This is a genomic window from Microbacterium sp. NPDC080005 (assembly GCF_040702445.1).
Classification (GTDB): Bacteria; Actinomycetota; Actinomycetes; order Actinomycetales; family Microbacteriaceae; genus Microbacterium; species Microbacterium oleivorans_D.
This window is the reverse complement of the sequence record NZ_JBFBLD010000004.1, coordinates 1-56,801: the sequence shown is the minus strand read 5'-3', so window position 1 is coordinate 56,801 and position 56,801 is coordinate 1. Positions and strand designations below refer to the sequence as shown.

General features: G+C 69.9%; 56 protein-coding genes (1 of these 56 running past the window's edge). 49 read left to right on the top strand and 7 right to left on the bottom strand.

Features of this window, described 5'->3' with window-relative positions; genetic code table 11:
• Together AB0259_RS14810 and AB0259_RS14805 are read right to left on the bottom strand one after the other, a co-directional pair.
• A protein-coding gene (locus tag AB0259_RS14810) for a DUF4395 domain-containing protein (RefSeq protein WP_366223207.1) crosses the window boundary here: on the bottom strand, window positions 1–531 show its 5' portion. 36 nt of this gene lie to the left of the window's left edge; only the first 531 of its 567 coding nucleotides appear in the window; the start codon lies at window positions 529–531; its stop codon lies off the left edge, out of view.
• Window positions 524–961 carry a thioredoxin family protein gene (locus AB0259_RS14805; protein ID WP_251582546.1) on the bottom strand — a complete coding sequence of 146 codons (438 nt, stop codon included), beginning with the start codon at window positions 959–961 and terminating at the stop codon, window positions 524–526. Before AB0259_RS14805 ends, AB0259_RS14810 begins: the two co-directional genes overlap by 8 nt.
• An 84-nt stretch (window positions 962–1,045) precedes the next feature.
• Between AB0259_RS14805 and thyX the strand changes: the two genes are divergently transcribed.
• The 17 genes from thyX to dapF all read left to right on the top strand — a co-directional run bounded on the left by thyX (window position 1,046) and on the right by dapF (window position 18,009).
• The gene (thyX, locus tag AB0259_RS14800) at window positions 1,046–1,789 is read left to right on the top strand and encodes an FAD-dependent thymidylate synthase (protein WP_251582548.1); all 744 of its coding nucleotides are present in this window, start codon (window positions 1,046–1,048) and stop codon (window positions 1,787–1,789) included.
• A gap of 21 nt (window positions 1,790–1,810) precedes the next feature.
• On the top strand, window positions 1,811–2,563 hold the full coding sequence (locus tag AB0259_RS14795) for an SDR family NAD(P)-dependent oxidoreductase (RefSeq protein ID WP_366223206.1): 753 nt from the start codon (window positions 1,811–1,813) through the stop codon (window positions 2,561–2,563).
• 363 nt (window positions 2,564–2,926) lie between these two features.
• Window positions 2,927–3,904 (top strand): 4-hydroxy-tetrahydrodipicolinate synthase, encoded by a 978-nt coding sequence (gene dapA, locus AB0259_RS14790; RefSeq protein ID WP_366223205.1) that lies wholly within the window; start codon window positions 2,927–2,929, stop codon window positions 3,902–3,904.
• Entirely contained in the window at window positions 3,901–5,577 is a 1,677-nt protein-coding gene (locus AB0259_RS14785) for a ribonuclease J (protein ID WP_251582561.1), read from the top strand. The genes dapA and AB0259_RS14785 overlap by 4 nt, the downstream gene beginning before the upstream one ends.
• Window positions 5,578–5,598: 21 nt before the next feature.
• Window positions 5,599–6,090, top strand: a complete 492-nt coding sequence (locus AB0259_RS14780) for a GNAT family N-acetyltransferase (protein ID WP_366223204.1) — start codon at window positions 5,599–5,601, stop codon at window positions 6,088–6,090.
• Between the two features lie 68 nt (window positions 6,091–6,158).
• The gene (locus AB0259_RS14775; RefSeq protein WP_366223203.1) at window positions 6,159–8,855 is read left to right on the top strand and encodes a DNA translocase FtsK; all 2,697 of its coding nucleotides are present in this window, start codon (window positions 6,159–6,161) and stop codon (window positions 8,853–8,855) included.
• A 34-nt stretch (window positions 8,856–8,889) separates the two neighbouring features.
• Window positions 8,890–9,456, top strand: coding sequence for a CDP-diacylglycerol--glycerol-3-phosphate 3-phosphatidyltransferase (pgsA, locus tag AB0259_RS14770; RefSeq protein ID WP_366223202.1), 567 nt, complete (start codon window positions 8,890–8,892; stop codon window positions 9,454–9,456).
• Window positions 9,456–9,992 (top strand): CinA family protein, encoded by a 537-nt coding sequence (locus AB0259_RS14765; protein ID WP_366223291.1) that lies wholly within the window; start codon window positions 9,456–9,458, stop codon window positions 9,990–9,992. The genes pgsA and AB0259_RS14765 overlap by 1 nt, the downstream gene beginning before the upstream one ends.
• 149 nt (window positions 9,993–10,141) lie before the next feature.
• Window positions 10,142–10,462: a helix-turn-helix transcriptional regulator gene (locus AB0259_RS14760; RefSeq protein WP_064003188.1), complete on the top strand. Its 321-nt coding sequence runs from the start codon at window positions 10,142–10,144 to the stop codon at window positions 10,460–10,462.
• 6 nt (window positions 10,463–10,468) lie between these two features.
• Complete coding sequence (locus AB0259_RS14755) at window positions 10,469–10,690, top strand: DUF3046 domain-containing protein (protein ID WP_251582569.1); 222 nt, start codon at window positions 10,469–10,471, stop codon at window positions 10,688–10,690.
• Between the two features lie 226 nt (window positions 10,691–10,916).
• Window positions 10,917–11,975, top strand: a complete 1,059-nt coding sequence (gene recA / locus AB0259_RS14750; protein WP_251582579.1) for a recombinase RecA — start codon at window positions 10,917–10,919, stop codon at window positions 11,973–11,975.
• A gap of 2 nt (window positions 11,976–11,977) precedes the next feature.
• Entirely contained in the window at window positions 11,978–12,688 is a 711-nt protein-coding gene (locus AB0259_RS14745; protein WP_366223201.1) for a regulatory protein RecX, read from the top strand.
• An 84-nt stretch (window positions 12,689–12,772) separates the two neighbouring features.
• On the top strand, window positions 12,773–13,693 hold the full coding sequence (locus AB0259_RS14740; RefSeq protein WP_366223200.1) for an ABC transporter ATP-binding protein: 921 nt from the start codon (window positions 12,773–12,775) through the stop codon (window positions 13,691–13,693).
• Window positions 13,690–14,568 carry an ABC transporter permease gene (locus AB0259_RS14735; RefSeq protein WP_366223199.1) on the top strand — a complete coding sequence of 293 codons (879 nt, stop codon included), beginning with the start codon at window positions 13,690–13,692 and terminating at the stop codon, window positions 14,566–14,568. Before AB0259_RS14740 ends, AB0259_RS14735 begins: the two co-directional genes overlap by 4 nt.
• A gap of 48 nt (window positions 14,569–14,616) precedes the next feature.
• On the top strand, window positions 14,617–16,173 hold the full coding sequence (miaB, locus tag AB0259_RS14730; protein ID WP_366223198.1) for a tRNA (N6-isopentenyl adenosine(37)-C2)-methylthiotransferase MiaB: 1,557 nt from the start codon (window positions 14,617–14,619) through the stop codon (window positions 16,171–16,173).
• Window positions 16,174–16,177: 4 nt separating this feature from the next.
• Window positions 16,178–17,104 carry a tRNA (adenosine(37)-N6)-dimethylallyltransferase MiaA gene (gene miaA, locus AB0259_RS14725; RefSeq protein WP_366223197.1) on the top strand — a complete coding sequence of 309 codons (927 nt, stop codon included), beginning with the start codon at window positions 16,178–16,180 and terminating at the stop codon, window positions 17,102–17,104.
• A gap of 38 nt (window positions 17,105–17,142) precedes the next feature.
• Window positions 17,143–18,009 (top strand): diaminopimelate epimerase, encoded by an 867-nt coding sequence (dapF, locus tag AB0259_RS14720; RefSeq protein WP_366223196.1) that lies wholly within the window; start codon window positions 17,143–17,145, stop codon window positions 18,007–18,009.
• Between the two features lie 13 nt (window positions 18,010–18,022).
• On the opposite strand, the gene AB0259_RS14715 is transcribed toward dapF, so the two are convergent.
• Window positions 18,023–18,664, bottom strand: a complete 642-nt coding sequence (locus AB0259_RS14715) for a methyltransferase (RefSeq protein WP_251582613.1) — start codon at window positions 18,662–18,664, stop codon at window positions 18,023–18,025.
• Between the two features lie 78 nt (window positions 18,665–18,742).
• Between AB0259_RS14715 and hflX the strand changes: the two genes are divergently transcribed.
• A complete protein-coding gene (gene hflX, locus AB0259_RS14710) occupies window positions 18,743–20,257 on the top strand; it encodes a GTPase HflX (protein ID WP_251582620.1) in 1,515 nt (504 codons plus the stop codon).
• A 12-nt stretch (window positions 20,258–20,269) separates the two neighbouring features.
• On the opposite strand, the gene AB0259_RS14705 is transcribed toward hflX, so the two are convergent.
• Window positions 20,270–22,159 carry a prolyl oligopeptidase family serine peptidase gene (locus tag AB0259_RS14705; RefSeq protein ID WP_366223195.1) on the bottom strand — a complete coding sequence of 630 codons (1,890 nt, stop codon included), beginning with the start codon at window positions 22,157–22,159 and terminating at the stop codon, window positions 20,270–20,272.
• A 211-nt stretch (window positions 22,160–22,370) separates the two neighbouring features.
• On the opposite strand from AB0259_RS14705, the gene AB0259_RS14700 reads away from it, so the two are divergent.
• Both AB0259_RS14700 and metE read left to right on the top strand, forming a co-directional pair.
• Window positions 22,371–23,327: a methylenetetrahydrofolate reductase gene (locus AB0259_RS14700; RefSeq protein ID WP_366223194.1), complete on the top strand. Its 957-nt coding sequence runs from the start codon at window positions 22,371–22,373 to the stop codon at window positions 23,325–23,327.
• Complete coding sequence (metE, locus tag AB0259_RS14695) at window positions 23,324–25,648, top strand: 5-methyltetrahydropteroyltriglutamate--homocysteine S-methyltransferase (protein ID WP_251582626.1); 2,325 nt, start codon at window positions 23,324–23,326, stop codon at window positions 25,646–25,648. The genes AB0259_RS14700 and metE overlap by 4 nt, the downstream gene beginning before the upstream one ends.
• A gap of 58 nt (window positions 25,649–25,706) precedes the next feature.
• Here metE and lexA read toward each other — a convergent pair whose 3' ends face one another.
• Complete coding sequence (gene lexA, locus AB0259_RS14690; RefSeq protein WP_366223193.1) at window positions 25,707–26,372, bottom strand: transcriptional repressor LexA; 666 nt, start codon at window positions 26,370–26,372, stop codon at window positions 25,707–25,709.
• Between the two features lie 277 nt (window positions 26,373–26,649).
• Here lexA and AB0259_RS14685 point away from each other — a divergent pair, with 277 nt between their 5' ends.
• The 6 genes from AB0259_RS14685 to AB0259_RS14660 are packed head-to-tail and all read left to right on the top strand — an operon-like array spanning window position 26,650 to window position 30,990.
• Window positions 26,650–27,018, top strand: a complete 369-nt coding sequence (locus tag AB0259_RS14685; RefSeq protein WP_251582638.1) for a LysM peptidoglycan-binding domain-containing protein — start codon at window positions 26,650–26,652, stop codon at window positions 27,016–27,018.
• A 27-nt stretch (window positions 27,019–27,045) separates the two neighbouring features.
• A complete protein-coding gene (locus tag AB0259_RS14680) occupies window positions 27,046–28,119 on the top strand; it encodes a histidinol-phosphate transaminase (RefSeq protein ID WP_366223192.1) in 1,074 nt (357 codons plus the stop codon).
• A gap of 55 nt (window positions 28,120–28,174) precedes the next feature.
• Window positions 28,175–28,786: an imidazoleglycerol-phosphate dehydratase HisB gene (gene hisB, locus AB0259_RS14675; protein ID WP_251582642.1), complete on the top strand. Its 612-nt coding sequence runs from the start codon at window positions 28,175–28,177 to the stop codon at window positions 28,784–28,786.
• A complete protein-coding gene (hisH, locus tag AB0259_RS14670; RefSeq protein ID WP_251582652.1) occupies window positions 28,783–29,427 on the top strand; it encodes an imidazole glycerol phosphate synthase subunit HisH in 645 nt (214 codons plus the stop codon). Before hisB ends, hisH begins: the two co-directional genes overlap by 4 nt.
• A 53-nt stretch (window positions 29,428–29,480) precedes the next feature.
• On the top strand, window positions 29,481–30,227 hold the full coding sequence (gene priA, locus AB0259_RS14665; protein ID WP_251582661.1) for a bifunctional 1-(5-phosphoribosyl)-5-((5-phosphoribosylamino)methylideneamino)imidazole-4-carboxamide isomerase/phosphoribosylanthranilate isomerase PriA: 747 nt from the start codon (window positions 29,481–29,483) through the stop codon (window positions 30,225–30,227).
• Window positions 30,211–30,990 (top strand): SseB family protein, encoded by a 780-nt coding sequence (locus AB0259_RS14660; protein WP_366223191.1) that lies wholly within the window; start codon window positions 30,211–30,213, stop codon window positions 30,988–30,990. Before priA ends, AB0259_RS14660 begins: the two co-directional genes overlap by 17 nt.
• 3 nt (window positions 30,991–30,993) lie before the next feature.
• On the opposite strand, the gene AB0259_RS14655 is transcribed toward AB0259_RS14660, so the two are convergent.
• Complete coding sequence (locus AB0259_RS14655) at window positions 30,994–31,347, bottom strand: DUF1844 domain-containing protein (protein ID WP_251582739.1); 354 nt, start codon at window positions 31,345–31,347, stop codon at window positions 30,994–30,996.
• 255 nt (window positions 31,348–31,602) lie between these two features.
• Between AB0259_RS14655 and infC the strand changes: the two genes are divergently transcribed.
• From infC to pheT, 10 genes are all read left to right on the top strand, one after another.
• Complete coding sequence (gene infC, locus AB0259_RS14650) at window positions 31,603–32,265, top strand: translation initiation factor IF-3 (protein WP_251582673.1); 663 nt, start codon at window positions 31,603–31,605, stop codon at window positions 32,263–32,265.
• A 47-nt stretch (window positions 32,266–32,312) separates the two neighbouring features.
• Complete coding sequence (gene rpmI, locus AB0259_RS14645) at window positions 32,313–32,507, top strand: 50S ribosomal protein L35 (protein WP_064003210.1); 195 nt, start codon at window positions 32,313–32,315, stop codon at window positions 32,505–32,507.
• 32 nt (window positions 32,508–32,539) lie between these two features.
• On the top strand, window positions 32,540–32,920 hold the full coding sequence (gene rplT, locus AB0259_RS14640) for a 50S ribosomal protein L20 (RefSeq protein ID WP_064003211.1): 381 nt from the start codon (window positions 32,540–32,542) through the stop codon (window positions 32,918–32,920).
• A gap of 97 nt (window positions 32,921–33,017) precedes the next feature.
• Complete coding sequence (locus AB0259_RS14635; protein ID WP_251582675.1) at window positions 33,018–33,818, top strand: RNA methyltransferase; 801 nt, start codon at window positions 33,018–33,020, stop codon at window positions 33,816–33,818.
• 160 nt (window positions 33,819–33,978) lie between these two features.
• The gene (locus tag AB0259_RS14630; RefSeq protein ID WP_251582741.1) at window positions 33,979–34,698 is read left to right on the top strand and encodes an amino acid ABC transporter ATP-binding protein; all 720 of its coding nucleotides are present in this window, start codon (window positions 33,979–33,981) and stop codon (window positions 34,696–34,698) included.
• Between the two features lie 61 nt (window positions 34,699–34,759).
• Window positions 34,760–35,680, top strand: coding sequence for a glutamate ABC transporter substrate-binding protein (locus AB0259_RS14625; protein ID WP_251582677.1), 921 nt, complete (start codon window positions 34,760–34,762; stop codon window positions 35,678–35,680).
• Between the two features lie 67 nt (window positions 35,681–35,747).
• The gene (locus AB0259_RS14620; RefSeq protein WP_366223190.1) at window positions 35,748–36,395 is read left to right on the top strand and encodes an amino acid ABC transporter permease; all 648 of its coding nucleotides are present in this window, start codon (window positions 35,748–35,750) and stop codon (window positions 36,393–36,395) included.
• A complete protein-coding gene (locus tag AB0259_RS14615) occupies window positions 36,392–37,330 on the top strand; it encodes an amino acid ABC transporter permease (protein WP_366223189.1) in 939 nt (312 codons plus the stop codon). The genes AB0259_RS14620 and AB0259_RS14615 overlap by 4 nt, the downstream gene beginning before the upstream one ends.
• Before the next feature lie 51 nt (window positions 37,331–37,381).
• Entirely contained in the window at window positions 37,382–38,422 is a 1,041-nt protein-coding gene (gene pheS, locus AB0259_RS14610; protein ID WP_366223188.1) for a phenylalanine--tRNA ligase subunit alpha, read from the top strand.
• Window positions 38,422–40,932: a phenylalanine--tRNA ligase subunit beta gene (pheT, locus tag AB0259_RS14605; RefSeq protein ID WP_366223187.1), complete on the top strand. Its 2,511-nt coding sequence runs from the start codon at window positions 38,422–38,424 to the stop codon at window positions 40,930–40,932. The genes pheS and pheT overlap by 1 nt, the downstream gene beginning before the upstream one ends.
• Window positions 40,933–40,959: 27 nt before the next feature.
• On the opposite strand, the gene AB0259_RS14600 is transcribed toward pheT, so the two are convergent.
• Window positions 40,960–42,084, bottom strand: a complete 1,125-nt coding sequence (locus AB0259_RS14600; protein WP_251582692.1) for an AAA family ATPase — start codon at window positions 42,082–42,084, stop codon at window positions 40,960–40,962.
• Between the two features lie 57 nt (window positions 42,085–42,141).
• Between AB0259_RS14600 and AB0259_RS14595 the strand changes: the two genes are divergently transcribed.
• The 13 genes from AB0259_RS14595 to tyrS all read left to right on the top strand — a co-directional run bounded on the left by AB0259_RS14595 (window position 42,142) and on the right by tyrS (window position 56,359).
• On the top strand, window positions 42,142–42,912 hold the full coding sequence (locus tag AB0259_RS14595) for an ABC transporter ATP-binding protein (RefSeq protein WP_366223186.1): 771 nt from the start codon (window positions 42,142–42,144) through the stop codon (window positions 42,910–42,912).
• Entirely contained in the window at window positions 42,894–44,474 is a 1,581-nt protein-coding gene (locus AB0259_RS14590) for a hypothetical protein (protein WP_366223185.1), read from the top strand. Before AB0259_RS14595 ends, AB0259_RS14590 begins: the two co-directional genes overlap by 19 nt.
• Window positions 44,475–44,525: 51 nt before the next feature.
• Window positions 44,526–45,518 (top strand): NAD-dependent epimerase/dehydratase family protein, encoded by a 993-nt coding sequence (locus AB0259_RS14585; protein WP_366223184.1) that lies wholly within the window; start codon window positions 44,526–44,528, stop codon window positions 45,516–45,518.
• 208 nt (window positions 45,519–45,726) lie between these two features.
• Entirely contained in the window at window positions 45,727–46,776 is a 1,050-nt protein-coding gene (gene argC, locus AB0259_RS14580) for an N-acetyl-gamma-glutamyl-phosphate reductase (RefSeq protein WP_366223183.1), read from the top strand.
• On the top strand, window positions 46,773–47,930 hold the full coding sequence (argJ, locus tag AB0259_RS14575; RefSeq protein WP_366223182.1) for a bifunctional glutamate N-acetyltransferase/amino-acid acetyltransferase ArgJ: 1,158 nt from the start codon (window positions 46,773–46,775) through the stop codon (window positions 47,928–47,930). Before argC ends, argJ begins: the two co-directional genes overlap by 4 nt.
• On the top strand, window positions 47,927–48,826 hold the full coding sequence (argB, locus tag AB0259_RS14570; protein ID WP_366223181.1) for an acetylglutamate kinase: 900 nt from the start codon (window positions 47,927–47,929) through the stop codon (window positions 48,824–48,826). Before argJ ends, argB begins: the two co-directional genes overlap by 4 nt.
• Window positions 48,823–50,082 carry an acetylornithine transaminase gene (locus AB0259_RS14565; protein WP_366223180.1) on the top strand — a complete coding sequence of 420 codons (1,260 nt, stop codon included), beginning with the start codon at window positions 48,823–48,825 and terminating at the stop codon, window positions 50,080–50,082. Before argB ends, AB0259_RS14565 begins: the two co-directional genes overlap by 4 nt.
• The gene (gene argF / locus AB0259_RS14560) at window positions 50,079–51,002 is read left to right on the top strand and encodes an ornithine carbamoyltransferase (RefSeq protein ID WP_366223179.1); all 924 of its coding nucleotides are present in this window, start codon (window positions 50,079–50,081) and stop codon (window positions 51,000–51,002) included. Before AB0259_RS14565 ends, argF begins: the two co-directional genes overlap by 4 nt.
• Before the next feature lie 44 nt (window positions 51,003–51,046).
• Entirely contained in the window at window positions 51,047–52,108 is a 1,062-nt protein-coding gene (locus tag AB0259_RS14555) for a heparan-alpha-glucosaminide N-acetyltransferase domain-containing protein (RefSeq protein ID WP_366223178.1), read from the top strand.
• A complete protein-coding gene (gene argH, locus AB0259_RS14550) occupies window positions 52,105–53,535 on the top strand; it encodes an argininosuccinate lyase (protein WP_366223177.1) in 1,431 nt (476 codons plus the stop codon). The genes AB0259_RS14555 and argH overlap by 4 nt, the downstream gene beginning before the upstream one ends.
• A gap of 85 nt (window positions 53,536–53,620) precedes the next feature.
• Window positions 53,621–54,262: a SatD family protein gene (locus tag AB0259_RS14545; protein WP_251582713.1), complete on the top strand. Its 642-nt coding sequence runs from the start codon at window positions 53,621–53,623 to the stop codon at window positions 54,260–54,262.
• On the top strand, window positions 54,259–54,954 hold the full coding sequence (locus AB0259_RS14540; RefSeq protein ID WP_366223176.1) for a hypothetical protein: 696 nt from the start codon (window positions 54,259–54,261) through the stop codon (window positions 54,952–54,954). Before AB0259_RS14545 ends, AB0259_RS14540 begins: the two co-directional genes overlap by 4 nt.
• Window positions 54,955–55,045: 91 nt before the next feature.
• Complete coding sequence (tyrS, locus tag AB0259_RS14535; protein ID WP_366223175.1) at window positions 55,046–56,359, top strand: tyrosine--tRNA ligase; 1,314 nt, start codon at window positions 55,046–55,048, stop codon at window positions 56,357–56,359.
• The last annotated feature ends 442 nt before the right edge of the window (window positions 56,360–56,801 follow it).

The following is a 56,801-nucleotide window of genomic DNA, read 5'->3' as shown; positions in this document are numbered from 1 at the left end:
GATCAGCCACAACTGGCATCCGAGACACAGGCCGAACACGGCGTTGAGGAACGCCGCCATGAACGCGAGCCCTGCCGCGATCGGCAGCGCGAGCGGGACGCCGAGCAGGTGCAGCAGGAGTCCCACCGTGGTGACGAAGAGGCCCACGCCCTGCGCGAAGCGCGGCGGGCGAGGGTCTTCGAGGTCCGTCGGCGGGGCGAGACGCGGCTGGACGATGCGCCGATAGAGGACGCCCCACGGAGCGGTGCGGGGCGAGACGACCCCCCACAGGAACAGGAGGGCGATGACGAGGACGGCGAGGAAGCCGGGGTCGAGGATACGCATGGACAGCGGGGTGAATGGAAGCACCCAGCCGCTGATCGGAACGATGAACATGCCACCGCCGAGTGGGGCGAGCCAGCCGAATCCGGCATCGGTGTGAGCCGTCGAGCTGCCCAGCAGGGCCAGCAGCGTCGCGATCAGCAGCAGCACCGACGTGACAGATGCCGCGAACCGCGGGCCGCGCGGGTCGATCCCGCGGACCTCAGCCACGGTCCGCTCCTGCCGTCACGCGGTCGAGCTCCATCTCGACGACCTGCCGCCCCGGCGTCCCGCCGAATCGCGAGTGCACGACTCCGTGCCGGTCGAGGATGAGGGTCGTCGGTGTCTGGAGCACCTGGAAGTGCTTGGCGATGTCGACCCTGTGGGTGAGGTCGACGTCGAGGTGCAGCACCCCGTCGCGGTCGTCGGCGATCTCGCGGAGGGTGCGGTGGACGCCGGGGCACCGGCTGCACATCTCGGTGCTGAACTGCAGCAGGGTCGCCTTTTCGCCGAGTCGCTCCGCGCCCAGGCGGGTGGGTTCGACGACCTCGTGGGGATCGACCGCGCGGGGGCGGTTCTGCTGCCGACGAAGGACGAGTCCGATGCCGACGGTGACCACGAGCAGGGCGGTCAGCACGACGATGGCGGGAAGGAGTTCCATGACCGCTCCACAGTAGTGCTGTCCGGTGCGTACGGGCGCTGCCGGGCGTCATCCCGCGTCACCTCGACGGGTAGTGTGTGAGCCGTGAGTGAGCGCGCCGACAGCCCCGAGATCGAGTTCCGCAGCGATGTCACCGTCGAGCTGGTGCGCTCGTCGGCATCCGACAGTGACGTGCTCTTCGCGGCCCGCGTCTCGACGCAGGGTGAGCAGACCCTCGAAGCCGCGGCCGAGGGCACCGAGGCGACGGGGCGCGACCGCGGCCTCATCAACTACCTCATGCGTGACCGCCACGGATCGCCCTTCGAGCACAACTCGATGACGTTCTACGTGCAGGCGCCGATCTTCGTCTTCCGCGAGTTCATGCGCCACCGGATGGCCTCGTACAACGAGGAGTCGGGCCGCTACCGCGAGCTGCGGCCCGTCTTCTACGTCCCCGCACCCGAGCGCAACCTCGTGCAGGTCGGCAAGCCCGGCGCGTACCAGTTCCTGCCCGGATCGGAGGAGCAGGTCGAGCTCGTCGCACGTGAGACGCGCGAGGCATCCGTCGCGGCCTTCGAGAGCTACCAGCGGATGCTGGACGCCGGCATCGCCCGCGAGGTCGCCCGCATCGTCCTCCCGCTGAACATCATGTCCTCCATGTACGTGACGGTGAACGCGCGATCCCTCATGAACTTCCTCTCCCTGCGCACGACGCGGGAGGGCACGCACTTCCCGTCGTTCCCGCAGCGGGAGATCGAGATGTGCGCCGAGAAGATGGAGAACGTGTGGCGCGAGCTCATGCCGCTCACGTACGCCGCCTTCAACGCGAACGGTCGCGTCGCCCCCTGACCCGCTCCTAGGCTGGCGCGCATGAGTCGCACAGCCCTCGTCACCGGCGCGAGCTCCGGGATCGGAGCCGAGTACGCCCGCCAGCTCTCGTCCCGGGGCGCCGAGGTCGTCCTCGTGGGACGGGACGAATCCGCGCTGCGCTCCCTGGCCGATGAGATCGGGGCGCGCGGCGGCTGCGCGGAGGTGCTGGTGACCGACCTGCCGGATGCGGCGCAGCGCAGCCGCGTCGAAGAGCGTCTGGCGGCCGGGGTCGATGTCCTCGTCAACTGCGCCGGCTACGGCCTGCGCCGTGCCTTCGAGGAGAACGACATCGACGACGAGGCCCGGCACCTCGAGCTCCACGCGGAGGTCACGATGCGCCTGACCCGCGCTGCTCTCCCCGTCATGCTCGACCGTCGCCGCGGACGCATCCTGAACGTCGCCTCGGTCGCCGGTCTCGTGCCCCGCGGCACGTACGGGGCTGCCAAGGCGTGGGTCGTGAGCTTCAGCCGCTGGGCCAACGCGGTCTACGCGCCGCGCGGGGTGACGGTCACAGCCGTGTGTCCCGGCTTCGTCCACACCAACTTCCACGAGCGACTCGGTCTGCCGCCGGGGCAGGAAGGGGTCCCCGGGTGGATGTGGCTCGACGCTCCCGCAGTGGTCCGCGCCTCCCTCCGCGACGCCGCCCGCGGCCGTGCCGTCAGCATCCCCTCGTTCCGGTACAAGGCCCTCGTCGCCCTCTCGCGGCTCCTCCCGGACCGCGTCGTCGTCCCCGCCGCCTCCCGCGGTCGCTGAGAGCGGACGACCGCCTCCGCGGGATCCCGCGGAGGCCGCAGTTGTGCCGCCGTGGGGGACGCGGGCGCAGCTCGCGCGAGCGGCGGATCGCGGAACCCTCCTCCGAGTGCGCAACGGCGTGTGCGCGGTCCCGGAAGCCGCCCCATCGACGCGGATCGCGGCTGCGCACGGCGGCGAGCTCTGCTGCGCATCCGCGCTGCGCCACCACGGAGTCTGGGTCCTCGAGCATCGCGTCCGCCTGCACGTGTGGGTGGGGCCGGTCGACAGTCCGGGGGTGTCAGTCGACATGCGTCACTCGGATCGTGCATGCGTCACCTGCCGACCCCGCACGACCCGAGGAGCCCGACCGGTACCCTGGGAACCATGACGCACTCCGCCAATCCCTTCGGTCAGGTGCTCGTCGCGCTCGTCACCCCCATGACGGCCGACGGCGAGGTCGATTGGCCCGCAGTCGAGAAGCACATCGACGACGTCATCACGGGCGGTGCCGACGGCATCGTCGTGACCGGCACGACCGGTGAGACCAGCACGTTGACGGATGCCGAGAAGCTGAAGCTCGTCGAGGTGGGCAAGTCCGTCTCCTCGGGGCGCGCGAAGATCATCACGGGCGGCGGATCGAACGAGACCGCCCACGCCATCGAGCTCTACAAGGCCAGCGAGAAGGCCGGCGCCGACGGCATCATGATCGTCACGCCGTACTACAACAAGCCGACGCAGGCCGGCATCCTGACGCACTTCCGCCTCGTCGCCGACGCGACGGATCTGCCCGTCATCCTCTACGACATCCCCGGGCGCACGGGGGTGCCCATCAAATACGAGACGATCCTGCGCCTCGCGAAGCACCCCAACATCCTCGCGGTGAAGGACGCCAAGGGCGATTTCAGCGAGGTGAGCCGCGTCCTCAACCAGACCGACCTGCTCTACTTCTCCGGCGACGACGCGAACGTCCTGCCGCACCTGTCGATCGGCGCGGCCGGACTCATCGGTGTGACCGCCAACATCACATCGGCGCCGTACCGCGTGATCGTGGATGCCGTGAACCGCGGCGACCTGAAGACCGCGACCGCTGCCCACCAGAAGCTCGAGCCGCTCGTCCGCGCCGTCATGACCCATGTGCCGGGCACCGTGAGCGCGAAGTACATCCTCCACGGTCTCGGCCGCATCTCCAGCCCCCGCGTCCGACTTCCCCTGGTCGGCCCCGAGGAGTGGGAAGCCGCCCTCATCGAGGACGAACTCGCCCTCGTGAAGGATGTCGACGGTGCCGACTTCTCCAACTTCCGACCCGACCGCAACGCCGCCGCCGGCGGCGCCCTTCCGAAGGTGCATGGAACAACTCGATGAGCACGACCGTCTCCGCGCCTGAGGCGCTCGCATCCGGCACGCTCCGGGTCACCCCCGTCGGCGGACTCGGCGAGGTCGGCCGCAACATGACGGTCTTCGAGTTCGACGGGAAGCTGCTCATCGTCGACTGCGGCGTGCTGTTCCCGGAGGAGCACCAGCCGGGTGTCGACCTGATCCTCCCGGACTTCGAGGCGATCCGCGGGCGGCTCGACGACATCGTCGGTGTCGTGCTCACGCACGGTCACGAGGATCACATCGGCGCGGTGCCGTACCTCCTCAAGCGCAAGGGGGACATCCCCCTCATCGGCTCGCAGCTGACCCTCGCCCTCGTCGAGGCGAAGCTCAAGGAGCACCGGATCAAGCCGTACACGCTGACGGTGAAGGAGGGGCAGCGCGAACAGGTCGGACCCTTCGACCTCGAGTTCGTCGCGGTCAACCACTCCATTCCCGACGCGCTGGCCGTCGGCATTCGCACCCCCGCAGGGCTGGTGCTGGCGACGGGCGACTTCAAGATGGACCAGCTCCCGCTCGACGGTCGCCTGACCGACCTGCGCGCCTTCGCCCGGCTGGGGGAGGAGGGCGTGGACCTCTTCCTCGTCGACTCGACGAACGCCGACGTCCCCGGCTTCACGCCGCTCGAGCGCGCGATCGGGCCGGTCCTCGACCAGGTCATCGGCAAGGCACCGCGTCGCGTGATCGTGGCGAGCTTCTCGAGTCACGTCCACCGGGTCCAGCAGGTCATCGACGCCGCCGCCGCGCACGGTCGCCGGGTCGCCTTCCTCGGCCGCTCGATGGTGCGCAACATGACGATCGCCGAGCAGCTGGGCTACCTCCACGTCCCCGACGGCGTCCTCATCGACTACAAGAAGGCCAAGGACCTCCCGGACGACCGCATCGTCTACATGTCGACGGGGTCGCAGGGCGAGCCGATGGCGGTCCTGTCCCGGATGGCGAACCTCGACCACGCCATCGAGCCGGGGGAGGGTGACACCGTCATCCTCGCCTCGAGCCTCATCCCGGGCAACGAGAACGCCGTCTACCGCGTGATCGACGGGCTCACCAAGCTCGGTGCGAACGTCGTGCACAAGGCGAACGCGAAGGTCCACGTCTCGGGCCACGCCGCCGCCGGTGAGCTCCTCTACTGCTACAACATCCTGAAGCCGAAGAACGTCCTGCCCGTGCACGGCGAGTACCGGCACCTGATGGCCAACGCGAAGCTCGCTCAGGACAGCGGCATCCCGGCGGAGAACACCATCCTGGCCGAGAACGGCACCGTCATCGACCTGAAGGACGGCGTCGCCCGCGTCGTCGGCCAGCTCGACCTCGGGTTCGTCTACGTCGACGGTTCGTCGGTCGGCGAGATCACGGATGCGGACCTCAAAGACCGGCGGATCCTCGGCGAGGAGGGGTTCATCTCCGTCATCGTCGTGGTGGATGCCGCGACGGGCCGGATCGTCACGGGGCCCGAGATCCACGCCCGCGGTGTCGCGGAGGACGACGCGGTGTTCGACTCCGTCAAGCCGAAGATCGCTCAGGCGCTGACCGAGGCCGCCCAGTCCGGGGTCCGCGATCAGCACGCGCTGCAGCAGGTCGTGCGCCGGACGATCGGTCGGTGGGTCAACCAGTCGCTGCGCCGTCGTCCGATGATCGTCCCCATGGTGATCGAGGCCTGACGGGGCCGCTACCATTCGGGCATGCCCGAGTCGTGGTCGCTGCGTCCTGCCGTGCAGGCAGACGGGGTCTTCCTCGGCGACATGGTCGTCGAGGCCGCCAACTGGCGCCCCGGCGCGGCGCGGCCGCGACATGAGATCCTTTCGCACCCCGACCACAGCAGGTACCTGTCCGGATGGATGCGGCCGGGGGACGTCGGGTTCATCGCCGTCGCGGGCGCGGAGCCCATCGGGGCGGCGTGGTACCGCACGATGCCCCGTACCGAACCGGGATTCGCCTACGTCGGCACCGGGGTGCCCGAGCTCATCATCGGAGTGAAGCCGCTGTGGCGCTCGCACGGCGTGGGTCGCGCCCTCGTGCGACGACTGTGCGACGAGGCCCGCGCCGAGGGACGCGGCCGCATCAGCCTGTCGGTCGAGCGCGGCAACTTCGCCCAGGTCCTCTACCGCAGCGAGGGGTTCGCCGTCACCCGGAGCGGCATCGGGCGGGACACGATGGTGAAGCGTCTCGGCTGAGCACCGATCCCGGCCAGGGGTCGCGTCAATCCGGGCACATGTCGGTCCTCGCGCCTACCGTGGAAGGTATGCCCAGGAGCAGCAGTCCGGCCAGTAAACCCCGCGCCTCCGCGTCGGGCTCCTCGGCGCGCGCGAAGAAGGCCGAACCCACGCCGCGGCGCAAAGCCGAACCCGCCCCGAAGCGCTACGTCGACGACGTCGAGCGCCCCCCGGTCGTGGTCCGGGCATGGCTCGGGCTGGCCCACATCGCGGGCGGCATGTTCCGGGCGTTCGGTTCCGAGTCGCTCGAGAAGGATCAGCGTCGCGACGGGTTCCCGTTCCTGCTCGTCCTCATGGCGATCGCCGGAGCAGTCGTGGAATGGTTCCTCATCGGGACCGAGGTCGGCACGAACATCAGCGCCTACACGGTCGGCGCCCTGATCGGCCGCGAGGCCTTCGTCTTCCCGGTGATCCTGCTCCTGCTCGCCGGGTGGCTCTTCCGGCATCCGCCGTCCGTCCACGACAACGGCCGGATCGGCATCGGTGCCGGCCTGTTCGTGCTGGCGGTCGCCGGGTTCTGCCATGTCGTCGCGGATCGGCCGCAGCCCAGCCAGGGTCTCGCGGCCCTGAGCGCGGCGGGCGGCCTCTTCGGATGGGCGATCGGCGAGCCGCTGACGGTGCTCACTGAGATCGGTGCCGGTGTCGTCCTCGGCCTCCTCGCCTTCTTGAGCGTGCTGATCCTCACCAAGACGCCGCCGAACCGCATCGGTCGCCGCCTCGGCGACCTGTACGCGTGGATGTTCGGTGCGGAGCGCGTCGAGCGCGACGAGACGTCGGACGCGGCGGGGACGGGCCCGACGGTGGCCTTCGACGCTCCCGAGGACGAGGGCGAGTCGCTCCCCTGGTGGCGGCGCAACAAGTCCGGCCGCGAGGAGGACGCCGACGGCGGCCTGGGCGCCGACGACCTGACGGCGCTCCTGGAAGCCAGCGGCGACGGCAGCTTCGACAACCCCGTCACCACGCCGACTCCCGAGGTGATGCCGGATGCGGTGACGGAGATCATCGCGCCCGCCGCGCCGCGCACGCCGGGTCGCAAGCGAGACGTCGCGGCCGCTGAGGTCCCGCCCGTTCCGCCGCTGCCGGACTTCGTGGCCGCGAACCTCGACTCCGTCGACCCGGATGCCGCCGACTACCGCCTCCCGTCCGCCGACGCGCTCGCGGCGGGCACCCCGCACAAGGCCCGTTCCGAGGCGAACGACGCCATGGTCCGCGCCATCATGGGCGTCTTCGAGCAGTTCTCCATCGACGCGAAGGTGACGGGCTTCTCGCGCGGTCCGACAGTGACGCAGTACGAGATCGCCCTCGGCTCCGGCGTCAAGGTCGAGCGCATCACGGCACTCACGAACAACATCGCCTACGCCGTGGCATCCAACGAGGTGCGCATCCTCGCGCCGATCCCCGGCAAGAGCGCGATCGGCGTCGAGATCCCGAACACCGACCGCGAGATCGTCACCCTCGGCGACGTCCTGCGCTCGCCCAACGCCCAGCAGGCGACGCACCCCATGACGATCGGGATCGGGAAGGACGTCGGCGGCGGCTACGTCGTCGCGAACCTCGCCAAGATGCCCCACCTGCTGGTGGCGGGATCGACCGGCTCGGGCAAGTCGAGTTTCGTCAACTCGATGATCACGAGCCTGCTCATGCGCGCCAAGCCGTCGGACGTCCGCATGGTGCTGATCGACCCGAAGCGGGTCGAGCTGACCTCCTACGCGGGTGTGCCGCACCTGATCACGCCCATCATCACGAACCCCAAGAAGGCCGCCGAAGCGCTGCAGTGGGTCGTGAAGGAGATGGACATGCGGTACGACGACCTTGCGTCGTTCGGCTTCCGCCACATCGACGACTTCAACAGGGCGGTCGTGGCGGGGGAGATCCAGCTCCCCGCGGGCAGCGAGCGTGTGCTGAAGCCGTACCCGTATCTCCTCGTCGTGGTCGACGAGCTCGCCGACCTGATGATGGTCGCGCCGCGCGACGTCGAGGACTCGATCGTCCGCATCACGCAGCTCGCCCGAGCCTCCGGCATCCACCTCGTCCTCGCGACGCAGCGGCCATCGGTCGACGTCGTCACGGGTCTCATCAAGGCGAACGTGCCGTCCCGACTCGCCTTCGCCGTCACCAGCGTCACCGACTCCCGCGTCATCCTCGACCAGCCGGGCGCCGACCGTCTCATCGGTCAGGGCGACGGTCTCTTCCTCCCCATGGGCGCGTCCAAGGCGGTGCGTGTCCAGGGCGCCTGGGTCGCCGAGAAGGAGATCGAGAAGGTCGTCGCGCACGTCAAGAACCAGGCGCGGCCCGAGTACCGCAAGGACGTCGAGGCGATCGTCGAGAAGAAGGAGATCGACGCCGACATCGGTGACGACCTCGAGCTCCTCCTCGCGGCCGCCGAGCAGATCATCACGACTCAGTTCGGCTCGACCTCGATGCTGCAGCGCAAGCTCCGGGTCGGCTTCGCCAAGGCGGGCCGCCTCATGGACCTGCTCGAAGCGCGCGAGATCGTCGGGCCGTCCGAAGGATCGAAGGCCCGCGACGTCCTCGTGACTCCCGACGAGCTGCCCGCCGTCCTCGCCCGACTGCGCGGCGAGGAGCCCCCCGTTTCGGAGGCCGCCGTCTCGACGCCCCCGGCTGACCCGTACGGCCCCGACGCGGTGACGCAGCAGTTCGAGGGCTACGAGGTCGTCGAGTCCGAAGGGGACGAGGATGCCTGGGGTCTCACGGGCCGTGACTGAGCGCGCCCCCGCCACGGCTCGGTAGGCTCGGACCGTGACGATCCCGCGGCAGTTACCGAACGCGATCACGATCGTGCGCATCCTGTGTGCGCCCGTGTTCATCTGGCTGCTCCTGGCCGACGGCGGCGCGGACGGCGCCCTCCGCTGGTGGGCGGCGGCGCTGTTCATCGTCGCGATCGCGTCGGACGGCGTCGACGGATACCTCGCCCGCCGCCACGACATCGTGACGGATCTCGGGAAGCTGCTCGACCCGATCGCGGACAAGGTTCTCACGGGTGCCGCTTTCGTCTCCCTTTCGATCCTCGGCGAACTGCCCGTGTGGGTGGTCGTCCTCGTCCTCGTCCGAGAACTCGGCATCACGGTCCACCGGCTGATCGTCGCGACGGACCACGTCGTGGCCGCCGCGTGGATGGGGAAGCTGAAGACAGTGGCACAAGCGGTCGCGCTGTCCCTCGCCCTCCTCCCGCTGTGGACGGTCGTGGGGGAGTGGGTCCACGTCGTCAACACGATCGCCATGACGATCGCGGTCGTGCTGACCGTCGCCAGCGGCGTCGATTACGTCGTCACCGCTGTGCGCCCGAGGCAGCCTCGGAGGGCATGATGCGTCGGGAACCGAGCGAGCTCCCCGAGGAGCTGGAGGAGACCGCGGTCGCGAGCGGCCCGAGGTCCGAGCCGGAGCGCCTCGTCGAGCGGCTGAAGGAGCTGGGGTGGACGCTCGGGGTCGCCGAGTCGCTCACGGGGGGTCTCGTCGCGGCGTCCGTCGTCGCGGTGCCGGGCGCCTCGGCCGTGTTCCGCGGTGGCATCGTCGCCTACGCGACCGACCTCAAGGAGCGGCTGCTCGGTGTCGACGAGACCCTGCTCGACGCCCACGGCCCCGTCCACCCGCGTGTGGCACGTCAGATGGCGGACGGCGTCCGCCGTGCGGTCGGCACGGAGGACCCCGCCGACGTCGGCATCGCGACGACCGGGATCGCCGGTCCGGTGTCCTCCGACGGCCAGCCGGTGGGAACCGTGCACATCGCCGTCTCGACCCCGCTCGGGTCGCGAGTCGAGTCGCTTCTCCTGGAGGGCGGTCGGGACGAGATCCGCACGGCCGCGACGGCCCGCGCGATCGCCCTCGCCGTCGACGCCCTGTGAGTCGGGAATAGCGCCCGTTCCGAGCATGTTACGTATCGGTGATTCCCATCCATTCCCCAGCGCTCGGGGTCTAGGGTGACATCGAACGTGTTGTACCGTGGTTCCCCCGCAAGGGATTCGGTGGATCGCAGCAGAGGGAGGGCCCACGCATGATCCTGGTTCGTCAAGAGATCGGTGATGTCCTCCGCGACTTCCGTCTGCAGAAGGGTCACACCCTCCGTCAGGTGTCGGGCAAGGCCAGCGTCGCCCTCGGCTACCTGAGCGAGGTCGAGCGCGGTCAGAAAGAGGCATCGAGCGAGATCCTCGCCGCCGTCGCCGAGGCACTGGACGTTCCCATCTCCGCCATCATGCGCGAGGTGGGCGAGCGCATCTCCGTTCTGGAGGGCCTGCACTCGTTGAGCGACGTCGTCCCCGACGACCTCGCCTCGCTCGGGGAGGACGTCCCCGCCCCCGAGCTGTCGCTGCGCTGACGGTCGATGCGCCACAGCGAGTTCGATCGCGCCGTCGCCGATGAGTTCGGTGCGGGTGGGCCGGCTCTGGTGTCGGACCTGGTCCTGACCGCGGTCGGCAACAAGACCGCGCGAGAGGCCCTCGCCGCCGGCATCCCGCCCCGGGACGTCTGGTACGCGCTGTGCGCAGAGACGGACGTCCCCGTCTCCCGTCGTCACGGTGCAGGCCGGCTCGACCCGCGCCGTTGATCGGCGTGTCGCATCGAAGATGCGTTCGATAAGGGCGTAGTGTCCTTCACAGCGGGTGTCGTAGAGACGTCATCCACGGAGGCGGGCGCCGGCATCTCGATGTCGGAGGGTCCTCCTAACGTGAACAGCGTCAGATGACACCCCCGCCCTGTCGCAGAATCCGAACCGTCGGTGACGATCGCGACAGCCTATGGGCGACGGAACCGCGAGCACGAAGGAGCACGACATGCCATCACCTGCCGACCGCGAAAAGGCCCTCGAATCGGCCCTCGCCCAGATCGACCGCCAGTTCGGCAAGGGATCGATCATGCGACTGGGGAGCGACGAACGGGCTCCCGTCGAGGTCATCCCGACCGGCTCCATCGCTCTCGACGTCGCCCTCGGCATCGGCGGAATCCCGCGGGGTCGCGTCGTCGAGATCTACGGTCCGGAGTCCTCCGGTAAGACGACCCTGACGCTGCACGCGATCGCGAACACGCAGCGCGCCGGTGGCATCGCCGCCTTCATCGATGCGGAGCACGCCCTCGACCCGGCCTATGCCGAGAAGCTGGGCGTCGACATCGATGCCCTCCTCGTCTCCCAGCCCGACACGGGTGAGCAGGCGCTCGAGATCGCGGACATGCTGATCCGTTCCGGTGCGATCGACCTCGTCGTGATCGACTCCGTCGCCGCGCTCGTCCCCGAGGCCGAGATCAAGGGTGAGATGGGTGACTCCCACGTGGGTCTTCAGGCCCGCCTCATGTCCCAGGCGCTCCGCAAGATCACCGGTGGTCTGAACCAGACGAAGACGACCGCGATCTTCATCAACCAGCTCCGAGAGAAGATCGGTGTCTTCTTCGGCTCGCCCGAGACGACCGCAGGCGGTAAGGCACTCAAGTTCTACGCCTCCGTCCGCCTCGACATCCGTCGCATCGAGACGCTGAAGGACGGTTCCGAGGCGGTCGGCAACCGGACCCGCGTCAAGGTCGTCAAGAACAAGATGGCGCCGCCGTTCAAGCAGGCGGAGTTCGACATCCTGTACGGAGTCGGGATCTCACGCGAGGGCAGCCTCATCGACTTCGGTGTCGAGCACGGGATCGTCAAGAAGTCGGGCGCCTGGTACACCTACGAGGGTGAGCAGCTCGGACAGGGCAAGGAGAACTCGCGCAACTTCCTGCTGAAGAACACCGATGTCGCCGCCGAGATCGAGACCAAGATCAAGCAGAAGCTCGGCATCGGTCAGCCGAAGCAGGCCGCGGAGGATGCTGCAACCTCTGACGAGCTGGCGGCTCGCCGCCCGGCCTGATCATGACGGAAGCGAACGGGGGGGAGCGAGACGCGCTCGCCCCCGTCATCCCGCTCTTCGGGCATCGTGGACAGCAGAGCGCTGACCTGGCGGACGACGCGGAGAGCAGACCGTGGCACGCGACGTGGATCGGTGATCGACCGGAGTCGGAGCGGACGGCCGCGCGCGCCGCACATCCGGCGACCGGCAACGTCCCGATCGTCGTTCCGGTGGAGGACGACGACACCACAGCGATGGCGGAGCGGGTGTTGTTGCGCAAGCTCCGCACGCGGTCGTTGTCGGTTCGTGAAGCCCGGTCGGTTCTGGGCGAGCATGACCTCGACGCAGCGACATCCGACGGCATCATCGACCGGTTCGTGTCGCTCGGGTACCTCGACGATTTCGCCCTCGCCGAGCAGCTCATCGACAAGGCGACATCACGGAAGGCTCAGGGACGGCAGGCCGTCGCTCAGACGCTCGCACAGCGCGGCATCCCGCGCGAGGTCGTCGATGAGGCGCTCGCGCTGCTGCCGGACGACGAGGCTGAGCGCGCGCTCGAGTTCGCGCGGTCCAAAGCGCGCGGTCTGGCGGACGTGGAACGGGATGCCGCGTTGCGGCGCCTCGCAGGACAGCTCGCCCGCAGAGGGTACGGAGCTGTCGCGCTGTCTGCGGCCCGCCAGGCGCTCGACGAGCTCAGCGCGGCTCCACGGCGCGGGGTTCGTTTCGAGCCGTGACTCCCGTGGGAACGGTGTCGCCGAGCCGGCCGGTCTGACAGACTCGGGCGCACGTGCGCGTCGCACGTCGGGGGAGGGCGTGCCGTGGCGATCGAGGTCGAGGGACTCGTGAAGTCGTACCGGTCGGTGCGCGCAGTGGACGGCATCTCCCTGAGCGTCCCTGACGGCCAGCTCTTCGCCTTCCTCGGCGCCAACGGTGCCGGCAAGTCGACGACGATCGGATGCCTCACGACCCTTCTTCGAGCGGATGCCGGTCGGGTCCACGTGGCGGGCCGCGATGTCGCCGCGGACGGCGAGGCCGTCCGATCCGCCATCGGCGTGGTCTTCCAGCATTCGCTGCTGGACGACGCCCTCACGGTGCGCGAGAACCTCGCTCTCCGGGCGACGCTCTCGGGTGTGTCCCGGCGGCGCTTCGGGGCTCGTCTGGCGGAATTGTCGGATCTCATCGAGCTCGACGACGTCCTCGGCCGCCCATACGGCCGGCTCTCCGGCGGGCAGCGTCGACGGGCGGACATCGCTCGCGCCCTCCTCCACGACCCGGCGATCCTCTTCCTCGACGAGCCGACGGCCGGACTCGACCCCGCCAGCAGAGTGGCGGTCTGGACCGCCATCGGCGGCCTCCGCCGGGAGCGGGGTCTCACCGTCTTCCTCACGACGCATTACATGGAGGAGACGGAGGAGGCCGACCAGGTCAGCATCATCGACTCCGGTCGCATCGTCGCCGAGGGAACGCCGACCGAGCTGCGAGCGCGGTTCAGTCGCAGCATCCTCACCGTCACCACCGATGACGCGGCGGCGGTGCTCGCGCATCCGGACGTCGACCCGGCGACGGTAGAGCGCGACGGCGAGGTGCTCGTCGTTCCCGTGACCGGGGCGGACCAGGCCCGACGCATCCTCGCCGCGCTCGGCGACGGCGCCCGCGACTTCGAGTTCCGCCACGGCCGGATGGACGACGTGTTCCTGGCCCTCACCGGCCGCCGCGACCACGGGGAGCACGCGGCATGAGAATCGTCGCGGCCATCGTCCGCCGCAACCTCGCCCTGTTCTTCCGCGACCGTCTCAACGTCTTCTTCTCGTTGCTCAGCGGCCTCATCCTCTTCCTGCTCTACACCCTCTTCCTCGCCCGACTCCAGGTCGACGGACTCGAGCAGACCCTGTCCCGCGCGACGCGCGGCGACATCGAGGCCTTCGTCGACAGTTGGATGCTGTCGGGCATCGTCCTGCTCACGACGGTCACGTCGGGCATCGGCGCCGTGTCGGTGTTCGTCGACGATCGGGCGACGGGACGGTTCGGGGACTTCCTGGTCGCGCCGATCCGTCGCACGCACCTGGTGCTCGGATATCTGATCTCGTCCGTGACCGTCGCCGTCCTCATGTCGGGGATCATCTTCGTCCTCACCCTCCTCCACCTCGGGCTCGTGCGCGGCACCTGGCTGAGCGCGGGGCAGATCGCGGCGGCATTCGGGGCGATGCTGCTCTGCTGTGCGGCGTTCACGACGCTGGGCTGCTTCGGCGCGTCGTTCCTGACCACCACCGGTGCCTACTCGGCGTTCTCCACCGTCGTCGGGACGGTGCTCGGCTTCGTCGCCGGCTCCTACATCCCGGTCGGGTCGCTGCCCGAGACCGTCGCGGACGTCATCAACGCACTGCCGTTCGCACAGGGGGCGATGCTCCTGCGTCGCCCCTTCACCGAGGAGACCCTGCACGCGGTGACGGACGGCGACACGGCGGCGGTCGCCGATCTCTCGGACTTCTACGGCATCGACATCGCCGTCGGATCCGCAGCGGTGCCCGCCTGGGCGGCCGTGACGATCCTCGCCGCCGTCGCCGTCGTCTTCAGCGCGATCTCGGCCGGCCGCATCCGTTCCCTCCTGCGCTGAGCGCGGCCGCCTCCCGCACCGGGGTGCGGCTCGTAGAATGGCCTGATCATGACCAGCCCCTCCGCTGCCCCCACCCTCATCTCCCCGTCCGATGCCGCCGTCGGTGCCGACGGCCGTCCCCGCACGTACGAAGTGCGCACGTTCGGGTGCCAGATGAACGTCCACGACTCCGAGCGCCTCTCGGGCTCGCTCGAGTCCGCCGGCTACGTCCGTGCCGACGCGGGCACCGAGGCCGACGTCGTCGTGATCAACACGTGCGCGGTGCGCGACAATGCGGCGGGCAAGCTCTACGGCACCCTCGGACACCTGAAGAGCCGCAAGGACAAGCACGACGGCATGCAGATCGCCGTCGGCGGCTGCCTCGCGCAGATGGATAAGGACGCCGTCCAGCAGAAGGCCCCCTGGGTCGATGTCGTCTTCGGCACCCACAACATGGGTTCCCTCCCGAGCCTGCTCGAACGCGCCCGTCACAACGGCGAGGCGGAGCTCGAGATCCTCGAATCGCTCGAGGTCTTCCCCTCGACCCTTCCCACCAAGCGCGACTCGGCGCACAGCGGCTGGGTCTCCATCTCGGTGGGCTGCAACAACACCTGCACGTTCTGCATCGTCCCGAGCCTGCGCGGTAAGGAGAAGGACCGCCGCCCCGGCGACATCCTCAACGAGATCCGTCTGCTCGTCGAGGACGGGGCCATCGAGGTCACCCTGCTCGGCCAGAACGTCAACAGCTACGGCGTCGAGTTCGGCGACCGGCAGGCGTTCAGCAAGCTGCTGCGCGCCGCCGGCGAGATCCCCGGCCTCGAGCGCGTCCGCTTCACGAGCCCGCACCCGGCTGCCTTCACGGACGACGTGATCGACGCGATGGCTGAGACGCCGGCGGTCATGCCTCAGCTGCACATGCCGCTGCAGTCGGGGTCGGACCGCATCCTCAAGGCGATGCGCCGCTCGTACCGCAGCGAGCGCTTCCTCGGCATCCTCGACCGCGTGCGCGAGAAGATGCCGCACGCCGCCATCTCGACGGACATCATCGTCGGGTTCCCCGGTGAGACGGACGAGGACTTCGAGGACACGATGCGTGTCGTCGAGCAGGCACGCTTCGCCGGCGCGTTCACGTTCCAGTACTCGATCCGTGAGGGCACACCCGCGGCGACCATGCCCGATCAGGTGCCGAAGCACGTCGTCCAGGAGCGCTACAACCGCCTGGTCGCCCTCCAGGAGCGCATCTCGCTCGAGGAGAACCAGGCCCAGCTCGGTCGCACGGTCGAGGTGCTCGTGTCCACGGGTGAGGGGAAGAAGGATGCCGCGACCCGGCGCCTGACCGGCCGCGCCGAAGACAACCGTCTCGTCCACTTCGAGATCCCCGACGGGTCGCCCACGCCGCGCCCCGGCGACGTGGTCACGACGGTGATCACGCACGCGGCGCCCTTCCACCTCCTGGCCGACAGCCCGGACGGGGCACCCCTCCGCATCCGCCGCACCCGCGCCGGAGACGCGTGGGATCGCGCGCAGGCCGACTCGTGCGGAGTTCCGGCTCCGGCAGGCGACCCGGGCCCGCGCGCCGTATCGCTCGGGCTGCCGGTCCTGCGCACCGCCACCCCCGGACTCTGACCCCGTGGGCGCCCCGCGCCTGTGGGTGATCGTCGGGGCGACCGGCACCGGCAAGACCTCCCTCTCGCTCGATCTCGCGGAGCAGCTGACGCATCACGGGCGGCGAGCCGAGATCGTCAACGGCGACGCCATGCAGCTGTACCGGGGGATGGACATCGGGACGGCGAAGCTCCCGGTGTCGGAGCGTCGCGGCATCCCGCACCATCTCTTCGACGAGTTCGAGGTGACGGAGGACGTCGCGGTCGCCGTGTACCAGGAGCGTGCGCGGACGGCGATCCGCGGGATCTTCGACCGTGGCGGCGATGCGATCCTCGTCGGCGGGTCCGGTCTCTACGTCTCGAGCGTCGTCTTCGACTTCCGTTTCCCGCCTCGAGACCCGGCCCTGCGCGCCCGCCTCGAGACCGATCTGGGCGAACAGGGAGCCGACGCGATGATCGAGCGCATCCGCGAGGTCGACCCGGGGTCCGCCGACCGACTGGACCCGCGCAACGGTCGGCGCATCGTCCGCGCCCTCGAGGTGCTCCTCCAGGGCGCCGAGACGCACGGGGCCGCGCTTCCGGACGCGCCAGTCCTGTGGCATCCCGACACCACGATCGTGGGCGTGCACCTCGACCGCGCGGCGCTCGTCGAGCGGCTCGACGAGCGGGTACGGGGGATGTGGAGCGGCGGCCTGCTCGCCGAGGTGGAATCCCTCCGCGCCCGAGCACTCGAGGCGGGCCCGACCGCCCCGCGGGCGATCGGATACGCACAGGCTCTCGCGCAGCTGGCCGGTCGCATGACGGAGGACGAGGCGGTCGCCGAGACGCAGGCGCTCACGCGCCGGTACGCCCGCCGTCAGGTGTCGTGGTTCCGTCGCTACCCAGACCTCCTGTGGGTGGATGCCGGGACCCCCGCCGCACGCGTCATCGACGAGACGCGGGACCGCTCCTGAACGGAGGCCGCGCAGCCGTCCGCGCCTAGACTGGACGGGTGCCGACGATCGCATTCACGAAGGGCCACGGGACGGGCAACGACTTCGTCGTGGTCGCCGATCCCGACGGCGAGCTGCACCTGACGGGCGAGCAGGTCGCTGCTCTCACCGATCGCCGCTTCGGCATCGGTGGCGACGGCCTGCTGCGTGTCGTCCGCTCGGCGGCGATCGATGCGGGCGCCCAGACGCCCGATGCCGAGTGGTTCATGGACTACCGCAACGCCGACGGATCCATCGCCGAGATGTGCGGCAACGGGGTCCGCGTCTTCGTGAAGTACCTGCTCAGCGGCGGGTTCGCGACGCTCGCCCCTGGCGAGACGCTCCGCATCGGCACCCGCGCCGGGACGAAGACGGTCACTCTCGCCGACAACGGGTTCGAGGTCGACCTGGGACTCTGGCGACCGACCGCGGACGAGGTGCTCGTGCGCGCCCGTGGGCTGAAGGTCGCCCGGCCCGGGCTCGGCATCGACGTCGGCAACCCGCACGTCGTCGTCGCCCTCTCGAGCGAGGACGAGCTCGCCGGCCTCGATCTCTCCGTGCAGCCTCTTCTCGACCCCGTGCCGACGGCCGGGGCGAACGTCGAGTTCGTCGTCCCCGAGGAGCCCCTGGTCACCGACGGAGTGGGCGCGATCCGGATGCGCGTGTTCGAGCGCGGTGTGGGCGAAACCCTGTCGTGCGGAACGGGCGTCGCGGCATCCGCGCTCGCCGTCCGTCACTGGGCCGGTGCCGGCGCACCCGACCGCTGGACCGTCGACGTGCCGGGTGGTCGCCTGGGAGTCCGGGTGGTCCGGACGGATGCGGGCGAGCGGGTCCTCCTGTCGGGCCCGGCATCCCTCGTCTTCTCCGGCGAGATCTCCCTCGCCTGACGCGGCCGGGGCGTCAGGGGAGCGGGATGGTCCCCGTCGCAGGGGAGCCGTGCCGCCGCACCTTCAGCACCCGGAAGCCGCGTCCCGTCGCCGCACGCGTGACCGAGTAGCCGCGGTCGAGCGAGGCTGCGAGCCAGCGTTGCAGCGAGTCGGAGCCGAGGTTGCGCTGCACGACCAGCCAGGCGTCGCTCCGCTCGGACAGCCGCGGGATCCAGGTCTCGAGCAGTCCGTGCAGCACGTCCTTGCCCACCCGGATCGGCGGATTGGACCGGATCGTGCGGAAGGAGATGTCCGCCGGAACATCTTCGGGCAGCACGGCGTTGACATTGGTGACGCCCAATTCGGCTGCATTGCGGCGGACGAGGTCGAGGGCTCGCTCGTTGACGTCGACGGCCCAGACCGTTGCGTGAGGGGAGTCGAGCGCGAGTGAGAGCGCGATCGGACCCCAGCCGCATCCGAGGTCCAGCAGATGACCGCCGGGCGGCGGCGGGGGAGTGTTGGCTAGCAGCACTGCCGTCCCGCCGTCGACGTGGTCGGGACTGAACACCCCGCCCGCCGTCGTCACCTCGACGTCGCGACCGGCGAGGGACACACGGATGCGGCGGAAGTTCTCAGAGCTGGACGGGGACGCGCTGAAGTAATGGTCGCTCCCCATGCGACGAGCGTAGCGGAGGCGGTCCGCAGCGCGGGAAGCTAGAGTTCACGGATGGCCGCGAGGCCGCGAAAGGATCACATGACAGACACCACCACCCCTGCCACGACGGACGAACCGGTGGACCCGGTCGACCGCGTGCTCGCGCGCGCTGAAGCGCGTTCGGGGGTGCGCGTGTTCGGCGCCGCACAGGCGTTGCAGGACGAGAGCACCGTCGCCTACGGCGACACCGACGGCGAGCAGTGGGACCGCGAGGAGCGTGCTGCGCTGCGCCGCGTGCCGGGTCTCTCCACCGAGCTCGAGGACGTCACCGAGGTCGAGTACCGGCAGCTGCGCCTGGAGAACGTCGTCCTGGTGGGCGTCTACCCGCAGGGGTCGACGGAGGATGCCGAGAACTCGCTGCGCGAGCTCGCCGCACTCGCCGAGACCGCCGGCGCCGTCGTCCTGGACGGTGTGCTGCAGCGCCGCCCACACCCCGACCCGGCGACCTACATCGGTCGCGGCAAGGCCGCCGAGCTGCGCGACCTCGTCGTCGCCGTCGGCGCGGACACCGTCATCGCCGACACCGAGCTCGCCCCCAGCCAACGGCGTGCCCTCGAGGACGTCGTCAAGGTCAAGGTGATCGACCGCACCACCGTCATCCTCGACATCTTCAGCCAGCATGCGAAGAGCCGTGAGGGCAAAGCGCAGGTTGAGCTCGCACAGCTCGAGTACCTGCTGCCGCGCCTGCGCGGGTGGGGTGACTCGATGAGCCGCCAGGCCGGTGGTCAGGTCGGTGCCGGGGGCGCGGGAATGGGCTCCCGAGGTCCGGGTGAGACCAAGATCGAGCTCGACCGCCGCCGCATCCGCACCCGGATGGCGATGCTCCGGCGCCAGATCCGCGACTTCGCACCCGCCCGCGACGCAAAGCGGGCCGAGCGCAAGCGGAACACGATCCCCTCGGTGGCGATCGCCGGGTACACCAACGCCGGCAAGTCGAGCCTGCTCAACAAGCTGACGAGCGCGGGTGTCCTCGTGGAGAACGCGCTGTTCGCGACGCTGGATGCCACCGTCCGCCGCGCCCAGGCCGCGGACGGGCGGGTCTACACGCTGACCGACACGGTTGGGTTCGTGCGGAACCTCCCGCACCAGCTCGTCGAGGCGTTCCGCTCGACGCTCGAGGAGGTCGGCGACGCCGACGTCATCGTCCACGTCGTGGACGGGTCCCACCCCGACCCCGCGGCGCAGCTCGCGACCGTCCGTGACGTCATGGGTGACGTCGGTGCGCGCTCGACGAACGAGATCGTCGTGTTCAACAAGGCCGACCTCATCGATCCCGACACGCGCCTGGTGCTGCGCGGGCTCGAGCCGAAGGCGCACTTCGTCTCGTCACGCACAGGCGAGGGGATCGCTGAGCTCCGTGCCACGATCGAGGACGCCCTCCCGTTGCCGGCGGTCGAGGTCCACGCCCTCGTGCCCTACGACCGGGGCGACCTCGTCAGCGCGGTCCACGAGTCCGGTCACATCCTCTCCACGCGTCACGAGGAGGGTGGCACCGCCGTGCACGCCCACGTGTCCGAGCGGCTGGCGGCGGAACTGGCGCCCTTCACCCGATGACGGTCCGGGCGGTCACGCGAGCGTGATCGCCGGGACGCCCGGCGTCTCGAACCCGAACGCCTGGCCGAGGAAGGCGAGCTCGGACTCCAGTGCGTGGATGACGGTCTCCGCGCGCCGGAACCCGTGTCCCTCACCGTCGTACAGCACGTAGGCGTGAGGCACGCCCTTACCCGCCAGCGAATCGCGGATCGCCTCCGCCTGCGACGGCGGCACGACGGCGTCCTCCGCGCCCTGCAGGAGGAGGACGGGAACGCGGAAGCCGTCGGTGTGACTGAGCGGTGACCGCTCCCGGTACAGCGCCTCGGCGTCCGGCAGGGGACCGATCAGCCCGTCGAGGTAACGCGCCTCGAAGTCGTGGGTGTCGGTCGCGAGCAGCCGCGCGTCGCCCACCCCGTAACGCGAGATCCCCGCCGAGAACACGTCGGCGCCGACGAGAGCCGCGAGGACCGTCCAGCCACCGGCCGAGCCTCCGGCGATCGCGATGCGGGCGGCATCCGCTCGTCTCTCCGCGGCGAGACCGGATGCCGCGGCCGCGACGTCGTCGCGGTCGACGATGCCCCACTGCCCCCGGAGGCGCTCACGATAGGCGCGCCCGTACCCGGTCGAGCCGCCGTAGTTGACCTCGAGGACGCCGATGCCGCGGCTCGTGAAGAACGTGATCCGGCTGTCGGCGACACCGCCCACGTGCGCGGTCGGACCGCCGTGCACCAGGACGAGGTAGGGCGGCAGTTCGCCCTCCGGTGCCGAGAAGAAGGGGTTGGTGGGCGGATGGTCGAACGCGTGGACCTCGCCGTGCAGTCCGGGGACCGTCAGGCGGCGTACGGCGGGGATCCATTCGTCGCCGAGGCCGGAGCGCGTTCCGCGGACGAGAGAGACCGTCCCGTCCTCGCCGATCTCCCAGATGCCGGTGATTCCGGGGCCTGTCCCCGAGACCAGCGTGCGTGAGCCCGCCACGTCCTCGACGACGACGCGAGACCGGGCCGGCACATCGACGAGGGCGACCGCACCGTCCGCGTGGATCCGGACGACCTCGTCCGCGCCGTTCGTCCGGACCGCGACGGTCCCGCCGTCGGCGAGCGGCGCGTACCAGCGCGTGCCCAGCACCCACAGTCCGCCGCCTGTATCGGCATCCGCGGGGGCCAGCGCGAGTGACCCGGCCGCGTCCCTCCGCCGGAGGTTCCAGCGCCCCGTCGGCTCGTCGAGGTAGACGAGACGACCCGCGGCGTCCCACTCCGGCTGCAGGGCGGAGGTCTCGCCGGAGGTCACCGTCTCCCACCCCGACACGACACCGTCGTGGACGTCGCCGACGCGGATCTCCGTGCGGTCCCAGGGCATGTCGGGGTGGTTCCAGCACACCCATGCGAGCCGCCGCCCATCGGGGGACAGTGCGGGCTGGGCGAGGAAGTCGCTGCCGGCGACGAGCTCGCGCGGGCCGGCACCGTCGAGCGGGATCGCGACGAGGGACCGACGAGGAACGGGGCGGCCGTCATGAACCTCGCGCACCGCCAGGAGGGTGCCCGCCTGCCAGCGGAGACCACCGTGGCGAGCGCGGTCGTCGACCGGGGTGAGCGGTACCGGGTCGTCCCCCGGACGCAGCATCCAGACGCGCTGGTCCGTCTTCTCGACGAAGAACAGTCGGCCGTCATCCGCCGCGGTCCACGATCCCCCGCCGTACTCGTGCACCCGGGATCGCGCATTCCACGGCGCGGGTAGGACGTCGACGGTGGTGCCGTCGGCGGTCTCCCGGCGCACGGCGGTCCGTCCGCCCTCATCGGGCAGGGACTCGCCCCACCAGATCTCGTCTCCCACGAACCGGGCGCCGTCATAGCGGGCGGCAGTCGCCGAGGCGTCGGCGGCGGACAGGGGCGAGATCCAAGAACCGTAGGGAGCGATCGTCGTCATGGCTCCACGGTACGCGGCGGGGTCGAGCGAAACCCGGCGTCACATGCGTGTGCCGGATCGGAGCCGCGTGGCACCATGAGGGCATCACCAGCGGCCCGGCGAACCCGGGCCCGGAGCGACAGCCGAGCCCGGCACCCGCCCGCGATGTCCCCGCACCTGTGCGTGCGGTCCGCGGCCGCCAGGCCTTCCGATCCGTCTCCGGAGCACCGCCATGTCGATCATCCAGCCCCCGTCGTTCACGACGGTGCCGGTCTCGTTCGAGGTCTATCCGCCGCGCACCGACGCGTCCTACGCCGCCCTGTACGAGACAATCGACCGGCTGGCGGCGATCGACCCCGCATTCATCTCCGTCACCTACGGCGCCGGCGGCTCGGAGCGGAGTCGCTCCCTCGAGGTCCTCACGCACATCCTCCGCAAGACCCGCGTCGAGCCGCTGGCCCACCTGACCTGCATCGGCAGCTCCTACGCCGAGGCGGCCTCCCTGATCAGAGAGTTCCTCGACGCCGGCATCCGGTCCTTCCTCGCCCTGCGAGGCGATCCGCCGGCAGGTGTCGAGGGGGATGCGGCGGCGCTCGGCGACCTCGAGAGTGCGGCGCAGCTCGTGCAGCTGATCGACCGTGTCCAGGCGGAGACCTCCCCATACACGGAGGAGCCCATTCCCGGCGTGCCCGGGGCTGCGCGCGTCGAACCGCGGCGCCACGTCGACATCGCCGTCGCGGCCTTCCCGAACGGGCACCCCCGCTCCCGGTACGCCGCCGAGCACATCGACGCCCTCCTCGCCAAGCAGGCCGCCGGTGCGACTCTCGCGATCACGCAGCTGTTCTTCCACGCCGACGACTACCTCGCGTTCGTCGCGCGCGCCCGTGCCGCAGGGGTGGAGATCCCGATCCTGCCCGGCATCATGCCGATCACCTCGCCGTCTCGGCTGCGGCGCGTGATCGAGCTCACCGGTGAGCAGGTCCCCGGCGCCCTCGCCGTCGACCTCGACGTCGAACCCACCGCCGACGGGCGTCGCGAGATCGGTGTCGGCTACGCCGCCGAGCTCTGCCGGGCCGTTCTGGAGGGCGGTGCCCCCGGCATCCATCTCTACGCCTTCAACAACCACGACACCGTCCTCGCCACGCTGCGCGAGGCGGGCATCATCCCCGCGACAGAGGAGACCCCATGACCGCTTTCCCCGCCGGAACGATCCTCGGCTACCCCCGCATCGGCCGCCGCCGCGAGCTCAAGCGCGCCCTCGAGGCGCACTGGAGCGGCGCGCTCGACGAGGCGGGGCTCGAGGCCGCCGCCGCCGACCTCCGACGGAGCACGCGCGCGCGACTGGTGGAACTCGGTCTCGGCCGCGACGACTCGTCGATCCCCGAGACGTTCTCGTTCTACGACCAGGTCCTCGATGTCGCCGTCGCCGTGGGTGCGCTGCCCGAGCGGTTCGCCGACTTCCGCGAGCCGGACGGCTCCGTGCCCCTGTCGGCGCTGTTCGCCGCCGCGCGGGGCGCCGGGGAGGCCGCACCCCTCGAGATGACCAAGTGGTTCGACACGAACTATCACTACCTCGTACCCGAGATCGGCCCTGAGACGCGATTCGCCCTCTCGAGCGACCGGTTCGCGCGCCAGGTGGCCGAGGCGGCGGCCGACGGTTACGTGACGCGTCCCGTGCTCGTCGGGCCGGTGACGTTCCTCGCGCTGGCCAAGGGGACGGATGCCGCCGGCCCGGGAGCGCGCCCTCTCGAGCGTCTCGACGACCTGCTGCCCGTGTACGTCGAGCTGCTGGCCGCGCTCCGAGCGGCCGGAGCGGAGTGGGTGCAGCTCGATGAGCCGGCGCTCGTGAGCCAGTCTCTCGGATACACCGACGAGGAGCTCGCGGCAGCTGCCGAGCGTGCGTTCTCCGTCCTGACGGCGGCGGTGGACCGACCCGCCGTGCTCGTCGCCGCCGGCTACGGCGAGCTCTCCGCACCGGCGTGGCGTGCGCTCGCCGCCTCGCGCGTGGAAGGCATCGCGATCGATCTCGGCCGAGGCGGCGTGCCCGCCGTGGTGCCCGGTCTGGCGGACACTGTCATCGTGGCGGGCGTCGTCGACGGTCGGAACGTCTGGCGAGGCGACCTCGCCGGCGCAGCGGACGCGCTCGACGCGGTCGCGGGCCTCGGCCCCTCGGCCGTCGCCGTCGGCACATCGACGTCGCTGCAGCACGTTCCGCACGACCTCGCGGACGAGCCCGACCTCGATCCCCGGCTGGTGTCGTGGCTCGCCTTCGCCGACCAGAAGGTCGCACAGGTGACGACCCTCGCGCGCGGTCTGCGAGAGGGTCGCGAGGCGATCGCGTCGGAAGTGGCGGCCGCGACCGCGGCCCTCGCCGATCGTCGGGCCGCGCCCGGCGTCCGCGACGGTGCGGTCCGTGACCGCGTGGGCGCGCTGACGGCGGCCGACCGGGCGCGGACGCCGTTCGAGTCGCGCGCAGCGGTGCAGGACGCCGCGCTGGACCTGCCCCCGCTGCCGACGACGACGATCGGCTCGTTCCCGCAGACCGCCGAGATCCGACGGGCCCGCGCCCGCGCCGGGCGGGGCGAGATCGACCAGAGCGCCTACGAGGCGTTCCTCCGGGAGGAGATCGCTCGCGTCATCGCCCTGCAGGAGGACATCGGCATCGACGTCCTCGTGCACGGCGAGCCGGAGCGCAACGACATGGTGCAGTACTTCGCCGAGAACCTCGACGGATTCGCCGTCACGCGCAACGGCTGGGTGCAGTCCTACGGCTCCCGAGCGACGCGCCCGTCGATCCTGTGGGGCGACGTCGCACGTCCCGCGCCGATCACCGTCCCGTGGGCCGCGTACGCACAGTCGCTGACATCGGCGCCGGTCAAGGGGATGCTGACGGGTCCTGTCACGATCCTCGCCTGGTCGTTCGTCCGCGACGACCAGCCGCTCGGCGAGACGGCCGATCAGGTGGCACTCGCCCTGCGTGACGAGATCGCGGACCTCGAACGCGCCGGGATCGGGATCGTCCAGGTCGACGAGCCGGCGTTGCGTGAGCTTCTGCCGCTGCGCATCGCGGAACAGGCGGCCTATCTCGACTGGTCGGTCGGCTCCTTCCGGCTCGCCACGGCCGGCGCTGCGGATCGGACTCAGATCCACACGCACCTCTGCTACTCGGAGTTCGGTGTCGTGATCGACGCCATCGCCGCCCTCGACGCCGACGTGACCTCCATCGAGGCGGCGCGCAGCCGGGGCGAGGTGATCTCGGAGATCGCGGCATCCGGCTTCGATCACGGCATCGGACCCGGCGTCTACGACATCCACTCGCCCCGTGTGCCGACGGCCGAGGAGGTGTCCGCGCTTCTCGGACGCGCGGTCGACGAGTTGGACGTCCGGCGCCTGTGGGTCAATCCGGACTGCGGGTTGAAGACGCGCGGATACGACGAGACCGTCGCCTCCCTGCGCAACATCGTCACGGCTGCCCGCGCCGTACGCTCCGAGGTGAGCGCCGAGGTCTGAGTCCGGAACGACGAGAGGGGGATGCCGCGCGGCATCCCCCTCTCGTCGTCGTGCGATGTCAGACGGCGCGCAGGACCGCCACGACCTTGCCGAGGACGACGGCGTCGTCGCCCAGGATCGGTTCGAACGCGGAGTTGCGGGGGAGCAGCCAGGTGTGGCCGTCCCGCTGGCGGAAGGTCTTCACCGTGGCCTCGCCGTCGAGCATGGCGGCGACGATCTCGCCGTTGTCGGCCGTGGCCTGCGACCGGACGACGACCCAGTCGCCGTCGCAGATGGCGGCGTCGATCATCGAATCGCCCGACACCTTCAGCATGAACAGCTCACCCTTGCCGACGAGCTGCCGGGGGAGCGGGAAGATCTCCTCGACCTGCTGGTCCGCGGTGATGGGGACGCCCGCCGCGATCCGGCCGACGAGGGGCACCATCGCCGCATCGCCCACGCTCGGCGCGGTGTCGGCGGGATTCTCGCCGGCTGCGCCGGGCAGATCGATCAGCACCTCCATCGCGCGCGTCTTCCCGGGATCGCGGCGGAGGTAGCCGCTCAGTTCCAGCTGGTTCAGCTGGTGGGTCACGCTCGACAGCGACTTGAGCCCGACGGCGTCGCCGATCTCGCGCATGCTCGGCGGGTAGCCGTACCGGCCGATGGAGCGCTGGATCACCTCGAGGATGGCGAGCTGCTTGTCGCTCAGGCTCTTGCGCCGGCGCGTCTGCGGCTTGTCGCTCATGTCGTTCCTTTCGTCCCCCGAGGGTCCCGCCGGGAGCACTCGCCTTCGAATGTCGGAGGTTGGTGATGGGCTCTGGTCATCGAAACCGTATCCGGTCTCGATCGGATCGTCCCGCAGCCGACCGCGTGTCGTCTTCGATCGATCTGCGGACAACCGAACCCTTGACAGTCTACGAATGTCGAAGATAGATTCGGAAGAGAACTTCGCACCCGTCCGTCCCGGCCGACGGGCGGGGGCGAAGATCTCATCTGACCGGGGTCACCCCGAGGAGGACACCATGAACCCGACCATCGCCATCAGCACCGCTCCCGTCGTCCGCACGCGCCTGCGTCTCACGACGCGTGGCCGTCGCGTCCTGGCAGCAGTCGCCGCGCTTCCGGTGGTCGTCGCGCTCGGTGTGGGCATCCTCTCCAGCGGTGGCGCACTCGCCAGCGGCGAGGCCGGCGCCTCGTCCGGGTCGTTCGACACCGTCACCGTGATGCCCGGCGAGTCGCTGTGGACCATCGCGCAGGACATCGCGCCCGACAGCGACCCGCGCGACGTCATCGACGAGATCGTCCGACTCAACGCACTGTCGTCCTCTGCCGTCGACGCCGGTCAGTCGCTCGCGATCCCCGCTGCCTTCTCCGCGCAGGCGGGCGAGTAAGGCCGCGCCACGTCCTACGATGGCGGGGTGAGTGCCAGTCTCGACGACCTCCCCCTCCGCGACGATCTTCGCGGCAAGATCCCCTACGGTGCGCCGCAGGCGTCACTGCCCGTGACGCTCAACGTCAACGAGAACACCCACCCCGTTCCGGAGGACGTCGCCGACGACATCCTCGATGGCATCGCGCAGGCGCTGCGGGACATCAACCGTTACCCCGACCGCGAGTTCACCGCTCTCCGCGAGGGATTCGCGGACTACCTGGGCCACGGCCTCGAGCCGGATCAGATCTGGGCCGCGAACGGCTCGAACGAGGTCCTGCAGCACATCCTCCAAGCGTTCGCGGGTCCCGGACGCACCGCGTTCGGGTTCTCGCCCACGTACTCCATGTACCCCCTGCTCACCGGCGCGACCGGCGCGACCTACGTCAGCGGCACGCGCGGTGACGACTTCACCCTCACCGCAGCGGATGCCGCCGAGCAGATCGATCGAGCTCAGCCCGACGTGGTCTTCCTCTGCTCGCCGAACAACCCGACAGGGACGCCGTTGTCCCTCGAGGTCATCGAGGCGGTGTACGAGGCGTCCCGCGGCATCGTGATCGTCGACGAGGCCTATCAGGAATTCGCCCCCCGGGATGAGCCGTCGGCGCTGACCCTCCTGCACGACCGGGAGCGGTTGGTCGTCTCCCGCACCATGAGCAAGGCGTTCGCGTTCGCCGGTGCTCGCGTGGGGTATCTCGCGGCCGACCCCGCCGTCATCGACGCCCTGCGCCTGGTGCGCCTGCCGTATCACCTGAGCGCGCTGACGCAGGCTGCCGCATCCGCCGCTCTCCGCCACGCTCCCACGATGCTCGGCATGGTGGATGACATCGTCGCGCAGCGCGACCGCATCTCCGCGACGCTGTCCGCCCTCGGCTATTCGCCGTACGAGAGCTGGTCCAACTTCGTCCTTTTCGACGGCGTGGACGACCCGGCGGCGACCTGGCAGGGGCTCTACGACCGCGGCATCCTCATCCGCGACGTCGGACTGCCGCACACCCTGCGGGTCACGGCGGGAAGCGAAGACGAGTCGACGGCGTTCCTCGAAGCGCTCGCCTCCCTCTGAGTCGCGGACTGTCACGGGCGAGGGTTGCAAGGTCCCGCCTCGGTAGACTCGGGGGATGAGCACCCCCGCGCCCCGCACCGCCTCCGTCCGGCGGGCGACCAGCGAGTCGACCATCGAGCTCGAGCTCGACCTCGACGGCACCGGCCAGAGCACGATCGACACGACGGTGCCGTTCTTCGATCACCTGCTCACGGCGTTCGCGAAGCACTCGCTCACCGACCTGACCGTCCGCGCGACGGGAGACACCCACATCGACGCGCACCACACCGTCGAGGACACCGCCATCGTCCTCGGCCAGGCGATCCGTCAGGCACTGGGCGACAAGACCGGCATCTCGCGCTACGGTGACGCGCTCGTCCCGCTCGACGAGGCCCTCGCACAGGCGGTCGTCGACATCAGCGGACGCCCCTACCTCGTTCACGCGGGCGAGCCCGCCGGCTACGAGTTCCACCTCATCGGCGGCCACTTCACCGGGTCGCTCGTGCGCCACACGTTCGAGGCGATCGCGTTCCACGCCGGCCTGACGATGCACGTCACGCTCGTCGCAGGTCGTGACCCCCACCACATCGCCGAGGCGGAGTACAAGGCGTTCGCGCGCGCTTTCCGGCAGGCCAAGGCGCTCGACCCGCTGGTGTCGGGCATCCCCAGCACGAAGGGTGCCCTGTGACCGACGCGCCGCTGGTCGCGGTCCTCGACTACGGATCCGGCAACGTCCACTCGGCGGTCAAAGCGCTCATCGAAGCCGGCGCCGACGCGCGGCTGACGAAGGATCGCGGACTCATCGCCGACGCGGCGGGACTCCTCGTCCCGGGAGTAGGCGCCTTCTCCGCGGTGATGTCGGCGCTGCGCGCGAGCCGCGGCGATGAACTCATCGGCCGTCGCCTCGCCGGGGGGATGCCCGTGCTCGGCATCTGCGTCGGCATGCAGGTGATGTTCGAGCTGGGCGTCGAGCGCGGCGTCGACACCGTGGGGTTGGGGGAGTGGCCGGGGTCGGTCACCGAGCTGCAGGCGCCGGTGCTTCCCCACATGGGATGGAACACCGTCCGTGCCGGCGACGGATCGACGCTGTTCGCCGGTCTCGAAGCCGAACGGTTCTACTTCGTGCACTCGTACGGTGCGCAGGAGTGGACCCTCGACGTCATCAAGCCGTTCCGAGAGCCCGTGCTCACCTGGTGCGACTACGGCTCGCCCTTCCTCGCCGCCGTCGAGAACGGTCCGCTGTCGGCGACGCAGTTCCACCCGGAGAAGTCCGGCGCTGCCGGCATCCGCCTGCTGTCGAACTGGATCGGGTCGCTCCCCGCGTCCTAGTAACGTGTCCCTCTGTGCGCGCGCCCGGCGCGCACATCGTCCCACCCGGAGCCATGAACGAATTCGCATCCACGCCCGAACTGATCCTGCTGCCCGCTGTGGACGTCGCCGACGGCAAGGCCGTCCGACTGACGCAGGGTGAGGCCGGCACCGAGACGAGCTACGGCGACCCCGTCGACGCCGCTCAGGAGTGGGCACGTCAGGGCGCCGAGTGGATCCACCTGGTCGACCTCGATGCCGCTTTCGGTCGCGGATCGAACGCCGCCCTGATGCGCAAGGTCATCAAGTCGCTGCGCGGCGTGAAGGTTGAGCTCTCCGGCGGCATCCGTGACGACGAGTCCCTCGACGCCGCGCTGGACTCCGGGGCCACGCGCATCAATCTCGGCACCGCGGCCCTCGAGAACCCGGAGTGGGCGGCCGACGTCATCCTCCGTTACGGCGAAGCGATCGCCGTCGGCCTCGACGTCCGCGGGACGACGCTGGCGGCACGGGGGTGGACCCGTGACGGCGGCGACCTCTGGCATGTGCTGGACCGGCTCGAGGATGCCGGGTGCAGCCGCTACGTCCTCACCGACGTCACCAAGGACGGTACGTTGCAGGGCCCGAACATCGAACTGCTGCGCGAGGTCGCCGTGCGCACCGACAAGCCGGTCGTCGCATCGGGCGGCATCTCGAGCCTGGACGACATCGCAGCTCTCCGCGAGCTCGTGCCGCTCGGCGTGGAGGGCGCCATCGTCGGCAAGGCGCTCTACGCCGGCGCGTTCACGCTGGCCGAGGCGCTGGATGTCGCCGGACACTGACCCGCACTCCCACCACGCCGGCGACTCCGCCGGCGTCCCTTGGGAGGGGCGGAGCTTCCAGCCGAACCCGCACAGCGGTGACGACGGCAGCGCCGACCCTGCCCTTCTGGCTGCGCTCACCGCGTTCCACGCCGGGGAGGGGGATGCCGCAGCGGTCGTCGACGCCTACCGGACCGCTCGCCTGCTGATCCCGCTCGTCGCCGGGAAGGGCGAGGAGGGCGTCGGTCCCACCGGTCTCACCGTCGACAAGACGCAGGAGCTCTCGATCGTCACCGTGGCCGCGCCCGACGGGCGGCGTGTCCTTCCGGTGTTCTCCTCGGTGGAGGCGATGGCGCGATGGGATGCTGCGGCGCGCCCGGTCCCCGCAGACGGGGTGCGCACGGCGCTGTCCGCCGCCGCGGACGACACGGACCTGATCGTGCTCGACCCCGGCAGCGACACGGAGTTCGTCCTGCGTCGCCCGGCTGTCTGGGCGATCGGGCAGGGCCAACCGTGGGAGCCGCCGCACACGTCCCCCGAGGTCTTCGCCGGCTTGCAGGAGTCGATCGGCACCGAACTCGGTGTGCTCGACCTCTCCGTCGCGACGGGAGACCCCCGATCGCGGCTGCGCGGTCCAGAGCTGATCGTCAGCCTCCACCTCGTGGACGGGCTCGATCGAGCCGCGCTCGACGCGATCCTGCAGCGCCTCGCCTCCCGGTGGGCTGCGGACGACCGCGTCGCTGTGCTCGTCGACTCGCTGACGGTCAAACTCGTCCGCGCCTGACCGTCAGGTGACGGGGCCGGTCCACTTCTCGCCGGGTCCCTTCCCGATCGGGTCGGGGATGCTCGATGCCTCGCGGAAGGCGAGCTGCAGGGTGCGCAGGCCGTCGCGGAGCGAGCGGGCGTGCATGTCGCTCACCTCGGGTGCGGCGGCCGTGATGAGCCCCGCGAGGGCGTTGATGAGCTTCCGGGCCTCATCCAGGTCCTTCTGCGTGTCGGGGTCGTCGGCGAGGCCGAGCTTGACCGCCGCCGCGCTCATGAGGTGGACCGAGGTCGTGGTGATCACCTCGACGGCGGGGACGTCCGCGATGTCCCGCGTGGCGGACTGTGCGACCCGCTCCTGCTCGTCCCAGCGCGACAGGCGCTCGGGGTCGTGGTCGCTGTGGTCGGCCGGAATAGTGCTCACGTGCTGCTCTCTGCTAGACTTCTGCGGGCACCGGAGTGTTCTGCTCCGTGTCGAAAGAGGATCACATCCCACCCGCGCTTGCCGCTCCAGGCTACCGGGTCCCGCACTCCGCCTCGTTCCGCGAGGTTGTCCAGGGTGCAGAACACAGAACGCCGATGCGTGCATCGTGCGGGGTGGACGTGACGATCTTCCGCCCGGCGACACATTTCCGTGTCACCGGAGGCCGTCCACCGCACGAAAGAGGAGTTCCGCATCAGCGATCCCCGCACCAATGACCGCATCCGCGTCCCCGAGGTCCGCCTCGTCGGACCCGCGGGTGAGCAGGTCGGCGTCGTCCGCATCGAGGTGGCCATGCGCCTGGCCCAGGAGGCCGACCTCGATCTCGTCGAGGTAGCCCCGAACTCGAAGCCCCCCGTGGTCAAGATCATGGATTACGGCAAGTTCAAGTACGAGGCTGCGCAGAAGGCCAAGGAAGCGCGGCGCAATCAGGCGAACACCGTCCTCAAGGAGGTCCGGTTCCGTCTGAAGATCGAGGCGCACGACTACATCACCAAGCTCAAGCGCGCTGAGGGCTTCCTCCAGGCGGGCGACAAGGTGAAGGCGATGATCCTGTTCCGTGGTCGCGAGCAGTCGCGTCCCGAGCAGGGTGTGCGTCTGCTCCGCAAGTTCGCGGAGGACGTCGCCGAGTTCGGCACCGTCGAGTCCAACCCCACGATCGACGGCCGCAACATGGTGATGGTGGTGGCTCCCCACAAGAACAAGTCCGAGGTCAAGACCGAGCAGAACGCGGCCCGCGCCGCGACGAAGCAGGCCGCCCGCGAGGCGCGCAACGGTCAGGCCGACGAGACCCCCGCATCCGCTCCGGCGGAGTAAGCGGCCCCAGACCCCCGCCCGGCGGGAACCACAACGAAGGAAGAGATATGCCCAAGCAGAAGACCCACTCGGGCGCCAAGAAGCGCTTCAAGGTCACCGGCAGCGGAAAGATCAAGAAGCAGCAGGCGAACCTCCGTCACAACTTCGAGGGCAAGCCCACGAAGCGCACCCGCCGCCTGTCCGCCGACAAGATCCTGGCTCCCGGCGACGCCAAGGTCGCCAAGAAGCTCCTCGGCCTCTGAGCGCCGACGCAACACCCTAGGAAGTAGAAGAAATGGCTAGAGTCAAGCGGGCTGTCAACGCCCACAAGAAGCGTCGCGTCATCCTGGAGCGCGCCTCCGGTTACCGCGGTCAGCGTTCGCGTCTGTACCGCAAGGCGAAGGAGCAGGTCACCCACTCGCTCGTCTACGCGTACCGCGACCGTCGCAAGCGCAAGGGCGACTTCCGCCGCCTGTGGATCCAGCGCATCAACGCCGCTGCCCGCCAGAACGGCATCACGTACAACCGCTTCATCCAGGGCCTCGGCCTCGCGGGTGTCCAGGTCGACCGCCGCATGCTCGCCGAGCTCGCGGTCAACGAGCCCGCCGTCTTCGCGTCGCTCGTCGCCACGGCGAAGGCTGCGCTGCCGGCCGACGTCAACGCGCCCAAGGCCTGATCGACTCATCGTTCGTGAGAAGGCGTCCTCTTCGGAGGGCGCCTTTTCGCGTTCCCGGATGCCGGTGCCCCTCGCGCACCGCCCCTACACTGAGATCGTGCTCGAGAACCCACGTTCACCGCGCGTCCGTGCGGTCGCGAAGCTGACGAAGCGCACGGCGCGGCAGGAGACCGGCCTCTATCTGCTCGAGGGTCCGCAGGCTGCTCGCGAGGCCCTCCTCTGGCGGCCGGACACCCTGCTCGAGCTGTATGCGACCCCCACGGCATGGGACAAGCACCAGGACATCCGTGACGCGGCATCCGAGGCCGGCGTGGATGTCGCGTTCGCGAGCGAGCAGGTCATCGAGGCCATGGCCGACACGGTGACGCCTCAGGGCATCGTCGCCGTCGCCCGTCAGGTCCCTACCTCGGTCCGCGACGTCTTCGACGGGGACCCCCGTCTCATCGTGATCTGCGAAGAAGTCCGCGACCCCGGCAACCTCGGCACGATCATCCGAGCTGCGGATGCCGTCGGTGCGGACGCCGTCGTTCTCACCGGGCGCACCGTCGACCCCTTCAACCCCAAGGTCGTCCGGGCGACGACCGGGTCGCTGTTCCACCTGCCGGTCGCCGTCGGTGTGGATCTCGCGGACGCGACGGGGCGCGCGCGCTCCGCGGGTCTGCGGATCGTCGCGGCGGATGTCGGAGGAGAGGACTTCGTCGACCACCGTGGCACGTTGGCGGACCCCACGGCGTGGGTGTTCGGCAACGAGGCCCGCGGACTCGACGACGACGCACTCGCCCTGGTCGACCTGTCGCTCCGGCTGCCGATCTACGGCCGCGCCGAGTCCCTCAATCTGGCGACGGCAGCGAGCGTCTGCCTGTACGAGTCGGCGTTCGCGCAGCGCGCGGCCGGCTGACGCCGCTCAGGGGGTTGATTACGGAACTGTAAACCCCGCGGCATCCGGTCGTTCAGCGAGTAGACCGTTGCCTAGTGTGGGTTCCATGACCACTCCTGCTGCCAATCCCGCGCCGCGCACGTCGAACATCGACGTTCGTCGAGGCGAGCCGCTCGTCGTCATGTCGGACGTGCAGAAGCACTACGGCGACTTCCAGGCACTGACCGACATCAATCTGTCGGTCAACCGCGGCGAGGTCGTCGTGGTCGTGGGACCGTCCGGCTCGGGCAAGTCGACCTTGTGCCGCACGATCAACCGGCTCGAGACCATCACGAGCGGCCGCATCACGATCGACGGCGACGACCTTCCCGCCGAGGGCAAGGCGCTCGCGGCCCTCCGCGCGGACGTCGGGATGGTCTTCCAGTCCTTCAACCTCTTCTCCCACCTGACGATCCTCGACAACGTCACGCTCGGGCCGATCAAGGTCAAGGGAATGAAGAAGGCGGATGCCGAGAAGCTCGCCCGCGAGCTGCTCGACCGCGTGGGCGTGGGTCACCAGGCCGAAAAGCTTCCCGCACAGCTGTCCGGCGGCCAGCAGCAGCGTGTCGCGATCGCGCGTGCTCTCGCGATGAAGCCGAAGGTCATGCTCTTCGATGAGCCGACGTCGGCCCTCGACCCGGAGATGATCAACGAGGTGCTCGACGTCATGGTCGGCCTCGCGCAGGAGGGGATGACGATGATCGTCGTCACCCACGAGATGGGCTTCGCCCGGAAGGCCGCCGACCGTGTGGTCTTCATGGCCGATGGGCAGATCGTCGAGGAGGCCGCGCCGCAGGAGTTCTTCACGAACCCCCAGAGCGACCGTGCGAAGGACTTCCTCTCGAAGCTCATCACCCACTGAGACGTCCGCGCCCTTGCACCGGCGCGACGAACGACGCACGACACGAAACCAGGAGGATCACATGCGCAAGACTCGTATCGCCGGCACCTTCGCCGGCATCGCCATCGCGGCACTCGCACTCGCCGGCTGCAACAGCGGCAGCCCGACCAGCCCGGGCGCCGAGGGCGGCACCGGCGGCGAGGGCTCCGAGGGAGGCAGCGAACAGCTGTGGGAGGTCGCCAGCGACGTGTCGCTCGAGGGCAGCCCGACCTTCGACGCCATGACGTCACGAGACGGCGTGATCGTCGGCGTCAAGGAGGACCAGCCGGGTCTCGGCTTCCTGGACGCCACCACGAACGAGCGTTCCGGCTTCGACGTCGACATCGCACGCTGGATCGCGGCATCCCTCGGCTTCGACGAGGACAAGATCGAGTACAAGGCGATCGCGTCCGCGAACCGCGAGCAGTCGATCGTGAACGGCGATGTCGACTACTACGTCGGCACCTACTCGATCACCGACTCCCGCAAGGAGCAGATCGATTTCGCCGGTCCGTACTTCACCACGGGCCAGGGCCTCCTTGTCGCCGCGGACAGTGACATCGCGAGCGAGGATGACCTCAGCGCCGACACGACGGTGTGCTCTGCGACCGGTTCGACGCCGATCCAGAACATTAAGGACAACTACCCCGACGTGCCGACCGAGGAGTTCGACCTCTACTCGGCATGTGTCGACGCGCTGATCAACGGCACCGTCGACGCCGTCACGACCGACCAGGCGATCCTCATCGGTTACGCCGCGCTGTACCCGAACGACGTCAAGGTCGTCGGGGAGCCCTTCAGCGAGGAGAACTACGGCGTCGGTCTGCGCAAGGGTGACGACGCCCTCCGCGCGCACATCAACGACCTCTTCACCGAGGGTGGCGACACCTGGCAGGCGATCTTCGACAAGAACCTGGGCGAGTCCGGGATCACCGTCGACCAGCCTGCCGTCGACGCATACTGAATCGCGCTGACACCATGATCCGGGGCGGGGGCGCGAGCCCCCGCCCCGCACCAGCCAAGGAGACGAAGTGGGCGTCATCACCGACAACCTCGATCTATGGAGCGAGGCGCTGCGCAACACGCTGCTGCTCTTCTTCGCGGGCGGCGCGATCGCGCTCGTCCTCGGGACGCTCATCGGGGCGATGCGTGTCTCGCCGATCCCCGTCGCCCGCGCGTTCGGGACGCTGTACGTCAACATCATCCGCAACACTCCACTGACGCTCGTCTTCTTCTTCTTCGCATTCGGCTACCCGGCTCTGCGGCTGCCGAATCCGGGCTTCACGGTCCTGGCCATCTGGGCCCTAGGCGTCTACACGGCGACCTATGTCGCGGAGGTCATCCGCGCCGGCATCAATACCGTCCCGGTCGGTCAGGCCGAGGCCGCACGCGCCATCGGTCTCACCTTCACCCAGGTGATGACCCTCGTCGTGATGCCTCAGGCTTTCCGGTCCGTCGTGCCGCCGATGATGAGTGTCTTCATCGCTCTGCTGAAGAACACCACCGTGGCCGCGGGCTTCAGCGTCGCGGAGCTGGGCGTCATCCGCGCCAACCTCAGCGAGCGAGGCGAGAACGCCCTCACAGTCCTCCTCTGGGTCGCGGTCGTCTTCGTGGTCCTCGTCCTTCTGCTCAGCTGGCTGCAGCGCTATCTCGAGAACAAGTGGAGGATCGCGCGATGACTTCCGTCCTGTACGACGTCCCCGGCCCCCGGGCGATCCTTCGCAACCGGATCCTCGGCGTCGCGACCGTCGTCGCGGTGCTGGGCGTGCTCGGCTTCATCGGCTACCGGTTCGCGGTGACGGGTCAGTTCGCGCCGGACCGCTGGTACGTCTTCTCCTTCAGCGCCGTGTGGATGAACATTCTGCGCGCGCTGGGCAACACGCTCGCGGCGTTCGGTCTTGCCGCCGTCGGCGCCATCATCCTGGGACTCGTCCTGGCGGTGGGGCGTCTCTCCGACCATGCCGTCATCCGTGTCCCCGTCGCTGCGATCACCGAGCTGTTCCGAGCGATTCCGGTCCTGATCTTCATGTCGCTGATGTACTACGGTCTGCCGACCGTCGGCATCCGCATGGAGCCTTACTGGGCGGTGGTCATCGCCCTCGTGATGTACAACGGCTCGGTTCTCGCCGAGGTGATCCGAGCCGGCGTCGAGTCGCTGCCGCGCGGCCAGAAGGAGGCCGGGTACGCGATCGGGCTGCGCAAGAGCGGCGTCATGCGCCTGATCCTGATGCCGCAGGCGATCCGCGCGATGCTGCCCGTCATCATCGCCCAACTCGTCGTCACGCTGAAGGACACGGCGCTCGGCTTCATCATCACCTACCCGGAGCTGCTCTACTTCGCCAAGCAGCTGACCTCCCAGCCGGGGCGCCCGATCCTGCAGGCCGGCATCGTCATCGGGGCGATCTACATCGCGATGTGTCTCCTCCTCTCGTGGGTCGCGACTCTCGTCGAGAAGCGACTGCGCCGCTCGCCGGGCTCCCGTGGTGGCATGGGCGGTGCAGAAGCTGTAGACCCGCTTCACCACCCGGTGGCGCCCACGACCGACACGGAGCTGATCGCCGCTCAGAAGGGCGCCGGCAAGTTCGATCCCGGCAACGCGCCCACGAGCATCTGACGTCGTCCTACCGGCGGGCCGCGCTCCGGCCCGCCGGTAGACTCGTCTCTCGTGTCCGACGCACCCCAGATCACCCCCGAGGCGGTGGATGCCGCCGTCTCCGAGGCGCTGGCCGCTTTCGCCGCCGCTCCCGACACCGCTGCGCTGAAGGCCGCTCGCTCGGCCCACACCGCGGAAGGGTCGCCGCTCGCGCGCTTGAACGCCGAACTGCGGAACGTCCCGAACGATCAGAAGGCCGCCTCCGGCAAGCTCGTCGGTCAGGCGCGCGGTCGCGTCAACCAGGCACTCGCCGCCCGTGAGGCCGAGCTCGCCGCCGCCGAGACGGCCGCGAAGCTCGAGGCCGAGCGCGTCGACATCACCGCGATCGTCCCCGCCGCGCGCGTCGGGGCACGGCATCCGATCTCGCTCCTGCAGGAGGAGATCGCGGACCTGTTCGTCGGCATGGGCTGGGAGATCGCGGAAGGACCCGAGCTCGAGCACGAGTGGTTCAACTTCGACGCCCTGAACTTCGCGCCCGACCATCCCGCACGTCAGATGCAGGACACCTTCTTCGTCGATCCGGTCGCGCGTCACCTCGTCATGCGCACGCACACGAGCCCCGTGCAGGTGCGCTCGATGCTCGAGCGCGAGCTGCCCATCTACGTCCTCTGCCCGGGCAGGGTCTACCGCACCGACGAGTTCGACGCGACGCACCTGCCGGCGTTCACGCAGTTCGAGGGCCTCGTCATCGACAAGGGCATCACGATGGCGAACCTCAAGGGCACCCTCGACCACGCGGCCAAGGTGCTCTTCGGCGCCGAGGCGAAGACCCGGTTCCGCACCAACTACTTCCCGTTCACCGAGCCGTCCGCCGAGCTCGACCTGTGGCACCCGACCTTCCCGGGCGGCGCGCGCTGGATCGAGTGGGGCGGATGCGGGATGGTGAACCCCAACGTCCTCCGCGCCGCGGGCATCGACCCCGAGGTCCACTCGGGCTTCGCCTTCGGCATGGGCATCGAGCGGACCCTGATGTTCCGCAGCGATGTGCAGGACATGCGAGACATGGCCGAGGGCGATGTCCGCTTCAGCGAGCAGTTCGGAATGGTGGTCTGATGCGCGTCCCGCTCTCCTGGTTGCGCGAATACGTCGACGTCGCGCCCGGCACGACTCCCGAGGACGTGCTCGCGTCGCTCGTGTCGGTCGGGTTCGAGGAGGAGGACGTGCACGCGTTCGACCTCAGCGGTCCGATCGTCGTCGGTCGCGTCGTCTCGTTCGAGCCCGAGCCGCAGTCCAACGGCAAGACCATCCGGTGGTGCCAGGTCGACGTCGGTGAGGAGCACGGCGGCATCCGCGGCATCGTCTGCGGCGCCGGCAACTTCTTCGAGGGCGACAAGGTCGTCGTGACGCTGCCGGGCGCCGTCCTGCCCGGTCCCTTCCCGATCGCGGCGCGCAAGACGTACGGCCACGTCTCCGACGGCATGATCGCCTCCGCGAAGGAGCTCGGCCTCGGTGACGAGCACTCCGGCATCCTCCGTCTGACCGAGCTCGGCCTCGACCCCGAGGTCGGCACCGACGCCATCTCCCTGCTCGGGCTCGACGACGTCGCCGTCGACATCAACGTCACCCCCGACCGCGGGTACGCGCTGTCGATCCGAGGCGTGGCGCGTGAGTACGCGCACGCCACCGGGGCGGCCTTCCGCGACCCGGGTCTGCGCGACTTCGAGGAGCTCGAGCAGCCGACCGGCGGATTCCCCGTCACGATCGACGACGCGGCGCCCATCCACGGCAAGCCCGGAGCGAGCGAGTTCGTCGTCCGCATCGTGCGCGACGTGGACCCGTCGCGACCGACGCCGCCGTGGATGACCGCGCGCCTCACGCTCGCCGGCATCCGCTCTCTCGGCATCCTGATCGACATCACCAACTACGTGATGCTCGAGCTCGGCAACCCGATCCACGGGTACGACCTCGACACGCTGACGGGAGGCATCACCGTCCGTCGCGCGACCGCGGGTGAGAAGCTCACGACTCTGGACGGCAAGGAGCGCACCCTCGACGCCGAGGATCTGCTGATCACCGACGAGTCCGGCCCGATCGGCCTCGCCGGGGTCATGGGCGGCGGCAAGACTGAGATGGGGGATGCCACGCGCAACGTCCTCATCGAGGCGGCGATCTTCGACACGGTGTCCATCGCGCGGACGGCCCGGCGTCACAAGCTGCCCAGCGAGGCATCGCGCCGCTTCGAGCGCGGAGTCGACCCGTTGATCCCGTTCGTCGCCGCGCGCCGCGTCGCCGACCTCATGGTCGAGCTCGCCGGCGGCACCCTCGACACGCAGACCGGTGGTGCCCTGTTCGCCGAGGTGTTCATCCCGTCGATCGACCTGCCGAAGTCCTTCACGGCCGGGCTCATCGGCGTCGACTACTCGGACGACGAGATCGTCGGCGCCCTCGAGACGATCGGCTGCGAGGTCTCGGATGCGGAAGACGCGTGGGAGGTCATCCCGCCGTCCTGGCGTCCCGATCTCACCGACCGCTGGACACTGGCGGAGGAGGTCGCCCGGATCCACGGGCTCGACCGCATCCCGTCGATCCTCCCGACCCCGCCGTCCGGCCGCGGCCTCACGCCGCACCAGCGCGGACGCCGTCGCGTCGCGAACGCGCTGGCCGCAGCCGGCCTCGTCGAGGTCGTCGCCTTTCCCTTCACGACCGAGGAGCAGAACGACCTCCACGGCTCCGCGTGGGGGGAGCACCTGACCTCGATCCGGCTCGCCAACCCGCTCGACGGACAGGCGCCCCACCTGCGTCGGTCGCTCATCCCCGGCCTCCTTCAGATCGCACATCGGAACGTCTCGCGCGGTTTCACCGACGTCGCCCTGTTCGAGTCCGGCAGCGTCTTCACCCCGGATGAGGGTGTGACCTACGGCACCGACTCCGTGCCGCCGCTCGCGCAGCGACCGGATGAGGAGACCCTCGCCGCGCTGCACGCCTCTATCCCGCCGCAGCCGCGCCACGTCGCGGTCCTGCTGCACGGCCACGCTGCGGTGAAGCGCCCCGGTGCTGCCGCGGTGGCGTTCGACCTCGCCGATGCGTTGGGCGCTGTGCGCACGATCGCTGCTGCTGCGGGTGTCGAGATCGAGGTGCGGCAGGGCGAGCGAGCAGCACTCCACCCCGGTCGCACCGGCACGCTCCACGTTCATGACGTGGAGGTCGGTTACGTCGGCGAGCTCCTACCGGCGGTGGCGGCCGCCGCCGACCTGCACGGACGCGTGTTCGTCGCCGAGCTCGACCTCGACGGCATCTTGTCGCTCGTCAGCGAACCCACCGCTGCCGCGTCTCTCGCGACCTTCCCCGCGGCGACGCAGGACGTGTCGCTCGTCGTGCCGGCTGACGTCCCCGCGGGCGCCGTCCGTGCGGCGCTCGTCAACGGCGCCGGGTCGCTCCTCGAGGACCTGCGCCTCGTCGACGACTATCGCGGACCGGGTGTCGCAGACGGCGCGAAGAGCCTGACCTTCGCACTGCGGTTCCGCGCCGACGACCGGACGCTGACGGCTTCCGAAGCGACCGAGGCGAAGCTCGCCGGGGTCGCCGTCGCGACCGAGCGCTTCGGGGCGACGATCCGCGACTGACCGTCGCCCACCGTGCCCTGAGGGGCCTCAGCGCTTTCCCCAGTTCCAGGGGGGAGCGTCGAGCCGTCCCTGCCCCGAGACGGCTGTGCCGTTGCCGCGGCGTTCGAGCGAGATCCGGTGCGCTTCGGGGAGCGCGTCGATGAGACCCGCCGCGTGCGAGACCAGCAGCACCTGGGAGTTCTCGGATGCGGCGCGGACGAGGCCCGCCAGCGGCTCGAGCAGGCTGACATGCAGGCTCGACTCGGGTTCGTTGAGGACCGTGAGCGGCGCGGGCCGGGCCGGCAGGAGCGCCGCGCACAGCAACAGGTAGCGGAGGGTCCCGTCGGAGAGCTCAGCGGCCTCGAGCGGCCGGAGTAGTCCGGGTTGCGTCACGGTGAGCCGCAGGATGCCGTCGGATGCCGCGACTCTGACACGGCTGCCCGGGAAGGCGTCGTCGACCGCGCGGTCGAGCAGGTGCTCGAGCCCGGCGTCGACCACCGTGGCCCAGACGGCGGCGAGGTTCGAGCCGTCGTGCGACAGAACGGGGGACCGCGTCCCGACCTGCGGGCGGCGAGCGGGGGCGTCCGCGTCGACCCGGAAGTGATCGTAGAAGCGCCAGCCGTTCATGATGCGCCGGAGCCCCAGCAGTTCGGGAGCGGTGTCGCCGTCGGCGAGGTCGGTGATGATGCTCTCGAAGGGAGCGAGTTTCTGGTCGAGCGGCACCCATCCGCCGTCACGGACTCGCGTCTGACCGCGGAGGCGATCGATCAGGAGCGTCGCGGGCTTCGCAAGCGGCCCGGCGAAGACCTGCTCGCGCTTGATCTCGGGATCCCGCGCGAACACGCTGTCGCGGGATGCCTGGGGGATGCCGAGATCGACGAGGTAGCCCAGCTCGTCCGCCGCGAAGCCGAGCTGCACGGCGATCGGGTTCCGACGCACCGTGCCCTGGTCGCCGCCCTCCTCCGGTCCCGCCCACAGGAGCGAGGGGAGCCCGCCTTCGCGGGCGACCGCGCCGACGAGGTCGCCCGTCGCCGCCGACGCCAGCAGCCGGAGCGCGCGATAGAGGTTCGACTTCCCCGACCCGTTCGGCCCGGTCACGACGGTGAGGTTCTCCAGGGGGATGAGGACGTCGCGGAGCGAGCGGTACCCGGATACGGCGAGCGTGCGCAGCATCCCTCCACTGTGCCAGGCGCCCCCGACACCCGTTGCCCGGGCGGTTAGGCTCTGCCCGTGACCGACTCCCGGACCGTCCCCGCCCTGCAGCTGACCGGACTCGTGAAGCAGTTCGGCTCCGTCACCGCCGTCGCCGGCATCGATCTTGTCGTCCCTGCCGGTTCGTTCTACGGGCTCGTCGGCCCGAACGGCGCCGGCAAGACGACGACCCTGTCGATGGCGACCGGGCTGCTGAAGCCGGATAGCGGGAGCGCCCACGTGCACGGTGTCGATGTGTGGGGTGACCCGGTGACGGCGAAACGGATGATCGGAAACCTCTCGGACGGCATCCGCCTCTTCGATCGGCTCACGGGCGAGCAGCTCATCACGTACACGGGAATGATGTTCGGCCTGCCGCGCCCGGAGATCACTCAGCGGGTGTCGGATCTGCTCGACCTCATGGACCTCCGCCCCGCGGCAGGAACCATCGTCGCGGACTACTCGGCCGGGATGACCAAGAAGGTCGCCCTCGCCTGCGCGCTCGTCCATGCGCCGCGCCTGCTCGTCCTCGACGAACCGTTCGAGTCCGTCGACCCGGTGTCGGCGGCCAACATCGAGGACGTGCTGCGCGGCTACACCGCCTCGGGCGGCTCGGTCATCGTGTCGAGTCACTCGATGGACCTCGTGCAGCGCATGTGCGATCACGTCGCCGTCATCGCGGCAGGCCGGGTACTGGCCGCGGGGACGATCGAGGAGGTTCGCGCGGGCGACAGCCTCCAGAACCGTTTCGTGTCCCTCGTCGGCGGGCGGCACCAGTCGGAGGGACCGCAGTGGTTGCGGCAGTCCTGAAGCTGAGGTATCGCGCCCTGTTCAACACGCTCGCCCGTCGACCCTGGCAACTCGTGGGGTTCATCTTCGGGGCGCTGTGGGCGATCGGTGCGCTCCTGTCGGTGATCGGCGGCATGGTCGCGCTCGCGGTGTACCAACCCCTCGACACGGCCGCGGCGGTGAGCATCCTCGGCGGCACGGTACTCCTGCTGGGATGGGTCCTCGGCCCGATCCTCATCACCGGCATGGACACCTCGATCGACGCCCGTCGCCTCGCCGTCTTCCCCTTCACCCGCACTCAGACGATGCTCGCGCTCGCCGGAACCGGCTTGACCGGTCTTCCGGGCATCGCAACCGCGATCGCAGCGCTGAGCACCGTGATCCTGTGGGTGAGGTGGCCGATCGCCGTGCTCGTGGCGATCCCTTGCGCCGCGCTGGCCGTGGTCACCTGTGTGCTGGCGTCACGGCTGGTCGCGGAACTCTCCGGGGGGCTCGGCGGCAGCCGCCGCGGCCGCGAACTCATCGGCACGGTCGTCCTGATCCTGATCGTCATGGCGGGGCCGATCCTCACCGGCACGCTGTCGCTCCTCGACAGTGGCGGTGACCTGGTGTCGCGGCTCGTCGCCGCGGCCGGCATCCTGCCGTGGACCCCGATCGGTGCCGCGTGGGGTGTCGCTCCCGCGCTCGCCGCCGGCGACGTCCTGCCCGCGCTCGCACGCCTGGGGATCGCCGCCGCGACCGTCCTCGTGCTGTGGGGGGTGTGGTCACGGGTCATCGACGCAGGGACGGATGCCGCACCGCGCCGTACGCGCCGGGTGGCGGCTGCGGGCCGTCTCGGCCTGTTCGGCGTCATGCCGACCGGCGGCGTCGGTGCGACCTGGGCGCGGTCGCTGAACGCGTGGCTGCGGGACCCCCGCTACCTGCGGCAGATCCTCATCGTTCCGCTGCTCCCGACGGTGTTCCTGGTCACCGGCGGACCCGACGGGTTCTTCTTCGGCTTATCGCCGATGTTCGCTGCACTGATGCTGTCCATCGTCGGCTACACCGACGTCTCCTACGACGGCACCGCGTACGCGACGGCGCTGGCGACGGGCGTCCGAGGGTTCGCCGACCGGGCCGGCAGGACACTGGGAGCGGCGTGTGTCGGCGTGCCGCTGATCGTCCTTCTCGCGGTGGTGACCGCTGCCGTATCCGGCACGACATCGCGGCTCCCGGTGACCCTCGGTGCGTCGCTCGGCATCATCCTCGTCGGGTACGGCGTCTCGGCGGTGTCGTCCGCCCTCATCATCAGTCCCGTCGCCGCGCCGGGCGACAGTCCGTTCAAGAGCGTCCCGGGACAGACCTTCGTCAACGGGCTGCTGGCTTTCGTCGTCTGGGGCGTGGTGATCGCGCTGTCGGCCCCGGCGATCGTCACCGCGATCATCGCCTCGTCCTCATCGGATCGGGTGTGGGCCTGGGTCGCGCTGACCGTCGGCGTCCTGACGGGGATCGTCGTCGCCCTGCTCGGCATCGTGATCGGTGGGCGCCTCATCGAACGGACCGGTCCCGATCTGCTCGCGAAGATCCGGGCGCTGCCGAACTGATCTCGTGTCTCGGGGTGTTGCCCCGCCGCGGCCGCTGGTTCGATGGGATGCATGACGCGCATCCTGATCCTGAGCGGAACCGGCTGGCTGGGGTCCCGCGTCGCGCAGCGATGGATGGACCGCGGAGCCGAGGTGACGAGCGTGGCGAGGGGGCGCCGTGCAGCGCCTGACGGAGTCGAGCTCGTGGTCGCCGACCGTGCCGCGCCCGATGCCTACCGCGATGTCGCGGGGCGCGACTGGGACGAGGTGGTCGACGTCTCCTCGAACCCTGTCCACGTGCGGGACGCTGCGGACGCGCTCGCCGGTCGCGCCGCCCACGCGACCTACGTGTCGAGTGTCTCGGTGTATGCGGACGCCGACGAGGAGGACGCGGACGAGACCGCCGAGGTCGTGCCTGCCTGGAACGAGGGGGACGAGGACGACTACGCCCGCGCGAAGGTCGCCGCCGAGCAGGCAGCGGTCGGGCTGGCGGCGCGAGTCGCGGTCGTGCGACCGGGGCTCATCGTCGGCCCCGGCGACCCGACGGACCGCTTCGGATACTGGACGGCCCGGTTCGCGGCCGCGGGAGAGGGGCCCGTCCTCGTGCCGGAGACTCGCGGCCGTGTGCAGGTGATCGACGTCGATGACCTCGCCGACTTCGTCGTCAGCGCCGGTGCCCGCGCGTTCGACGGCGTCGTCAACGCCGTGGGGGAGCCGCATCCGTTCGACGAGTTCGTCGCCCTCGCGCGTCGTCTCGCGGGGCACACCGGCCAGGTCCGCACGGTTCCGGCGGAGTGGTTGGAGCGTCACGGCGTGGGCTACTGGATGGGGCCGCGGTCGCTTCCGCTCTGGCTTCCCGACGACATGCCGGGCTTCGCGACGCGCAGCAACGCGGCGTATCTCGCCGCGGGTGGCCGCGTCCGTCCGATCGAGGATACGACCGCTCGCGTTCTCGACGACGAACGCCGGCGCGGCGTCTCGCGCGCGCGGGGCTCAGGGCTCGAACGCAGTGAGGAGCTCGACCTGCTGCGTGTGTGGGAGGGCGAGACCGCGACCGGCGTGTGACGGTCGATTTGCGAGAGCGGATGCCGCGGCGATACCGTCACGGTGTGTCCTCCGCCGCGATCCTCCCCGCTTCCGCGGGCTCGCGCGCGCGTCGACGTCTGGGCGACCGCCGACGGTAGGCGACCCTCCCGCTGTGCTCCGCGTCTCGGAGTGAGCCGCAGGTGTCGCCGTTCCGGCCCTGTTCCTCCCAGACAATAAGGTTGAATCCATGACCATCTCGGTCGCCGTCTCCGGCGCTTCCGGCTATGCGGGTGGCGAGATCCTCCGCCTCCTCGCCGCCCACCCCGACGTCGAGATCCGCACCGTCACGGCGCATTCGAACGCCGGACAGCCGCTCATCGACCACCAACCGCATCTGCGTTCGCTGGCGCACCTCACGCTCGAGGACACGACGCCGGAGGTCCTCGCCGGGCACGACGTCGTCTTCCTCGCCCTGCCGCACGGGCAATCGGCGCAGTACACCGAGATGCTGGCCGACGTCCCGCTCGTGATCGATGCCGGCGCCGATCACCGGCTGACCGACCGGGCCGCGTGGGATCAGTTCTACGGCGGCGACTTCCCCGAGCCGTGGGCATACGGCGTCCCGGAGCTCCTCGCCGACGGGGTCAAGCAGCGCGACCTGCTGGCAGGGGCGCGCCGGATCGCCGCCCCCGGCTGCAACGCCTCCACCGTGTCACTCAGTCTCGCCCCCGGTGTCGCCGCGGGCGTCATCGACCCGGGTGACATCGTCTCCGTCCTGGCGGTAGGACCGTCCGGCGCGGGCAAGAGCCTCAAGACCAACCTTCTCGCCTCCGAGATCCTCGGCACGGCCAACCCGTACGCCGTCGGCGGCACGCACCGCCACATCCCCGAGATCCGGCAGGCGCTCGCCGCCGCAGCGCCCGCTGCGCGCGACATCCGGATCTCTTTCACACCCGTGCTGGTCCCGATGGCCCGCGGCATCCTCGCCACCTCGACGGCGCCGATCGCGCCGGGCGTCACGGATGCCGAGATACGGGAGGCCTGGGAGTCCGCCTACGCCGGTGAGACCTTCGTCCAGGTGCTTCCCGAGGGACGTTTCCCCCGCACGGCCGACGTGGTCGGCGCCAACACGGCCCTCATGGGACTGGCCATCGACCGCTCCGCGAACCGGGTCGTCGTGGTCACCGCGGTCGACAACCTGGTCAAGGGCACAGCCGGTGCCGCCATCCAATCGATGAACATCGCCCTCGGTCTCGCTGAGTCGACGGGTCTGAGCGTGAACGGAGTAGCCCCGTGAGCGTCACGGCAGCACAAGGGTTCGAGGCGGCGGGCGTGGCCGTCGGTCTCAAATCGACCGGAGCGAAGGATGTGGCCGTGGTCGTGAACCGCGGGCCGAGGAAGGTCGGCGCCGCCGTCTTCACCACCAACCGTGCCAAAGCGAACCCCATCCTCTGGTCGCAGCAGGTCATCGGCGACGGCGTCGTCGAGGCGATCGTGCTCAACTCCGGCGGCGCCAACTGCTTCACCGGTCCCTTCGGCTTTCAGACCACGCATCAGACCGCCGAGAAGACGGCGGAGCTCCTCGCAGTGAGCGCCGGCGACGTCCTCGTGTGCTCGACCGGTCTGATCGGAACCGGTGACGAGGTGTTCCGCGGCAAGGTGCTCGACGGCGTCGAGAAGGGCGTCGCCGCGCTCTCGGCAGACGGGGGAGAGGCCGCTTCGCTCGCGATCATGACGACCGACTCGCGCCCCAAGCGCGCCGTCGTCACCCGGGACGGCTGGACGATCGGCGGGATGGCGAAGGGGGCCGGCATGCTCGCGCCCGGCCTCGCAACGATGCTCGTCGTCATCACGACGGACGCCGACCTGGATGCCGCCGGTGCCGACGCGGCGCTGCGTCAGGCGACCCGGGTCAGCTTCGACCGCCTCGACTCCGACGGCTGCATGTCGACGAACGACCAGGTGACCCTGCTCGTGAGCGGAGCCAGCGGCATCCGTCCCGACGGGGATGCGTTCGCCGCTGCCCTCACCGAGCTGTGTCTCGACCTCGCCGCGCAGCTGCAGGGCGACGCCGAGGGTGCGAGCCACGACATCACGATCGAGGTGATCGGCGCCGCGAGCGAGGACGACGCCGTCACCGTCGGCCGCTCGGTCGCGCGCAACAACCTCTTCAAGGCCGCGATCTTCGGCAACGACCCGAACTGGGGTCGGGTGCTCGCGGCGATCGGGACGACCGAGGCCGCTTTCGACCCCTACGACGTCGATGTGTCCTTCAACGGTGTGCGCGTCTGCACGGCCGGAGGCCCGGACCGTCCGCGCGATGAGGTCGACCTCGCGCCGCGGGCGACGCACATCCTCATCGACCTCCGCGTCGGCGACGCGGCGGCGACGATCCTCACCAACGACCTGACGCACGACTACGTCCACGAGAACAGCGCCTATTCGTCATGACCGACATCCAGCAGACCACTCCTGAGGAGGCCGCCGGGAAGGCGGCCGTCCTCGTCGAATCCCTCCCGTGGCTCAAGCGCTTCCGTGAGCAGATCGTCGTCATCAAGTACGGCGGCAACGCGATGGTCAGCGAGGAGCTGCAGACCGCGTTCGCGGAGGACATCGCCTACCTGCACCACGTCGGCGTGAAGGTCGTCGTCGTCCACGGCGGCGGGCCGCAGATCTCGAAGATGCTCGACCGCCTCGACATCCCGAGCGAGTTCAAGGGCGGCTATCGCGTCACCAGCACCGAGGCCATCGGTGTGGTCCGCATGGTGCTCGCGGGGCAGATCAACCCGCAGCTCGTCTCGCGCATCAACGCGCACGGCTCTTTCGCGACGGGCATGTCCGGCGAGGATGCGGGCCTGTTCCAGGGTCGCCGCCGCGGGGTCGTCGTCGACGGCGCCGAGCACGACCTCGGTCACGTCGGCGACGTCGTCGGTGTGGATCCGCAGCCGATCCACGACCAGCTCACCGCCGGCCGGGTGCCGGTCGTCTCCTCGATCGCGCCGGATGTCGATGAGCCGGGAAGCTCCCTGAATGTGAACGCGGATGCCGCGGCCGCTGCGCTCGCGGTCGCGCTGGGCGCCGTCAAGCTGGTCATCCTCACGGACGTCGCGGGACTGTACGCGGACTGGCCGAACCGCGACTCGCTGGTGTCGAACCTGACGGCGACCGAGCTGCGGACCATGCTGCCGCGCCTGGAGTCCGGGATGATCCCGAAGATGCAGGCGTGCCTGGACGCCGTCGACGGCGGAGTGAACCGCGCGGCGATCATCGACGGACGCCAGCCGCACTCCGTGCTGGTGGAGCTCTTCACGAGGCGCGGAATCGGAACCGAGGTGGTGGCGGGATGATCGTGCAGACGACGACGAGCTGGAAGGACGACGCCGCACGCGACCTCGTCCTCAACTCCGGCGACCGCTACGCACTGCTGGTGCGCGGCGAGGGCGCCTACCTGTGGGACGACGAGGGCACGCGATACCTCGACTTCCTCGGCGGGATCGCCGTGATCTCGCTGGGCCACGCGCACCCGGTGTTCGTGCAGGCGGTCGCAAGCCAAGCCGCGACCCTCGGTCACGTGTCCAACTACTTCGCCACCCCGCCGCAGCTCGGTCTCGCCGCCCGCCTCAAGCGTCTCGCGGGAACGGGCGAGACCGGCCGCGTCTACTTCGGCAACTCCGGCGCCGAGGCCAACGAGGCGGCGTTCAAGCTCGCGAGACTCCACGGGGGAGCCGATCGCCCCCGCATCCTCGCCCTCAAGAACGCGTTCCACGGCCGCACGATGGGCACCCTCGCCCTCACCGGCAAGCCGGCGATGCAGCAGCCGTTCGAACCGATGGTGCCGGGTGTGGAGTTCCTCGACTCGACGATCGAGGCGCTCGAGGCGGCCATGGACGACCGGGTCGCCGCGCTGTTCGTCGAGCCCATCAAGGGCGAGGCCGGCGTCCTCGAACTCCCCGAGGGGTACCTCGCCGCCGCCCGCGAGATCACCCGCCGGCATGGCGCGCTCCTGATCGTCGACGAGATCCAGACCGGCGCCGGACGCACCGGCGCGTGGTTCGCCTTCCAGCACGCGGGCATCACCCCCGACGCGATCACGGTCGCCAAGGGCATCGGCAACGGCATCCCGATCGGTGCGCTCATCACGTTCGGGGCGGCGAGCGATCTCTTCTACCCGGGCACCCACGGTTCGACCTTCGGCGGCAATCCGCTCGCGACCGCCGTCGCGTCGGCCGTCCTCGACGAGATCGAACGAGCCGAGCTGGTCGAGGCCGCCGCGGAGCGCGGGCAGCAGGTCCGCGACGCAGTCATCGCGATCGGTTCGACGCTGGTGGAGGGATGCCGCGGCCGCGGCCTCCTCGTCGGCGTCGCCCTGCGGCATCCCGTCGCCGGTGCGGTCGTCGCCGCGGCGCAGCAGCATGGGCTGATCATCAATGCGGCCAACGACTCGACCATCCGTCTCGCGCCGGCGCTCACGATCGGGGACGTCGAGATCGACGAGTTCCAGACCCTGTTCGCCCGCGCCCTCGCCACAGTCGAGGATGCGCTGATGCTCGACGGCACCCCTGACCCGGACGACACTTCTGACACGACGGAGGCCCCCGCATGACCCGCCACCTGCTGCGCGACGACGACCTGACCCCCGCCGAGCAGGCCGAGATTCTCGACCTCGCGCTCGAGCTCAAGGCCGACCGTTGGAAGGAGAAGCCGCTCGAGGGGCCGCAGACGGTCGCGGTGATCTTCGACAAGTCGTCGACTCGTACGCGTGTCTCCTTCGCGGTCGGCATCGCCGACCTCGGCGGCTCGCCGCTCATCATCTCGACGGCGAACAGCCAGCTCGGCGGCAAGGAGAACCCGTCCGACACGGCGCGCGTGCTCGAGCGCCAGGTCGCCGCGATCGTGTGGCGCACGTACGCGCAGGCGGGCCTCGAGGAGATGGCGGCGGGCACGCGCGTCCCGGTCGTCAACGCCCTGAGCGACGATTTCCACCCCTGCCAGCTGCTGGCCGACCTCCTCACCATCCGCGAGCACAAGGGGCAGCTGAAGGGGCTGACGCTCACGTTCTTCGGCGACGGTCTGTCCAACATGTCGCATTCGTACGCGCTGGCCGGCGTCACCGCCGGCATGCACGTGCGCATCGCCTCGCCCGAGGCCTATGCGCCGCGCGAAGACGTCGTCGCCGACGCGGACCGCATCGCCGCCGAGACGGGCGGCTCCCTCACTCTCTACACCGACCCCAACGAGGCTGCGGCCGGCGCCGACGTCATCGTCACCGACACATGGGTCTCGATGGGCAAGGAGGAGGAGAAGATCGCGCGCCTGCGCGATCTCGGGTCGTACAAGGTCACGCAGGAGACGATGGCGCTCGCCGAGGGCGACGCGATCTTCATTCACTGCCTCCCCGCCGACCGCGGATACGAGGTCGACGCCGACGTCATCGACGGGCCGCGGAGCGTCGTCTGGGATGAGGCGGAGAACCGCCTGCACGCGCAGAAGGCGCTGCTGGTGTGGCTGCTCCGGCAGCAGTGACACGTGCCTGGCGGAGCTGGAACGGCCCCGCCAGGCTCCACGGGGTGGACCTCGCCCGAGCGCTGGCCGTGTTCGGCATGCTCGCTGCGCACCTGCTGACCACGCCGGAACCGCTTCGGCTCACCGATCCGTCGACGTGGGTCGACGTCGTCAACGGCCGGTCCTCCATCCTGTTCGCCGTGCTGGCGGGCGTGTCGATCGCGCTCATCACCGGCGGTCGGATGCCGCACCGCGGTGCAAGGCTGGGTGTCGATCGTCGACGCCTGGCCGTTCGCGCCGTGATGCTGTGGGCGATCGGACTGCTGTTGACGCAGACCGGGGTGCCGATCTACGTGATACTTCCTGCCTACGGCATCCTGTTCCTCCTCGCGCTGCCCCTCCTGGCACTGCCGGTGGCAGCCCTGTGGGCGATCGCGGTCGCCGTCGCCGTCCTGGTCCCGTGGATTCTGCCGTACCTCGAGGCCCTGCCCGTCTGGGAGGGTGAGGCGGGGGAGACGCTCTTCTTCGCCGTCGGCTGGGCGTACCCCTTCCCGCTGTGGATCGCCTTCGTCACCGCGGGGATGGCCGTGGGGCGCACCGATCTGCGACGGGCAGGCACCCAGGTGTCGATCCTCGCGATCGGCGTCGTGCTGGTGGCGCTCGGCACGGTCGTCGGGTCCGTCGCGGACATGGCCGGGTGGGCGCAACCGGACTCGTACCTCGACGCTGTCCTCAGCGCCGAGGCGCACAGCGGCGGAATCGTCGAGGTCGTGTCGTCGACGGGATTCGCGATGGCTGTCCTCGGCGCGTGCCTGCTCGTGTGCCGGACGCCGCTGACCTGGGTTCTGGCACCTCTGCGGGCCGTCGGATCGATGCCGCTGACCGCCTACGTCGGCCAGGTCGTCGCGTGGGCGATCATCACGCTCGCCGTGTTCGGCGACACGACCGACTTGCGGGCGTTCCGAGATCTCCACCCGCTGGGGTGGTTCTGCGTGGGAGCGATCGTGCTGTGCACCCTGTGGGCGGTCGTCGTCGGCCGTGGCCCGCTGGAGGGTGCGCTCGCCACGGTGTCGCGCCGGCTGGTGCCGACGGAGGGCGGGAACCCCGCCGATAGGGTGGAGACGTGAGCGAGAGCAAGAACGAAGCGACGAATCAGGGCGCGTTGTGGGGCGGGCGGTTCGCCACGGGCCCCTCACCGGAACTCGCTGCGCTGAGCCGTTCGACGCACTTCGACTGGGCGCTCGCCCTCTACGACCTGCGCGGATCCCACGCGCACGCCCGTGCGCTCGGGCGCGCCGGCTACCTCACGGCGGACGAAGAGGGCCGCATGCACGCGGGGCTCGACGTCCTCGGTGAGGCGGTGCGCGCCGGAGAGCTCGTGGCGACCGAGTCCGACGAGGACGTGCACGGCGCGCTGGAGGCTGCTCTCATCCGCGAGGTCGGGCCCGAGCTCGGCGGCAAGCTGCGCGCCGGGCGGAGCCGCAACGATCAGATCGCCACGCTCGTGCGCTTGTTCCTCCTGGACCACTCGCGCGTCATCGCCCGAGACCTCGTGCGCCTCATCGACGCCATCGTCGCCCAAGCCGAGGCGCACCCCGAGGCGATCATGCCCGGCCGTACCCACCTGCAGCACGCGCAGCCCGTCCTGCTGGCCCATCATCTGCAGGCGCACGCGTGGCCGCTCGTCCGCGACCTCGAGCGTCTACGCGACTGGTCCGCCCGCGCATCGGTCTCCCCGTACGGCGGGGGAGCGCTCGCCGGAGCCACCTTCGGACTGGACGCTCAGCTCGTCGCAGACGACCTGGGCCTCGCCCGCCCGGCTGAGAACTCGATGGACGGCACCGCCGCCCGCGACGTCGTCGCCGAGTTCGCGTTCATCACGGCGATGATCGGCGTCGATGTCTCGCGGTTCGCCGAGGACATCATCATCTGGAACACGCGGGAGTTCTCCTTCGTGCGTCTCGATGACGGCTTCTCGACCGGGTCGAGCATCATGCCGCAGAAGAAGAATCCCGACATCGCGGAACTCGCGCGGGGCAAGTCGGGTCGCCTCATCGGCAACCTCGCCGGGCTGCTGGCGACACTCAAGGCGCTGCCGTTGGCGTACAACCGCGATCTGCAGGAGGACAAGGAGCCCGTCTTCGATTCGGTGACGACGCTGGAGGTTCTGCTGCCGGCGTTCGCGGGCATGATCGCGACGCTCCGTTTCGACACGGATCGGATGGCGGCCTCGGCGCCGGAGGGTTTCTCGCTCGCCACCGACGTGGCCGACTGGCTCGTCAAGCGCGGGGTTCCCTTCCGCGACGCGCACGAGATCTCCGGGGCATTGGTGCAGGCGTGCGAGCAGCGGGGGATCGAGCTGGCGGATGCCGACGATGCACTCCTCTCGGACGTGTCACCGCATCTCGGTCCCGAGGTGCGCGAGGTGCTCACGATCGACGGCTCGGTCGCCAGCCGGGATGGCGCCGGGGGGACGGCGCCGGTGCGCGTCGCCGAGCAGCGGGCCGCCCTGGTGGCGCGCACCCAGGAGCTCGCGCACGCGCTGGAGGTCTGACTTCGCTGAGTCCGCGGGTTATAACTTTCGAAAAATAAGTCATTCGCTTATTGCACCGATGTCATCACCGCCCTACTCTTCAGGCATGGGTGACAACGCCGCAGTGATCGCTGACATCGTCGGGTCGCGGATTCTGCAGGATCGTGCCGGCGCCCAGCAGGCGATCGTGACGATGGCGGAGAAGGTGCACGCGGATCTCCCCGTCGCGACAGCTCCTCTCGCCGCCACCGTGGGCGACGAGTTCCAAGCCGTCTTCCCCGGCCTCACGGCCGCGGTGGCGTCCCTCCTGCTCGTGCAGTTGGGGCTTCCCGAGGGCGTGCAGCTCAGATTCGGGATCGGCGTGGGGGCGGTGGATCCGATCGACGAGTCGATCACCGACGGTCCGGGATGGTGGGCGGCTCGCGAGGCGATCGACGATGCGCACCGGCTCCAGGACCGCGCCGTGCCGCACGCGCGCACCCGCATCGCCGCCGCAGCGGGGCAGGATGCCGTCATGCACGAACGCATCGCGTACGCCAACGCCTATCTCCTTGCTCGCGACGAACTCGTCGCGTCGATGAGCGAGCGCACCCGCCGCTTGACCTACGGGCGATGCCTCGGGCGCACGCAGCGAGAACTCGCCGACGCCGAAGGCATCAGCCAGCCCGCCGTGTCGCAGGCGCTCGCCTCCGCCGGCTCCGCGGCGCTCGTCGCTGGATTCGCCGACCTCGTCCGGGGACTCGCGTGATCGGTGCAGGAATCGTCCTCCTCGGCGTCGGTGTCGCCGACCTCATCCGCCTCTACGTCCCCTCGCGGGGGCGCGGCGTCGCGTATGCGGCGGCCGCCCTCCTCATCCTCATCGGCGCGGCGGGAGCGGATGCCGTGGTCTGGGCCTTCGTCGCGGTCGCCGTGGCCGCCGTCTGGGTCCTCGCGACTCCCGGTTCCACCGGTGGCCGCGCGGGCTTGTGGCCGCTGATCGCCGTGGCTGCCGCCTCGTTCGTCGCCGTCGCCCTCCACGGAGTGCGCGTCGATCAGGGGCCGCTCGGCGAAGCGTGGCCGGCGGGTTCGCCGCTCGGTGCGGTCAGTTTCGATGTGGCGGTCTTCGTCGTCGGCGCGGTCACGTTCCTCGTCGAATCGGGGAATGTCGTCGTGCGTGCTGCGCTCCGCGGGGGCGAGGTGAATGCCGATTCGCCCACCGCGCTGAAGGGCGGTCGACTCATCGGGCCCCTCGAACGCGTTCTCGTCTTCGCGCTGACGCTGACGGGCGCGTTCACTCTGCTGGCCGCCGTCCTCGCAGCGAAGGGCATCGTCCGATTCCCGGAGATCTCCCGTGACAGTGCTCTCGGTACCCGGGCCGAGTATTTCCTCATCGGCAGTCTCGTCAGCTGGGTCACGGCGCTCGGCGCCGCCTTCCTCCTGTGGTGGGGCACGGCCGTCTGACTCTTCCGCGAAGGCGCGGGATCTCGGTGTCTCTGCACGACGAGGTCGCGCCCCGCTGATCGGCCGCAGGCCCGCTGATAGCCTGGAACGCGTGTCTGAATCCGTTCCGAGCGCCGAAATGAAGGCTCTCGCGCCCGCCAACGACCCGTCCTTCCCGAATGTGTGGGACGAGATCGTCTGGCGTGGCCTCGTGCACGTGTCCACCGACGAGGCGTCTCTGCGCGACCTCCTCTCCGGCGACCCGATCACGTACTACTGCGGCTTCGACCCGACGGCGCCGAGCCTGCACCTCGGCAATCTCGTGCAGCTCCTGCTCCTGCGCAGGCTGCAGCTTGCGGGCCACAAGCCCCTGGGATTGGTCGGTGGATCGACCGGCCTCATCGGCGATCCGCGCCCGACGGCCGAGCGCACGCTGAACACCCGGGAGACCGTGACCGAATGGGTGGAGCGCCTCCGCGGTCAGGTGGGCCGGTTCCTGAGCTTCGAGGGTGACAACGCGGCCCGTCTCGTGAACAACCTCGACTGGACGGCGCCGCTCAGCGCGATCGACTTCCTCCGTGAGATCGGCAAGCACTACCGCGTCGGCACGATGCTCAAGAAGGATGCCGTCGCCGCGCGACTCAACTCCGATGCGGGCATCAGCTACACCGAGTTCAGCTACCAGATCCTGCAGGGGATGGACTTCTTGGAGCTCTACCGCCAGTACGGGTGCGTCCTCCAGACCGGTGGCAGCGACCAGTGGGGCAATCTGACCAGCGGCACCGACCTCATCCATCGCGTCGAGGGTGCATCGGTGCACGCCATCGGCACGCCGCTGATCACCAACAGCGACGGGACGAAGTTCGGCAAGAGCGAAGGCAACGCCGTATGGCTGGACGCTGACATGTGCAGCCCGTACCGGATGTACCAGTTCTGGCTCAACACCGATGACGCCGACGTGGTCGCCCGCCTGAAGGTCTTCACCTTCCTCACGCGGGACGAGATCGAGGAGTACGAGCGGCTCGTCGTCGACGAACCCTTCCGTCGTGCCGCACAGCGACGGCTCGCGATGGAGGTCACGACGACCGTTCACGGATGGGATGCCGCCTCTGCGGTCGCCGCGGCTTCCGACGCGCTGTTCGGTCAGGGTGACCTGACGGCATTGGATGCACCGACGCTGAGGTCTGCTCTCGAGGAGCTCCCGAACATCACCGCTGACAGAGGTGTCCCTGTCGTGCAGGCGCTTCTCGACACCGGTCTGGTCTCGAGTGCGAGCGAAGCGCGCCGGGCGATCGCGCAGGGCGGCGTGTCGGTCGATGGGGTGAAGGTCGTCGATGACGACCACGTCATCTCGGGCTCCCTGCCGGGAGGCGTCTCGGTGCTGCGCCGCGGCAAGAAGACCCTCGCCGGGGTGTTCCTCTCCTGACCACCGCCGTACGAGAGGCCGTCCATCCCCGAGCCGGGGGAGGGCGGCCTCTCTGCGTGAGCCGCGGAATCCCGCGCGACACGCCCGGGATGCGGACGAGATTTGCCGGACCTGCGGGAGCCGCGTAACTTATTACTCGTTCGCCCCACAGGGAAGAGCGAGAGACCGAAAGGCCTCCGGCCCCCTCAAGCGGAGAACACAATCCATCCCAAACCTCTCCTAGAGAGAACAAGGCCTCTTGGTCTAGGATGGGGACTCCACCTCGAAGCCCCGTGGTGATGAGCCCGTCACGATCTTCTGGTCGTCGCGTGCCGTCCTGTTCGGGAGTCGAGTGAAGAGTAAGTGACGTTGCCTCACTACGAAGCCCTTGCGGGGGTGGTGTGGGAGCATCCGATCCTTGAGAACTCAACAGCGTGCACTTGTCAAATGCCAAATAACCTCG

Bases quoted from the DNA above. Each gene is read 5' to 3' on its own strand.
- AB0259_RS14805 (WP_251582546.1), bottom strand. From the start codon at position 961: ATGGAACTCCTTCCCGCCATCGTCGTGCTGACCGCCCTGCTCGTGGTC.
- AB0259_RS14795 (WP_366223206.1), top strand. From the start codon at position 1,811: ATGAGTCGCACAGCCCTCGTCACCGGCGCGAGCTCCGGGATCGGAGCC.
- dapA (WP_366223205.1), top strand. From the start codon at position 2,927: ATGACGCACTCCGCCAATCCCTTCGGTCAGGTGCTCGTCGCGCTCGTC.
- AB0259_RS14785 (WP_251582561.1), top strand. From the start codon at position 3,901: ATGAGCACGACCGTCTCCGCGCCTGAGGCGCTCGCATCCGGCACGCTC.
- AB0259_RS14780 (WP_366223204.1), top strand. From the start codon at position 5,599: ATGCCCGAGTCGTGGTCGCTGCGTCCTGCCGTGCAGGCAGACGGGGTC.
- AB0259_RS14775 (WP_366223203.1), top strand. From the start codon at position 6,159: ATGCCCAGGAGCAGCAGTCCGGCCAGTAAACCCCGCGCCTCCGCGTCG.
- AB0259_RS14765 (WP_366223291.1), top strand. From the start codon at position 9,456: ATGCGTCGGGAACCGAGCGAGCTCCCCGAGGAGCTGGAGGAGACCGCG.
- AB0259_RS14760 (WP_064003188.1), top strand. From the start codon at position 10,142: ATGATCCTGGTTCGTCAAGAGATCGGTGATGTCCTCCGCGACTTCCGT.
- AB0259_RS14755 (WP_251582569.1), top strand. From the start codon at position 10,469: ATGCGCCACAGCGAGTTCGATCGCGCCGTCGCCGATGAGTTCGGTGCG.
- recA (WP_251582579.1), top strand. From the start codon at position 10,917: ATGCCATCACCTGCCGACCGCGAAAAGGCCCTCGAATCGGCCCTCGCC.
- AB0259_RS14745 (WP_366223201.1), top strand. From the start codon at position 11,978: ATGACGGAAGCGAACGGGGGGGAGCGAGACGCGCTCGCCCCCGTCATC.
- AB0259_RS14735 (WP_366223199.1), top strand. From the start codon at position 13,690: ATGAGAATCGTCGCGGCCATCGTCCGCCGCAACCTCGCCCTGTTCTTC.
- miaB (WP_366223198.1), top strand. From the start codon at position 14,617: ATGACCAGCCCCTCCGCTGCCCCCACCCTCATCTCCCCGTCCGATGCC.
- AB0259_RS14715 (WP_251582613.1), bottom strand. From the start codon at position 18,664: ATGGGGAGCGACCATTACTTCAGCGCGTCCCCGTCCAGCTCTGAGAAC.
- hflX (WP_251582620.1), top strand. From the start codon at position 18,743: ATGACAGACACCACCACCCCTGCCACGACGGACGAACCGGTGGACCCG.
- AB0259_RS14705 (WP_366223195.1), bottom strand. From the start codon at position 22,159: ATGACGACGATCGCTCCCTACGGTTCTTGGATCTCGCCCCTGTCCGCC.
- AB0259_RS14700 (WP_366223194.1), top strand. From the start codon at position 22,371: ATGTCGATCATCCAGCCCCCGTCGTTCACGACGGTGCCGGTCTCGTTC.
- metE (WP_251582626.1), top strand. From the start codon at position 23,324: ATGACCGCTTTCCCCGCCGGAACGATCCTCGGCTACCCCCGCATCGGC.
- lexA (WP_366223193.1), bottom strand. From the start codon at position 26,372: ATGAGCGACAAGCCGCAGACGCGCCGGCGCAAGAGCCTGAGCGACAAG.
- AB0259_RS14685 (WP_251582638.1), top strand. From the start codon at position 26,650: ATGAACCCGACCATCGCCATCAGCACCGCTCCCGTCGTCCGCACGCGC.
- hisB (WP_251582642.1), top strand. From the start codon at position 28,175: ATGAGCACCCCCGCGCCCCGCACCGCCTCCGTCCGGCGGGCGACCAGC.
- priA (WP_251582661.1), top strand. From the start codon at position 29,481: ATGAACGAATTCGCATCCACGCCCGAACTGATCCTGCTGCCCGCTGTG.
- AB0259_RS14660 (WP_366223191.1), top strand. From the start codon at position 30,211: ATGTCGCCGGACACTGACCCGCACTCCCACCACGCCGGCGACTCCGCC.
- rpmI (WP_064003210.1), top strand. From the start codon at position 32,313: ATGCCCAAGCAGAAGACCCACTCGGGCGCCAAGAAGCGCTTCAAGGTC.
- rplT (WP_064003211.1), top strand. From the start codon at position 32,540: ATGGCTAGAGTCAAGCGGGCTGTCAACGCCCACAAGAAGCGTCGCGTC.
- AB0259_RS14630 (WP_251582741.1), top strand. From the start codon at position 33,979: ATGTCGGACGTGCAGAAGCACTACGGCGACTTCCAGGCACTGACCGAC.
- AB0259_RS14625 (WP_251582677.1), top strand. From the start codon at position 34,760: ATGCGCAAGACTCGTATCGCCGGCACCTTCGCCGGCATCGCCATCGCG.
- AB0259_RS14615 (WP_366223189.1), top strand. From the start codon at position 36,392: ATGACTTCCGTCCTGTACGACGTCCCCGGCCCCCGGGCGATCCTTCGC.
- pheT (WP_366223187.1), top strand. From the start codon at position 38,422: ATGCGCGTCCCGCTCTCCTGGTTGCGCGAATACGTCGACGTCGCGCCC.
- AB0259_RS14600 (WP_251582692.1), bottom strand. From the start codon at position 42,084: ATGCTGCGCACGCTCGCCGTATCCGGGTACCGCTCGCTCCGCGACGTC.
- AB0259_RS14585 (WP_366223184.1), top strand. From the start codon at position 44,526: ATGACGCGCATCCTGATCCTGAGCGGAACCGGCTGGCTGGGGTCCCGC.
- argC (WP_366223183.1), top strand. From the start codon at position 45,727: ATGACCATCTCGGTCGCCGTCTCCGGCGCTTCCGGCTATGCGGGTGGC.
- argB (WP_366223181.1), top strand. From the start codon at position 47,927: ATGACCGACATCCAGCAGACCACTCCTGAGGAGGCCGCCGGGAAGGCG.
- AB0259_RS14565 (WP_366223180.1), top strand. From the start codon at position 48,823: ATGATCGTGCAGACGACGACGAGCTGGAAGGACGACGCCGCACGCGAC.
- argF (WP_366223179.1), top strand. From the start codon at position 50,079: ATGACCCGCCACCTGCTGCGCGACGACGACCTGACCCCCGCCGAGCAG.
- AB0259_RS14545 (WP_251582713.1), top strand. From the start codon at position 53,621: ATGGGTGACAACGCCGCAGTGATCGCTGACATCGTCGGGTCGCGGATT.